The sequence below is a fragment of the Massilia sp. IC2-476 genome (assembly GCF_020707295.1).
GTDB lineage: Bacteria > Pseudomonadota > Gammaproteobacteria > Burkholderiales > Burkholderiaceae_D > Telluria.
In genome coordinates, this window is record NZ_JAJFER010000002.1 from 452098 (window position 1) to 509768 (window position 57671).

Genomic DNA, 57671 nt, shown 5'->3' on the forward strand with positions numbered 1-57671 from the left:
GCCTGCAGGCCGAACGCGTCAAGCCGGTGCTGGACGTGGCGCTGGCGCGCTTCCGGCGCGAACAGAAGCTGCTCGACGAGCTCGCGGGCACGCGCCAGAAGCTGGCCGAGCGCAAGCTGGTCGACCGCGCCAAGGGCCTCCTGATGACGCGCTACCGCTTGAGCGAGGAGCAGGCCTACCAGCGCCTGCGCAGCATGGCCATGAACAAGAACATGAAGCTGGCGGAGATCGCGCAGCGGCTGATCGACGTGGAAGACCTGCTCGGTTAGCCACCCAAGGAGAACAGGAAGATTATGGCAGGCATTGCGACAACCGGCGCCTGGGCGGCCGGCTCGGACCGACCGGAAAAGCGCAGCGTGCGGATCGGCTTCATGCCGCTGGCGGACTGCGCGCCGGTGGTGATGGCGTCGGTGCTCGGCTTCGACGAACAGTATGGCGTGCGCTTTGAACTCAGCCGCGAGCTGTCCTGGACCGGCATGCGCGACCGCCTGGTGGGCGGCGAGATCGATGCGGCCCATGTGCTGTATGGCCTGCTGTACGGCCTGCAGATGGGCATCGGCACGCGGGCGCGCCAGATGGCGGTCCTGATGAACCTGAACCAGAACGGCCAGGGCATCACGCTGTCGCGCAGCCTGGCCGCCCAGGCGCCGGACGGTGGGGCGCTGGCCCGGCTGGTGCGCGGCGGAGGAATGCGACCCACCTTCGGACATACCTTCCCGACCGGGAATCACGCGCTGTTCCTGTACTACTGGCTGGCCACGGCCGGCATCGATCCTTTCGTAGACTGCAAGCTGGTCACGGTGCCGCCCGGGCAGATGGCGGCAAGCCTGGCGGCCGGCCACCTGGACGGCTTCTGCGCGGGCGAACCCTGGGGCCAGCGCGCGGTGCGCGACGGCGCCGGCCTGCTCGCCGTGTCGAGCGAAGCGATCTGGCCCGACCATCCGGGCAAGGTGCTGGGCGCCAGTGCCGATTTCGCGGCCGCCCATCCGCACACCTGCCGCGCCATGATCGCGGCGCTGCTGGATGCCGCGCGCTGGCTGGATGCCTCGCGCAGCAACCGCGAAGCGGCGGCCGAAGTGCTGGCCAGCCCCGCTTACGTGGGCGCGGGCAGGGACGTGCTGCAGCTCTGCCTGGCGGGACGGACAAACATCGGCGCGGCCTGGCGCGGCCATAACGGCTTGCGCTTCTTCGCCGACGGGCAAGCCACCTTCCCCTGGCTGTCGGACGGCATGTGGTTCCTCACCCAGCAGCGGCGCTGGGGCCTGTTGCAGAGCGACCCAAGCTGGCTGTCCGTAGCGCGCGAGGTGAACCGGATCGACCTGTATACAGACGGCGCGGCGCTGGCCGGCGTGGACGTCCCGGCTGGCGTAATGCGCCGCTCGACGCTGATCGACGGCCGTGTCTGGGACGGCAGCGACCCGGTCGGCTTTGCCTGAATCGGTGCGCCGCTGCGCCTCATTTGCGGGCATGTTGCACCGCAATGTAGCGCGCCGGCGGCAGGAGGCCGGCCGCTTCCCTCTGCGTCCCGTGTGGCACGCGTCTTGCTCATACATCGGTACAGGATCAATGGCGATCCTCTTTAATTCTTCGCCAGCCTAACGAGGGGCTGGCAACCAAGGACAACGGCGTCCGCAGCTATCTGCCTTCCCGGCAGGAGCGCGGACGCCGTTTTGTTTTCTAGAGGAAGAAACATGACCACACCATTGGGCAACAAGGCTGACAGCATCAAGCTGTTCTCGTTTGATACCGCGCCGATGCGCGCCTTCCACCTGACCTGGGTAGCCTTCTTCATCTGCTTCTTCGCCTGGTTCGCCTGCGCGCCGCTCATGCCGGTGATCAAAGGCGAGTTCGGGCTGTCGATGGAGCAGATCGCCAACATCAACATCGCGGCCGTCGCCATCACGATCTTCGTGCGCCTGCTGGTCGGCCCGCTGTGCGACCGCTACGGCCCGCGCAAGACCTATACCGGCCTGCTCCTGCTGGGATCGATCCCGGTGCTCGGCGTGGCGCTCTCGCAGAGCTACGAAAGCTTCCTGCTGTTCCGTCTCGGGATCGGCGCGGTCGGCGCCAGCTTCGTGATCACCCAGTACCACACCTCGGTCATGTTCGGGCCGAAGGTGGTCGGCACCGCCAACGCGGCGGCGGCCGGCTGGGGCAACAGCGGCGGCGGCGCGGCGCAGGCCCTCATGCCGCTGCTGCTCACGGCCGTGACCATGCTGGGCGTGTCGCAGGGCCTGGGCTGGCGCGTGGCGCTGGTGGTGCCGGGCCTGATGATGATCCTGATGGCCTTCTTCTACTGGCGCTACACCCAGGATTGCCCGGCCGGGAACTACGACGAGCTGCGCGCCCAGGGTATCCATCCGCAAGGCGGCAAGGGCGGCTGGGCGAGCTTCAAGGAAGCCTGCCGCAACCACCGCGCCTGGCTGCTGTTCGTCACCTACGGCGCCTGCTTCGGCATCGAGATCTTCATCCACAACATCGCCGCCGTGTACTACGTCGAGCATTTCGACCTGTCGTTAGGCAGCGCCGGACTGGCGGCCGGCAGCTTCGGCCTGCTGGCCCTGTTCGCCCGCGCGCTCGGCGGCTGGCTGTCGGACCGCGCTGCCGGTAGCGGAAGCCTGAACAGCCGCGTCACGGTGCTGTTCGTGCTGATGATCGGCGAGGGTCTCGGCCTGCTGTGGTTTGCCCAGGCCGACGGCGTCGCCTATGCCGTCATCGCCATGCTGTGCTTCGGCCTGTTCACCCACATGGCCTGCGGCGCCACCTATGCGCTGGTGCCCTTTGTCGCGCCGAAGGCGCTGGGCGGCGTGGCCGGCATCGTCGGCGCCGGCGGCAACGTCGGCGCGGTGCTGGCCGGCTTCCTGATGAAGGGTACCGGTGACGTCCAGCAGACCCTCGTCATCCTGAGCGTGCTCGTGCTGGCTTCGAGCCTGTGCGCCATCGCCGCCCGTTTCACCCTGGGCGCGGCCGAAGCAGCGCCGCTCGCCACGGCAGCATAAGGAGTAGCAGCATGCATATCGTCCTCGTCGGCCACGGCATGGTGGGCCACAAGTTCCTTGAAACCCTCGCCGCCAGCGCAGACCCGGAGCTGCGCGTCACCATCCTCGGAGAGGAGGCGCGGCCCGCCTACGACCGGGTCCACCTGTCCGAATTCTTTGCCGGGAAAAGCGCGCAAGCGCTGTCGCTTGTGGCGCCCGGCTTCTTCGAGAACGACAGGCTCTGCCTGCGCCTTGGTACCCGCGTGGTCGGCATCGACCGCGAAGCACGCCAGGTGCTGCTGGCGGAAGGCGAGCCGGTCGCGTACGACAGGCTGGTGCTGGCCACCGGTTCCACTCCCTTCGTGCCACCGGTACCGGGGGCCGACCGCAAGGACTGCTTCGTGTACCGCACCATCGAGGACCTGGAAGCGATGCAGGAGGCAGGCAGCCGTTCGCGCACCGGCGTGGTGGTGGGCGGCGGCCTGCTCGGCCTGGAGTGCGCCAAGGCGCTGCGCGACCTCGGGCTGCAGACCCACGTCGTCGAGTTCGCACCGCGCCTGATGGCGGTGCAGGTCGACGAGCCGGGCGCGCGCGTGCTGCGTCACAAGATCGAAGAACTGGGCGTGCAGGTGCACACGCAAAAAAACACGCTGGCGATCGTCGATGGCGAGGAAGCGACCCATCGCATGCAGTTCGCCGACGGCAGTCACCTGGAGGCCGACATGATCGTGTTCTCGGCCGGTATCCGTCCGCGTGACGAGCTGGCGCGTGAAAGCGGCCTGGCGCTGGGCCAGCGCGGCGGCATTCTCATCGACGACCACTGCCTGACTTCCGATCCGGACATCTATGCCATCGGTGAATGCGCTAGCTGGCGCGGCCAGCTGTTCGGCCTGGTGGCGCCGGGTTACGACATGGCGCGCACCGCGGCCAAGCACATCCTCGGCCTCGAGACCGGCTTCGCCGGCGCCGACCTGAGCACCAAGCTGAAACTGATGGGCGTGGACGTGGCCAGCATCGGCGACGCCCATGGCGCAACGGCAGGCTGCCGCAGCTACCAGTTCCTCGACGAGCGCCGGCAGCAGTACCGCAAGATCGTCACGTCAAGCTGCGGCAAGTACCTGCTTGGCGCCGTGCTGGTGGGCGACGCCGCCACTTACGGCGAACTGCTGCAGATGATGCTGAACCGGCTGGAACTGCCTGCTGCGCCGGAAGTGCTGATCCTGCCGCAACTGGAAGGCGCGGTCCGTCCGGCGCTGGGTGTCGCGGCGCTGCCGGCCGGCGCCCAGATCTGTTCCTGCAACGACGTCTCGAAAGGCGCACTGTGCGAAGCGGTGGCGGGCGGCGCCAGGTCGGTCGGCGCGCTCAAGAGCTGTACGAAGGCCGGCACCGCCTGCGGCGGCTGCGTGCCCCTGATGACCCAGGTGATGAACGCCGAGCTGGCGCGGCTCGGGGTGGAGGTCAAGGACCACCTGTGCGAACACTTCGCCTGCTCGCGCCAGGAGCTGTACCACCTGGTGCGGGTGGAAGGCATCCGCAGCTTCGGCGAACTGCTGGCGAAGCATGGCAAGGGCCTCGGTTGCGACATCTGCAAGCCGGTGGTGGCGAATATCCTTGCCTCCGCCTGGAACGACTTCGTGCTCAAGCCGGAGCACGCCAGCCTGCAGGATTCGAACGACTACTTCCTCGGCAACATCCAGAAGGACGGAACCTATTCGGTGGTGCCGCGCATGCCGGGCGGCGAGGTGACGGCCGACGGCCTGATCGCGGTAGGGCAGGTGGCCAAGAAGTACGGGCTGTACACCAAGATCACGGGCGGCCAGCGGGTCGACCTGTTCGGCGCGCGGGTGGAGCAGCTGCCCCAAATCTGGGAAGAACTGATCGCGGCCGGCTTCGAGTCGGGCCACGCCTACGGCAAGTCGTTGCGCACCGTGAAGTCCTGCGTCGGCTCGACCTGGTGCCGCTTCGGCGTGGGCGACAGCGCCGGCTTCGCCATCGCCCTGGAGAACCGCTACAAGGGCCTGCGCGCGCCGCACAAGATCAAGTTCGGCGTGTCCGGCTGCACCCGCGAGTGCGCCGAAGCCCAGGGCAAGGACGTGGGCCTGATCGCCACCGAGAAGGGCTGGAACCTGTACGTGTGCGGCAATGGCGGCATGAAGCCGCGCCACGCCGAGCTGCTGGCTGCCGGCATCGACGAGGAAACGGTCGTGAAACTGGTCGACCGCTTCCTGATGTTCTACGTGCGCACGGCCGGGCGCCTGCAGCGCACCAGCGTGTGGCGCGAGAACCTCGAGGGCGGGCTGGACTACCTGAAGCAGGTGGTGGTCGAGGACAGCCTGGGCATCGCGCAGGAACTGGAGGCGCAGATGCAGCACGTGGTCGACACCTACGCCTGCGAGTGGAAGGAAGCCGTCACCAATCCCGAGGTGCGGCGGCGTTTCCGCCACTTCGTCAACAGCGAGGCGCCCGACAGCAATGTCGTGTTCGTGCCCGAACGCGGACAGATCCGTCCGGCCAATCCCGAGGAGCGGCGCGCTCGCGTCATCCCGATTGCCGCCAGCGCGGCGTAACGATTGAAGGAGCAAGCCATGCACCGAGACCTGCAATTACAGAACTGGACCGCCGTCTGCGCCCTCGACGACATCGTCCCCGACACCGGCGTCTGTGCACTGCTGGGTGGCCGGCAGGTGGCCGTGTTCCGCGTCGGCAGCCAGGAGCCGCGCGTTTTCGCCATCGATAACTTCGACCCCAATGCCCAGGCGGCAGTGCTGTCGCGCGGCCTGGTCGGCAGCATCGGCGAACGCATCGTCGTCGCCTCGCCCATCTACAAGCAGCATTTCGACCTCCACAGCGGCGAATGCCTGGAAGCGCCCGAGCATTCGGTGGCCAGCTATCCGGCCCGCGTGGAAGGAGGCAAGGTATGGATCGCACCGTGAAACCGAAGCTGGTCGTCGTCGGCAACGGCATGGCCGGCATGCGCACCGTGGAAGAGCTGCTCAAGCTCGACGCCGGCATGTACGACATCACGGTGTTCGGCCTCGAGCCGCGCGTGAACTACAACCGCATCCTGCTCTCGCCCGTGCTCGCGGGGGACAAGGGGGCTGACGACATCGTGCTGCACACGCGCGAGTGGTACGCGGAACATGGCATCGTGCTGCATGCGGGGGACCCCGTGATCGAGATCGACCGCCAGCGCCGCGTCGTGCGGGCCCGCTCCGGCCTGGAGGTGGCTTACGATCGCTTGCTGCTGGCAACCGGTTCCACGCCTTTCATCTTGCCGGTGCCGGGCGCACAGCTGGACGGTGTGCTGGGCTTTCGCGACCTGGACGACGTCGACCGCATGCTGGCGGCGGCGCGGCGCCGCGGCAGCGCGGTGGTGATCGGCGGCGGCCTGCTCGGCCTGGAAGCCGCCAACGGCCTGCTGCGCCGTGGCATGGCCGTCACCGTCGTCCACCTGACCGACAGCCTGATGAACCAGCAGCTCGACCCGCAGGCGGCCGCTCTGCTGAAGCTCGCGCTGGAGCAGCGCGGCCTGCGCATCCTGCTCGGTGCGCAGACCGAGGCGATCCTGGGCGAGGCCAGGGTAGAGGCGGTGCGCTTCACCGATGGCACCGAAGTGGCGGCCGACCTGGTGGTGATGGCTGCCGGCGTGCGTCCCAACGTGGCGCTGGCGGTTGACGCGGGTCTGCACGTCGAGCGCGCCATCGTGGTCGACGACACCCTGCAGACCTACGACCCGCGCATCTATGCGGTGGGCGAGTGCGTCCAGCACCGCAAGGCCACCTTCGGCCTGGTGGCGCCGATCTGGGACCAGGCGCGCGTCTGCGCGGCCCACCTGGCCGGTCTCGGGCACCGCCGCTACGTGCAGCAGGCCACCGCCACCAAGCTGAAAGTGACGGGGATCGACCTGTACTCGGCCGGCGACATCGTGGGCAGGGAGGGCAGCGAAGACCTCGTGCTGCGTGACCGACGTGCCGGCGTCTACAAGCGCCTGGTGCTGGCGGGCAGCCGCGTGACCGGCGCGGTCCTGTACGGCGACGTGACGGACGGCCCCTGGTACTTCGACCTGATCCAGCGCGGCACGGACGTTTCCAGCTTCCGTGACCGGCTATTGTTCGGTCCTGCTTTGTGCGAGGCGGCGTGATGGGGGCGCCGATCGTCGCCAGCGTGCGCACCACCTGTCCCTATTGCGGCGTCGGCTGCGGCATCCGCGCGACGCCGACGGTGGACGGCGCCCTGATCGAGGGCGATCCGGAACACATGGCGAGCCGCGGGCGCCTGTGCGTCAAGGGTTCGGCGCTGGGCGAGACGCTCGGCCTGGACGGGCGACTACTGACCCCGGCCATCCGCGAAGGGGGCCGTTTGCGCAGCACGAGCTGGGGCGAGGCGCTTGACAGGGTCGCTTCCAGTTTCGCCTCGATCATCGCCGAGCATGGCCCGGATGCCGTGGCGATGTACGTCTCGGGCCAGCTGCTTACCGAGGACTACTACGTCGCCAACAAGTTCATGAAGGGCTTCGTGGGCAGCGCCAACATCGACACCAATTCGCGCCTGTGCATGTCCTCCGCCGTTGCCGGCCACAAGCGCGCCTTCGGCGAAGACCTGGTGCCTGGCTGCTACGAAGACTTCGAACTGGCCGACCTGGTCGTGCTGGTGGGCGCCAACACGGCCTGGTGCCACCCGACCCTGTTCCAGCGCATCGCGAAAGCGAAGGAAGCGCGCCCCGGAATGCGCATCGTCGCCATCGACCCGCGCCGCACCGCCACCTGCGAGCTGGCCGACCTGCACCTGCCGCTCAAGGCCGGCACCGACGTGTGGCTATTCAACGGCCTGCTCAGCTACCTGGCCCGCAGCGGCGCCGCCGACAAGGCCTTCGTGGCGGCGCACACGGCCGGCCTGGAAGCCGCCTTGCTGGAAGCGGACCGCTGCGACAGCATCGAGTTCGTGGCGCGCACCTGCGGCGTCGATCCGCGCCTGCTGGTCGAGTTCTACGAGATGTTTGCAGCGACGACCAGGGTGGTGACGGCCTTCTCACAGGGCGTCAACCAGTCCTCGAGCGGCACCGACAAGGTGAACAGCATCATCAACTGCCACCTGCTCACCGGCCGTATCGGCAGGCCGGGCATGGGGCCGTTCTCGCTGACCGGGCAGCCCAACGCCATGGGCGGGCGCGAAGTAGGGGGCCTGGCCAACATGCTGGCCAGCCACCTCGACCTGGACCAGCCGGCACACCGCGAGGTCGTGCGTAGCTTCTGGGACGCCCCGCGCATGGCCGACAAGCCGGGCCTGAAGGCCGTCGACCTGTTCCGCGCCATCGAGGAGGGCAAGGTCAAGGCGGTGTGGATCATGGCGACCAATCCGGTAGTGAGCCTGCCGGACGCCGACCAGGTGAAACGCGCCCTGGAGCGCTGCGAGCTGGTTGTGGTCTCGGACATGACGGCCGGCACCGACACCGCGGCCTTCGGCGATGTGCTGCTGCCGGCGCTGGGCTGGGGCGAGAAAGAGGGCACCGTGACCAACTCCGAACGCTGCATCTCGCGCCAGCGCCGTTTCCTGCCGGCGCCGGGAGAAGCGAAAAGCGACTGGCAGGCCATCTGCGAGCTCGCACGGCGCATGGGTTTCGCTGGCTTCGATTACAGCGGCGTGCACGCCATCTTCGACGAACACGCCCGCCTGTCGGGCTGGCGCAACCGCGAGGGCGAGCTGCCGCGCCAGTTCCGGATCGACGGCCTGGCCGGCATGGACCGCGCGGCCTACGACGCGCTCGAGCCCGTGCAGTGGCCGCTGGCGCCCGGGAGGGAGGGGACGCGGCGCCTGTTCGCGGACGGCCGCTTCGCCCATGCCGACGGCAGGGCGCGGTTCGTCGCGACGGCGCCGCGCGCGCCGGCGAACGCCGTGAGCGGCGAATTCCCGCTGGCGCTGAACACGGGCCGCCTGCGCGACCAGTGGCACACCATGACGCGCACCGGCAAGTCGCCGCGCCTGGCGGGCCACGCGCCCGAACCCTTCGTCGACCTGCATCCGCACGACGCCTTGACGAGCGGTGTGCGCGAGGGCGAGCTGGCGCGCGTGAGCAGCCGCTGGGGCGCGATCGTGGCGCGCGTCGCGCATAGCGGCGGCATCGCGCGCGGCGCAGCGTTTGTCCCGATCCACTGGAACGGCCAGACGGCGTCGGACGCGCGCGTCGGCGCCGTGGTCAATCCGGACGTGGATCCGGTCTCGGGCGAGCCGGAATTCAAGCACACGCCAGTGCGCGTCGAACCCTTCGGCGTAAGCTGGCACGGCTTCATCCTGAGCCGGCAAGAACTGGATCTCGACCGCATCGCCAACTGGACCCGCGTGCGCGGCGCCGGCTTCGTGCGCTACGAACTGGGAGGACGTGATCCGGTGTCGCCCGAGCAGGCGAGGGCGCTGCTGGGCGCCGGCGAGGACGCCGACTGGATCGAATACGAGGACAGGGCCGAGGGCATGCTGCGCTGCGCGCTGCTGGTGGATGGACGCCTGCAGGCTTGCCTGTTCCTGTCGCGCCGCCCGGACCTGCCGGCGCGCGCATGGCTGGGCGGACTGTTCGCTGAGGCTGAACTGTCTGCCAAGGACCGCGCCACGCTACTGGCCGGACGGGCGCCGCGCCAGGGACTCGATCCCGGCCCGATCGTGTGCTCGTGCTTCGGCGTGGGCCGCGACACGATCTGCCGCGCCATCGCCGAGCACGGGTTGACCGACAGCGCCGGCGTCACCGCCTGCGTGCGCGCCGGCGGCAACTGCGGCTCCTGCCTGCCCGAGATTCGCCAGCTCCTGGGAACGCGTTAACGCAGCGTGCGCGCGAAGAAATCGTCGGTGCGGCTGTTGGCGAGCCTGGCATTCTCGGCGTGGTAGTGATTACCGCCCGGCCGCGCGAAGGCATGGTTGCTTCCGGCGTAGCTGTGCAGCTCGATGTTGTCCTTGCCGGCAAAGGCGGCGCGGATCTTCGCCTGCGCATCCTTGCCGATGAACTCGTCCTCTTCGGCAAGGTGGTAGAGCAGGGGCGCCTTGATGTTTGGCACCTCGTCGAGATACGCGTCGGTGCCGCCGCCGTAGTAGGCAGCAAAGGCGTCGCCGTCGGTGCGCGCGGCGGAGAGGAAAGTCATCAGGCCACCCAGGCAGTAGCCGGTGACGCCGACCTTGCCATTGGCGTCCTGTAGCGTGCGCGCCTGCTGGATGACGAGGGCGATGTCTTCGACGCCCTTGTCCCTGTCGTAGGCCTGGTACAGCGCGAAGGCCTTCTCCCAGTCGCCTTCCACCGCTTCCGACAGGAACACGCCCGGCTCAAGGCGCCAGAACAGGTCGGGGCAGACGGCGATATAGCCTTTGGCGGCGTAGTCGTCGGCGATGCTGCGGATGCCGGCGTTCACGCCGAAGATTTCCTGCAGAACGATGACGACGGGATGCGGTCCCGGCGTGGCGGGGCGGGCGACGTGGCAGACGAAGCTGCCGTCGGTGGTTTGCACCTGGATCTGTGCGGTCATGGGCAACCTTTCGATAATGATGGAAGGATCAGGCCCTGCGGCCTGCATCCCTCATCATATCGAGACCGTGCGCGACGCGCGGCACGCCAAGCGTGCACCGGGCGGACGAAAAAAAAACAGCGAACCGGAGTTCGCTGTTTTTCTGAAATTCTGTGGTCGGGGTGAGAGGATTCGAACCTCCGGCCTCTACGTCCCGAACGTAGCGCTCTACCGGGCTAAGCTACACCCCGACGGTTTGAGACTTCGTATTCGAAATCTCGGGAAGGCATTACTATAGTAGGCTCAATGGTTCCTGTCAACAGCGAAACTGCAGAGCTGGAGCAGGCTGCTCTTGTACAGGCTGTCCGGCAGATCGGCAATCGCTTCGGCTGCGCGGCTGGCGGCCTGTTCCGCCTGCTGGCGGGTGTAGTCCAGGGCGCCGCTCGAGCTGACCGCGGCCAGTACCGCTTCGAACTGGGCTTCGTCGCCGTGCTCGATGCAGCTGCGCACCAGTTGGCGCTGTTCCGGGGTGCCATGTTCCATCAGCCAGATCAGAGGCAGGGTCGGCTTGCCTTCGCGCAGGTCGTCGCCCAGGTTCTTGCCGATCTCGGCCGCATCGCCCGCATAGTCCAGCACGTCGTCGATGAGCTGGAAGGCCGTGCCCAGCGAGCGGCCGTATTCGCCGGCCGCCGCGATCTGTTCGTCGCTGGCGCCACCCACCAGGGCGCCCAGCTCCGCGGCCGCCTCGAACAGCTTGGCAGTCTTGGAGCGGATCACGGTGAGGTAGCTCTCGTGGGTCACGTCCGGGTCGTGCATGTTCAGCAGCTGCAGCACTTCGCCTTCGGCGATCACGTTGGTGGCGTCGGACAGGATGCGCATCACGCGCATGTTGTCGAGGCTAACCATCATCTGGAACGAGCGCGAATACAGGAAGTCGCCGACCAGTACCGAGGCGGCGTTGCCGAACAGGGCATTCGCCGTCTGGCGCCCGCGCCGCATCGAGGATTCGTCGACCACGTCGTCATGCAGCAGGGTGGCGGTGTGGATGAATTCGACCACGGCCGCCAGCTCGTGGTGGGCGGTGCCCTTGTAGCCGTAGGCGTTCGCCAGCAGCAGCACCAGCACCGGCCGGATCCGCTTGCCGCCCGCGCTGATGATGTACTCGGCGATCTGGTTGACCAGGCTTACTTCCGAGTGCAGCCGCTGTCGGATCACCGCATTCACGGCCTCCATGTCGGTGGCGATCGATTGGGCGATAGTGTTCTGGGCGTGTTGGGTAGCGGCTGACAAGGCGAACCTGCGAAACGTAATCGGTTTGAAGTGCGGGGATTATACGACATGCAAGGAAAGGGCGTCCCACTGATGGCTTCCAGCAGGCTCAGGTGGTCCAGCCACATGCGGGGCGCCAACGTTGGCAAAGCGCTACGCCTGCAACATGCTCTTCCGGATTCGTCAAGGCCTTTTGACCGCTTGCCCCGACTTATGTATAATCCCCTGTTCCCCGGCTTCCGAACAGCTCAGCGTCTCTGACGCCGGCGGGATTCTTTTAACATTTGATGAGGTTTCAATCATGTACGCGGTCATAAAAACCGGTGGCAAGCAATACAAAGTTGTCGCTGGCGAAAAACTCAAAGTAGAACAGATACCTGCTGACATTGGTTCCGAACTCACCATCGATCAAGTTCTCGCGCTCGGCGCGGGCGACAGCATCAAGTTTGGTGCTCCGCTGGTCGAAGGTGCCTCGGTCCTGGTGAAAGTTGTTTCCCACGGTCGCCACGACAAGGTCCGCATCTTCAAGATGCGCCGTCGTAAGCACTACCAGAAGCGTCAGGGCCATCGCCAGAACTTCACCGAAATCCAGGTGGTGTCGATCAACGGCTAATCCCCGTTTGATTCACCAAGTTCATTCATCAAGGAGCAAATAAATGGCACACAAAAAAGGTGGCGGTACTACCCGCAACGGCCGTGACTCAGAAAGCAAACGCCTTGGCGTGAAAGTCTACGGCGGCCAGGCGATCAACGCCGGCGGCATCATCATCCGTCAACGCGGCACCCCGGTGCGCGCTGGCGCCAACGTCGGCACCGGCAAGGATCACACCCTGTTCGCGCTGGTCGACGGTACCGTCAAGTTCGTCAAGCAAGGCGTCGGCTCGAAGCAGTTCGTGACCGTCGTTGCTAACGAAGCAGTCGCTGCTTAATAGCATTTGCGCCGCGTTCAGCGGCGCTTCTTTGTAAGGCGCAAGCCTTCCATCGAAAGGCTCTGCCCACGGTAGGGCCTTTTTAGTTTTTATCGGTCACCATCATGAAGTTTATCGACGAAGCAAGAATTGAAGTCATCGCCGGCGACGGCGGCAACGGGTGCGCCTCGTTCCGCCGCGAGAAGTTCCGCCCATTCGGCGGCCCGGACGGCGGCGACGGCGGCAAGGGCGGCTCGATCTACGTGGTGGCCGACCGTAACATCAACACCCTGGTGGACTTCCGCTACTCCAAGACCCACCATGCGCGCAACGGCGAACCGGGCCGCGGCTCGGATTGCTACGGCAAGGGCGCCGAGGACGTCTACCTGCGCATGCCGGTGGGTACCCTGATCATCGACGACGTCAACGGCGAGATCATCGCCGACCTGACCGAGCACGGCCAGACCGAACTGCTGGCCCAGGGTGGCGAGGGCGGCTGGGGCAACATCCACTTCAAGACCTCGACCAACCGCGCGCCGCGCCAGAAGACCGAGGGCAAGGAAGGCCAGCGCCGCACCCTGCGCCTCGAACTGAAGGTGCTGGCCGACGTCGGCCTGCTGGGCATGCCGAATGCCGGCAAGTCGACCTTCATCACCGCCGTGTCGAACGCCAAGCCGAAGATCGCCGACTACCCGTTCACCACCCTGCACCCGAACCTGGGCGTGGTGCGCGTGTCGCACGAGAAGAGCTTCGTGATCGCCGACATCCCGGGCCTGATCGAAGGCGCGGCCGAAGGCGCGGGCCTGGGTCACCAGTTCCTGCGCCACCTGGCCCGTACCGGCCTGCTGCTGCACATCGTCGACCTGTCGGGCTTCGATGCCAAGGTCGATCCGGTCAAGGAAGCCAAGGCCCTGGTCAAGGAACTGGAAAAGTACGACGAAGAGCTGCTCAACAAGCCGCGCTGGCTGGTGCTGAACAAGCTCGACGTGGTCGATGAAGCCGAGCGCAAGAAGGTCGTCAAGGATTTCGTCAAGCGCATGGCCTGGAAGGGGCCGGTGTTCGAGATCTCGGCCCTGAACCGCGAAGGCTGCCAGGACCTGGTCAATGCGATCTACCTGCACCTGGAAGAAAAGCGCACGCTTGAGCAGCGCGCTGAAGAGACCTCGATGACCGAGGAAGCGCGCGGCATCAACTCGATCGATCCGGACGATCCGCGTTTCAAGATCATTGAGGACTAAGAGGCGCTCGTTGGCCTTGTCAGCCGTGTATCGCAGCTGGCTGCGCGGCCGGCTGCTGCAACTGCTCGCCACCGCCAGCTCGCTGGCGGCGCTGGCGGCCATGCTCGATCCCGACCGCATCGCGGGCGCGATGGGCATCTTTCTCGTCGGCGTGAACGGCTACAGCCAGTTCTACGCCGTCTACGTGGGCATGCGCCTCGCTACCGCGATGCTGGCGCTGCTGGCAGCAAGAAGCGGCGACCGGCCCCTTCTCGTCGACCTCACCGCATTGTTCCTCCTGGCCCAGCCGGCCGGGCGTCTCGTCGCCGCTTTCGCGATCGGGCTGCCGAAGGGGGTATTATTAGCAGTCTGCGCGGTCGAGTTGTTGGCAGGACTTTCCCTGCTGGCCTTAAGGCCGCGAGGAAAATTCCTGTCGCTATGAACTCAGTCGCCCACTCCACGCTCCAGCAAGCCTCCCGCATCATCGTCAAGGTCGGTTCCTCGCTCGTCACCAACGAGGGCAGGGGCCTGGACCACACCGCCATCGCCCGCTGGGCTGCCCAGATCGCCGCATTGCGCAGCCTCGGCAAGGAAGTCGTGCTGGTGTCCTCGGGCGCGATCGCCGAGGGCATGCTGCGCCTCGGTTTCAGCAAGCGCCCGACCGACATCCACGAACTGCAGGCCTGCGCCGCCGTAGGCCAGATGGGCCTGGCCCAGATCTACGAAACCAGTTTCCGTACCCATGGGATTGGCACCGCCCAGGTGCTGCTGACCCACGCAGACCTGGCCGACCGCGAGCGCTACCTGAACGCGCGCTCGACGCTGACCACCCTGCTGCGCCTGGGCGTGGTCCCGATCATCAACGAGAACGACACCGTCGTCACCGACGAGATCAAGTTCGGCGACAACGACACCCTGGGGGCACTGGTAGCCAACCTGATCGAAGCCGACGTGCTGGTGATCCTCACCGACCAGCGCGGCCTGTTTTCGAGCGATCCGCGCAAGGACCCCGCTGCGCGCCTGATCGCGCAGGCGCAGGCGGGCGACCCGGCACTCGAGGCGATGGCCGGCGGCGCCGGGTCCAGCATCGGGCGCGGCGGCATGCTGACCAAGGTGCTGGCGGCCAGGCGCGCCGCGCGTTCGGGCGCCCACACCATCATCGCCTGGGGCCGCGAAGAGAACGTGCTCACGCGCCTGGCCGGCGGCGAGGCCATCGGCACCCAGCTGGTGGCCCCGACCGGACGCCTGACCGCGCGCCGCCAGTGGATGATCGACCACCTGCACACCACCGGCGAAGTGGTGCTCGACGCCGGCGCTGTACAGAAGCTCACGCAGGAGGGCAAGTCGCTGCTGCCGATCGGCGTGCTTGCGGTGCGCGGCGAGTTCGGGCGCGGACAGGTGATCACCTGCATCGACGAAGCGGGCAAGCCGCTGGCGCGCGGGCTAACCAACTACACCAGCAGCGAAGTACGGCGCATCATGCGTCACTCCTCGGCCGAGATCGAGCGCATTCTTGGTTATGTCGAGGGGCCGGAACTGGTACATCGCGACAACCTCGTCCTTTTATAAGCGGTAGCGCACTACTCTGGTGCGGCGTTGCTGCTGAGCTACATATAGTTGGCGCCGCTACAAGCGGTCTGGTGTTAATTTTGCCTACAGGATACAGAAATAAGTACACTGTATTCATCACGCATAACGCCGCGCACGGCCCACACTCATGAAACTCAGCCGCAAACTTCCGATCGGCTTCGCCGCCGTCACCCTTGTCGTCGCTTGTGCCGGCTTTTTCGGCATGAACCGCATGAACCATGCGCTCGACACCTACAACGCGGCCGTGATCCAGTCCAGCAACGCGCAGCGTGTGGAAGGACTGCTGTCCCACTTCAGGCTGCAGACGCAGGAGTGGAAGAACACCTTATTGCGTGGCAAGGACGAGGAACAGCGCAACAAGTTCTGGACTGCCTTCCAGAAGAGTGAGACCGAAGTCGCGGGGGAAGCGAAAGATCTGGTCGCGGCACTGCCTGCTGGCCCCGTGCGCGAACTGCTGACCGAGTTCCAGGGCGCGCATGCGAAGATGGGTGAAGGCTATCGCCGCGGCTATGCCGATTTCACCAGCGCAGGCTTCGATGCCGCTGCCGGGGACATGGCGGTCAAGGGGATGGACCGGGCGCCCGCCGAGCTCCTCGCCAAGGCCCAGGACGCGATGTCGAAGCAGGCCAACGAAACGGTCGGCGCAGCCGAGGCGGTCGGGCACCATGCCACGATTCTCAGCTACAGCCTGATGCTGCTGGGCGCCGCGGTGGCGGTTGGCGCCGGCGTGCTGGTGTCGCGTTCGATCACGCGCCCCCTCGGCCAGGCCGTCGAAGCGGCGCAGAGCGTCGCCTCGGGCGACCTGCGCACCAGCATCGTGGTGCGCAGCGATGACGAGACCGGCCAGCTGCTGCAGGCATTGAAAGACATGACCGGCAGCCTGCAGAACATTGTGGCGCAGGTGCGCGGCGGCGCCGAGACCATCGCCGTGGCCTCGGATGAAATCGCACAGGGCAACCTGGACCTGTCGACCCGCACCGAGCAGCAGGCCGGCGCGATCGAGGAAACCGCCTCGTCGATGGAAGAAATGACCGCGACCGTGCAGCGCAATGCGGAGAACGCGCAGCAGGCCAGCCAGCTGGCGGTCTCGGCTTGCGACGTGGCGGCCAAGGGCGGCCACATGGTCGAGCAGGTGGTGGGCACGATGGCCTCGATCAGCGAATCCTCGCGCAAGATCGTCGACATCATCAGCGTCATCGATGGCATCGCCTTCCAGACCAATATCCTGGCGCTGAACGCGGCCGTGGAAGCGGCGCGTGCGGGCGAGCAGGGCCGCGGCTTTGCCGTCGTGGCGGGCGAGGTGCGCAACCTGGCGCAGCGCTCGGCTACTGCCGCCAAGGAAATCAAGGAACTGATCAACGACTCGGTGCAGCGCGTGGAGGCGGGCAACCAGCTGGTCGGCGAGGCCGGCGCCACCATGGGCGACATCGTCACCAGTGTGCGCCGCGTGATGGACATCATCGGCGAGATCAGCACCGCCAGCGCCGAGCAGGGCGCGGGTATTGCGCAGATCAACATGGCGGTGGGGGAGATGGACACCACCACCCAGCAGAACGCCGCATTGGTCGAGGAAGCCGCCGCCGCCGCGCAGTCGCTGCGCGACCAGACCCAGGCCCTGAACGAGGTGGTATCGGTGTTCAAGCTCGAAGAGGTGCGCGAGCTGCGCAAGGCGCTTCCGCTCCACGCACCGAAACGCTTGGCTGCGTAGGGGTGATCTGGTCCAGTGGACCAGATCACGCTCGCCGACCGCGCGTTCAGCACGACTCTGCGTCGCCGCCATGCATGCCGGAGTTGAACGCGTGTTCGGCAAAGCCGAACACCCTACGGTAAGATGAAAGACGCGCCACAGTTGGCGCGTTTTTTCATTTACCTTCGGAGCCCATGAATCCTTCCCCCCTCGCTATCGTCCAGGCCCAGCTCGACGCCTACAACGCCAAGGACCTCGACGCGCTGATGCGCACCTATGCCCCAGATGCGCAGCAGTTCGCGCTGCATGGCGCGCTGCTCGCCCAAGGGCATGACGAGATCCGCCCGCGCTACCAGCAGCGCTTCCTCGAGCCGGACCTGCAGGCGCGCCTGCTCAATCGCTCCGTGCTGGGCAACTTCGTCACCGACCTCGAGATCGTGACCCGCAACTTCCCGGAGGGACTGGGGACGGTCGAGATGCTGTGCGTGTATGAAGTGGTGGACGGGCGCATCGTGCGCGCCTCGTTCGCGACAGGGGAGACGCGGCTCTACCCCAGCTCCGCGGCCTGAGTCGCGAGGTCGGCGGCCGGATCGAGCACGCCGGCCGGCGCCGGCGTCTTGTCCCTGAACTCGCACAGGTCGGCGATCAAACAGTTCCAGCAGCGCGGCTTGCGCGCCACGCAGGTGTAGCGGCCGTGCAGGATCAGCCAGTGGTGGGCGTCGTGCAGAAAATCCTTCGGCACGAACTTGAGCAGCTTCTGTTCCACGATGTCGACGTTCTTGCCCGGTGCGATCCTGGTGCGGTTGGACACCCGGAAGATGTGGGTGTCGACCGCCATGGTCGGCTCCCCAAACGCGGTGTTCAGCACCACGTTGGCGGTCTTGCGGCCGACGCCGGGCAGGGCTTCCAGCGCCTCGCGCGATTGCGGCACCTCGCCGCCGTACTGGTCCACCAGGATCTGGCAGGTGGCGATCACGTTCTTGGCCTTGTTGTTGTACAGGCCGATGGTCGAGATGTAGGACTTGAGTTCGTCCAGCCCGAGGTCGAGGATGGCCTGCGGCGTGTTCGCCACCGGATACAGGCGGCGCGTGGCCTTGTTGACGCCGACGTCGGTCGACTGCGCCGACAGCAGCACCGCGATCAGGAGTTCGAAGGGCGTGGTGAATTCGAGCTCGGTGGTCGGCTTCGGGTTGGCGGCGCGGAAGCGCGTGAAGATCTCTAAACGTTTGGCGGGGTTCATCGCTTATGTCTGGTCCGGTGGATTGCCCGCTGCCTTCTGGCGTGCACGCTCCATCGCGGCGGCGATGATGGCGCGCTTGCGCTCCTTCTCGGCCAGCTCCTCGGGCGTGTTGGTCACTTCAGCAGTCACCGCGCGCATCTTTTCCAGCGCCTTGGCGGCCAGGCGCGCATCGTTCTCTTCCTTTTCACGGCGCAGGCGCTCGCTGCGGAAGTCGTGGCGCGCGCGCGCCGCATCGGCGGCTTCCTGCGACCACGCGGCCCAGCCGGTTGCATTGGTGACCGGCGCCATCGAGATGCAGTCGACCGGGCAGGGCGCCACGCACAGGTCGCAGCCGGTGCACAGGCTCGGCAGGATGGTGTGCATCTGCTTGGCCGCGCCCATGATGGCGTCCACCGGACAGGCCTGGATGCACAGCGTGCAGCCGATGCAGAGCGACTCGTCGATGAAGGCGACCGGGCGCGGGCGCTCGACGCCGTTGGCCGGGTTGATCGGGATGACGGGACGGCCGGTGACGGCGGACAGGCGGTGCACGCCCTCCATGCCGCCCGGCGGGCACTGGTTGATCTCGGCCTCGCCGCGCGCGATCGCTTCCGCATACGGACGGCATGCGGGGTAGCCGCACTTGGTGCATTGCGTCTGCGGCAGCGCGTCTTCGATCAGGTCGGCAAGGGTCTTGGTCACGGCGAAGGGCAAGCGGTCAAAGCCGACATTATCCGCCAAAACCGCAGCCGGCGCGATGTGCGTGCTGGAGCGAACAGACTGCCGGGTTCGCGCATGGTCTACTGGGGGCTCGACGCTAGGAGGAGCTCACATGAACAAATTGATCGTTCCGCTGCTGGCCGCGGCGGTGCTGGCCGGTGGCGCCGCGGCCCAGGTCTACGCGCGCGGCGAGCAGCAGGCCAGGGCGCAGCAGGCGCAGGCCGTCAAGGCCGGTCCCTACCGCAGCGTGCAGGCCAGCGGCCAGCTCAAGCGCGGCGAACAGCTGCCGCCGCGCTATCGCACGCATCACTACGTGGTGGAGAACTGGAAGGCGCACCGCCTGAGCGAACCGCCGCCGGGGCACCAGTGGGTGCAGGCGGGGAGCGACTATGCGCTGGTGGCGATTGCCACGGGAGTGGTGACGGAGGTGCTGGTGGGGCGTTGAGGTAATGGCGCGCCCCAAACAAAAATGCCGGAGCACGCTCCGGCATTTTTTCTTACATCAGGCATGCGCCCGGATGAACTCCCCGATCTTCGGGCAGATGATCTCGCGCCAGCGGCGGCCCGAGAAGATGCCGTAGTGGCCGCACTTGGGCGCCACGAATTCCTGGTGCATGTCCTTCGGGATGCCGGTGCACAGGTCGTGCGCGGCGCGGGTCTGGCCCAGGCCCGAGATGTCGTCCAGCTCGCCCTCGACGGTGAACAGGGCCACGGTCTTGATGTCCTGCGGACGCACCAGCTGGCCGCCCACTTCCCAGGTGCCCTTCGGCAGCGCGTGGTCCTGGAACACGGTCTTGATGGTCTCGAGGTAGTACTCGGCTGGCATGTCGAGCACGGCGTTGTATTCGTCGTAGAACTGGCGGTGCGACTCGGCGGAGTCGTCGTCGCCGCGCACCAGGTGCTGGTAGAACTCCCGGTGGCTCTGGGCGTGGCGGCCCGGGTTCATGGCGATGAAGCCGGCGTGCTGCAGGAAGCCCGGGTACACCTTGCGGCCGAAGCCAGGGTAGTTGCCCGGCACCGAGTAGATCACGGTGTTCTCGAACCAGGAGAAGGGCTTTTCGGTCGCCAGGTCATTGACCGCGGTCGGCGACTTGCGCGGATCGATCGGGCCGCCCATCATCGTCATGGTCTTGGGCAGCTTCGGGTCATTGTTGGTCGCCATCAGCGAGATCGCGGCCAGCACCGGCACGGTCGGCTGGCACACCGAGATCACGTGGACGTCGGGGCCGAGGTGGCGGATGAAGTCCTGGACGTAGTAGATGTAGTCGTCGAGGTGGAACGGTCCTTCGGACAGCGGCACCATGCGGGCGTCGGTCCAGTCGGTGATGAAGACGTCGTGTTCGACCAGCAGGGCGCGCACGGTGTCGCGCAGCAGGGTGGCGTGGTGGCCCGACAGCGGCGCCACGACCAGCACGGTCGGCTGCTTCAGCGCGGCGAACGCCTTGTCGCTCAGGTCTTTCCTGAAATGCAGCAGCTTGCAGAAGGGCTTTTCGACGGCCGTGTGCTCGATGATGCCGACATCCTTACCCTTGATGGATACGGTCTTGATGCCGAATGCCGGCTTTTCGTAATCCTTCCCCAGGCGGTACATCAGCTCGTAGCCTGCAGCGATACGCTGGGAGAACGGGGTATGCGCGAATGGCGAAACGGGGTTCGAGAACAGTTTGGAGGACGCATCTGCCCACTGCATCAGTGGGGTCAGGAAGGAGCGTTGCATCTCGTGCAGTTGGTAAAGCATAAATAATTCCTTCGAATAGACTGGGCGTCGCAATCGTTTGCGCATGCTCGCAGTCAATTATAGGGGATAGTGATTTACTTGTGGAAACAGTCCTTTTCACTTCCCTTTTTGCATAGACTACTTGTAGCATATTTGTGCAACACCGCTCCGTGAAGCGGCCAACATATGCAGGTAGGCCCTGTCCGACACGCCATTTCTGTTGTTATGACACTAAAACAACAGCGTGGAGCGGACATGAAAAATGCCGCCGGGCTTGCGCCGGGCGGCATTTTTATGTCCTAAGCTAGAGATCAATCGAAGACCGGGGTCTCGACGCCGAGGATCTTGTGCAGTTTCGGCGAGGTCGTCGTGTACTGCATGTGGATCTTCTTGTCCGGGAAGATGTAGGGCGCGGCGCCGAAGGCGGCCAGCGCGGCTTCGTGGAAGCCCGACAGGATCAGCTTCTTCTTGCCCGGGTAGGTGTTGATGTCGCCCACGGCGAAGATGCCCGGCACGTTGGTCTCGAACTTCTCGGTGTCCACGACCTTGAGCTGCTTGCGCTCGATGTCCAGGCCCCATTCGGCGATCGGGCCCAGCTTCGGCGACAGGCCGAAGAACACCAGCAGCATGTCGAGCGGGACGCGGCGGGTGACGCCGTCGGCGCCGGTGACCTTCACTTCGCTCAGCTGGCCGGCCTTCTCTTCGAAACCGGTGACCTGGCCGATGATCAGCTGCATCTCGTATTCGTCGCACAGGGCCTTCATCTTGGCCACCGAGGCCGGCGCCGCGCGGAAGTCTTCGCGACGGTGCAGCAGCACGACCGACTCGGCCTTGCCGACGAAGTTCAGGGCCCAGTCCAGGGCGGAGTCGCCGCCGCCGCAGATGACCAGGTTCTTGCCTTCGAACAGGACAGGATCCTTGACGCGGTAGAACAGCTGGGTGTTCTCGAACTTCTCGATGCCGTCGACCTTCATGGTGCGCGCCTGGAACGAGCCAACGCCGGCAGCGATGAAGATGGTCTTGGTGATGAAACGGGTGCCGGTCGAGGTCTCGACGTTGAAGCGGCTGTCTTCGCGGCGCTGGACGGTGGTGACTTCCTGGCCCAGGTGGAAGGTCGGCTCGAACGGCTCGATCTGCTTGAGCAGGTTGTCGGTCAGTTCCTGGCCGGTGCACACCGGCACGGCCGGGATGTCGTAGATCGGCTTGTCCGGGTACAGTTCCACGCACTGGCCGCCGACGGCCGGCAGCGAATCGATGACGTGGGCCTTGATTTCGAGGAGGCCGAGTTCGAAGACCTGGAACAGGCCGACCGGACCGGCGCCGATGATCACGGCATCGGCTTCGATCGCGCCGGCGAAGGAGCTGTTGGGAGCGATGCTGCCCGCTTCGTGGGAGGCACTGATAGTCATGCGCTTAAACTTTCTGTGTATTGGATAGGGTGTGACGGTGGCCGCTAGTGTGCCACGATTGACGAACCTGCGCTGGCCAGGGCCCTGGCGGGCCCGGCCGGGAGAAGATCAGCGGGCCAGCTGGTCCAGCTTGTCCTTGACGTCTTTCCACTCTTCGGCGTCGGGCAGGGCCGGCTTGGTCTTGGTGATCGATGGCCAGGCGCGCGACAGGTCGGCGTTGATCTTGATGAACTGCTGCTGGTCCGACGGCACGTCTTCTTCCGCGTAGATCGCGTTCACCGGGCATTCGGCCACGCAGACGGCGCAGTCGATGCACTCGTCAGGATCGATGGCGAGGAAATTCGGGCCTTCCCGGAAACAATCTACCGGGCATACATCGACGCAGTCGGTGTAACGACAACGGATGCACGATTCGGTGACAACGTGGGTCATAACAGTCCTATTAGTGTTGGTGTGTCGCGGCGCCGGACGCTGAATGGGGCCGACGGGACTTGCAAAGCACTGTATTTTAGGGCAATTCGGGTTTTCCTACAAATCAGCCTTATACACAATATATATAAGCAAATGTGGCGCATGACGGCGCACCCGAGAGCGCCGTCATGCGCCATCCATGGCTCAGGCGCTGGTGCGCAGGCGGTCGAGCAGGGCCTGCCAGTCGCCGCCGCTGCCGTCCTCGCGCACGAACACGGTATGGCAGCGCGGGCCATCCTCGACCGTGATTTCCCAGCGCGGCAGGTCGGCCCCGACCGGGCATTCGGGCGCCGCCGAGAAGAAGTCGAGCCGGCCGAGCAGGGTTTCGAGCTCGCCGCCGCCCGGGTGGGCGGCGGTGTCGAGGTCGTAGGCTTCGGCCAGGCCGGCGAAGCCGCCGCAGGCGCGTGCGCTGATTTTCATGGCTCTTCCACCACACCCGCCACGGGCACGGCCGCCGCGGGCACGACGCATTCGCCGAGGCGGCCGTTGGCCGCGCACCAGCGCGCCAGCGCCTGGGCTTCGCTGTCGAGCACCCGGTGCACCCGGTGGTATTCGGGCAGGTTCATGGTGCCGCAGCAGGCGCGCCGGTCCTGGCGCGCGCCCGGCTTGTCGCAGACCTTGGGCGCCAGCGGGCCGGCCGGGGCGGTCTCGGTAGCCTGGGCGGGCTGCTCGACCACGTCGCGGCGGGCAAACTGGTTGCGGATGAAGCCGGCGTAGGCGGCCGGCTTGCCGTCTTCCTGCACGATGCGCAGCATCTCGTTGACCACGTCGACGTACGAGGCGGCGCTGTCGGGGGCGGCGATCAGGGCGCGCAGCAGCAGCCCGCGCAGGTAGGCCGCCACCCGGTGCAGCACGGCGGCGCAGTCGTCAAAAGTCGGGTTGCGCTCGTAGGCGAACATGTCGGCCAGCACGTCGTACATGGCGCCGGTGAACACCTGCGAGATCGCGTGCACCTGGGTGCCGGCCTGGCCCAGGGTCAGGTCATTGTCGGCATTGCGCAGGCCGGTAGTGCCACCCAGCGCCATGCCGAACTGCTCGGCGATGTCGGACAAATAGGTCTTGTCGTGCAGGTGGGCCTTGGTCTGGGCCACCACCGCCTCGCACTGGTCGAGCTGGGACAGGGCCAGGAAGATCGCGGTCAGGTCGCCGAAGGCTTCGTGCAGGCCACCGGTCTGGGGCGGCGCGTCGGCCAGCAGCCATTGCGGTTTCAGGCCGTCGAGCACCGCGTGCGCGGTTTCATGGGCCACGATGTCGAAGGAGCGGCAGGTATAGACGCGCGCAGCCTCGCCGCCTTCGACACCGTTGGGAATGAAGTCGCCGAACTTCAGGCAGCCCTGGGTGCGGCTGTAGAAGGCGTTCATCACGTTCGGCAGGCCGTAGGGGAAGACCGCCAGAGGGCGCGTGTCCATGCTGGTATTCCACTGCCAGGGCAGCGGCATGTCGAGGCCCGCCGTCAGCAGGGCGCGCTGGTACATGGTCAGGGTCTGGCGCACCACGGCGAAGGTGTGCACGGCGTCGAACTGGGGCGTGTCGGGCTGGGTGACGAAGTCGCCGAAGGCGTTCGGCTCGACCGCGTCGATGCCGGGCGTGCCGGGCGCGATGCGGGCGTCGCGCGGACCGGCCAGCACCGGGCCCGGCAGGTAGGCGCGGCGGGTGCCGATCTCGCCCACGGACGGGTCCTGCTTCCACATCAGCACGCGGGCGCCGAAGGCGTAGGGCAGCGGCGGCGCCTCGGCAAGCTCCTCGTCATCGGGCAGGCCGGATGGCGTTGTCGTGGCATCGCCCGGCTCGATCGGCTGCTCGAGCAGCCTGGCGATGCGGTGCTGCTGCTGGTAGGGGGCGCTGGGCGTGGGGATGAAGCGGACCGGAGGCTGGTCACTGGGCGTGTCCAGCTCGTCCGGCAAGAGGGCACCTGGTTCCATGACGGCTCCTTGCGATATGTCGGTCGGCACCCCCATGGTCGCGCGCCGGGCGGCGCGGGCATTGACTGGCGTCAATTGATCTGGATCGAGCCCAAGGCTGGCATCCTCAGCCGCCAACTGGCATCATGGCGGACTGTTTTGCAACGGAATAAGAAAAAGGATTGTCCAGATGTCGGAAATTAGCATCGTCCAGGAACATACGCTCAGCCCGGAACAGGCGCGCGCGGCGGCCCAGCAGGTGGCCCAGAAGCTCGCGGCCGACTACGACCTGGCCTGCAAATGGGATGGCGACGTGCTGCGCTTCGAGCGTAGTGGGGTGGAAGGCGCGCTGAGCCTGGAAGGCCAGCGCGCGGCGCTGCGGATCCGCCTGGGATTCTTCATGAGCGCCTTCGCATCGAGCATCGAGGCCAAGGTGGCGGAAAAGATGCGCAAGGTGTTCGTGCCCGCCTGAGAGAGCAGGCTTGCCGGCCGCACGCGCGGCCGGCCCGGTACATCAGCCCTTCAGTTCCTCGATCAGGTCGATGTACTGCTGCATCGCGTCTTCCTGCGAGGTGCCCTTCAGGGCAGCCCAGGCGTCGAACTTGGCGCGGTTGACGAAATCGGTCATGCCCGGACGCTCGCCGGTGGCGTCGCCGCTCGAGCCCTGCTTGTACAGCGCGTAAATCTTCAGCAAGGTCATGTTGTCCGGGCGTTCCGGCAGATTCTTCGATTCGGCCTGGGCCTGGGCGAACTGTTCCTGCAAGCTCATGAATACTCCTGTGTTGGTTGCGTTGGCAATGTGGTAATGCAGGAGGCGATCTTAGCGCAGGAGGAGGGCGTCCACCGCCAAACGGGGCGAACTTTAGAGGGGATGCTCGGGGGATGTAGGGTGGGCGGGTCTTCCCGCCCACGCGGTGATAGCTGCAGCGTGCTTCGCGAAAATGCTCCGGCTGCTTGAACGCGTGGGCGGACAAGCCGCCCACCCTACAACACCTCAGACCGCGAGCAGTTCGACGTCGAAGATGAGAGTCGCGTTCGGCGGGATCACGCCGCCGGCGCCGCGCGCGCCGTAGCCGAGGCTGGCCGGGATGGTCAGGCGGCGCTGGCCGCCGACCTTCATGCCCTGCACGCCTTCGTCCCAGCCGCGGATCACGTGGCCGGCGCCCAGCGCGAACTGGAACGGGTCGTTGCGGTCCTTGCTCGAATCGAACTTGGCGCCCTGGCTGCCGTCGTCGTTGCGCAGCCAGCCGGTGTAGTGGACGGTGACGTGCTGGCCGGCTTTCGCCTCGGCGCCGCTGCCGACGACGGTGTCTTCGTATTGCAGGCCGGAATCAGTGGTATTGGTGGACATGGTTTTCCCTGTTGTTCAAGTTGAACGGGGATTGTAGTCCATGCATCGCGGGTGCGCCAAACCGGGGCCGCACCCTTGCGGCTCATCTGCGTAGAATGGCGCTATCGCCAGCCATAACAGGAGTCACGATGAAGGGCATCGGTACCGCTTACCGCCGCGCACTGCGCGCCCAGTTCACCCGCCGCATGCTGGTGCTCTCCGGCGCGCCCCTGGTACTGTCGCTGCTGTTGTGGGGCGCCGTCCTGTGGACCGGGCTGCAGCCGCTGCTCGACTGGCTGCAGGGCGTCTTCACCGACTACGGCCTGTTCCAGGCCAGCGGCAGTACGCTGGGGATGCTGGGGCTGGGCGTGTTCAAGGTAATGGTGGTGCCGCTGCTGGCGATCGCGCTGCTGCTGCCCCTGATGATCGGTTCGGCCCTGCTGTTCATGGGCGTGATCGCCATGCCCGCGATCGAACGCCACGTCGGCACGACCCAGTACCCGAAGCTGGAAAAGAAGCAGGGCGGTTCCTTCCTCGGCAGCGTTGCCATCAACGTCGGCAGCACCGCCGTGTTCGCGCTGCTGTGGCTGATCGCGCTGCCGCTGTACGCGGTGCCGCCGCTGGCTTGGCTGGTGCAGGCCTGCCTGTGGGCCTGGGTCACGTCGCGCGTGATGAGCTACGACGCGCTGGCCGCCCACGCCAGTCCCGAAGAACGGCGTGAACTGATGCGGCGCCATCGCGGCGCACTGCTGGCGATCGGCCTGGCTTCCGGCCTGGCCGGGGCGCTGCCCGGCATCGCCTGGATGGGCGGGGCGCTGCTGTCGATCGTGCTCTTTCCCTTCCTGGCCATGCTGTCGCTCTGGCTGTACATCATGATCTTCCTGTTCGCCGGCCTGTGGTTCCAGTACTTCTGCCTGCAGGCGCTGGAAGAGCTGCGCGCGGGCACGCCGCAGGCCTGAGGCTTCACAGGTATTTCCCTGTCCTGTGGCACACTGGCCTGAACGTGAAGAAGGAGAAGCTCATATGGGAATTGGCCTGATCGTCATCGGCGACGAGATCCTGTCCGGCAGGCGCCAGGACAAGCATTTTTCGAAAGTGGTCGAGCTGCTCGGCGCGCGCGGCCTGCAGCTGGCCTGGGCCGAATTCGTGGGCGACGACCCAAGGCGCCTGACGGCGCTGCTGCAGCGCAGCTTCGCGGGCGACGACATCGTGTTCTCCTGCGGCGGCATCGGCGCCACGCCGGACGACCACACGCGCCAGTGCGCCGCCGCGGCGCTCGGGCTGCCGCTGGTGCTGCATCCCGAAGGGCGCCTGAACATCGAGGAGCGCATCCGCGAGACCGCTGGCCTTGATGCCGACATGAACGCGCCCGAGAACCTGCAGCGCCTCAAGATGGCCGAGTTCCCGCAAGGAGCCGGCCTGGTTCCCAATCCGTACAACCGCATTGCCGGCTTCACGGTCGGCGACCACCACTTCGTGCCGGGCTTTCCGGTGATGGCCTGGCCGATGATCGAATGGGTGCTGGACACCCACTACGCCCACTTATTTCACGCGGCTGTGCACCTGGAGCGCTCCCTGCTCGTTTATGAACAGGGAGAGGCCGACCTCACCCCGATGATGGAGGCGCTGGAGCGCGACTATCCCGGCCTGCGGGTGTTCAGCCTGCCGAGCGTGGGCGACGCCCAGACCCGCCGCCACATCGAGCTGGGCGTGAAGGGCGCGCCTGCGCAAGTGGAGCCGGCCTTCGGGGCGATGCAGGCCGAACTGCAGAGCCGCGGCGCCGAATTCGAGGTGTTGTAGGACGACATGCCGTCCTGCTAACTCAGCCGTTGTTTTTTTGCGAAAATACTTCGCGCGCATCAAATTTGTTAAACGGTGTCTCGCGCGTGTCGTATTGATGTGGTGGAATGATACCTGTGGAGGTGCAATCCTGAGTGAGTTTGCGCCGCGCATTTTTGCAGACTGGCGAGGACCCAACATCACTCGAAAAGGCAGGCAAGGATGGCGGGCAGGTTGGCGGGGATTGAGCACGTATTGATTCAAACCGGTTGAGCCATCATGGAAAGTATTCGCCGCAATATGCGGCCAAGTAATTTATTTCAGGTAGTCGGCAGCTGGCTCGGGCGTCCCGCCCAGGCCATGGCCGGCGCCGCGCCCGTATTCGCATCCGCGGGCGGCAACGACGTTCCCCTGTACGAAGCCTATCCGCACCTGGCGGCAGGCGGCGGTGCCGGCGCGCCGGACCGGCCGTCCGGCGCGCCCGTGCCGCCGGAAGCACCCGAGGGCGGGCCCGAGCGCACGCCCGAACCGGCGCCGCGCAAGCGCCGCTTCAAGCCCTATTTCTACCTCGGCCTCCTGATCTTCCTGGTGCTGCTGGGCGCCTGGGGCGCGCTTGAGATGCGCACCTCGCGCCTGCAGGCGATGATCTTCGCCGACATGGCCAGCGAGCTGACCTACCGCATGGACAAGGGCCCCAGCAACGCCATTCGCTTCCCGGCCGCCAGCCCCTACGACACCCGCCTGGGCTACGCCAGCATGCCGGCCTACCTGCAGAAACTGCAGTCGCGCGGCTACTTCATCGAGGCGCAGGCGCGCATGTCGCCGCAGATGATCGCGATGGCCGACCGCGGCCTGTACGCCACCTACCACGAGAAGACCAAGGTCGGCCTCGAGATCCTCGACTGCCGCGCGCAGCCGCTGTTCGCGTCGCGCTTCCCCGAGCGCTTCTATCACAAGTTCGACGATGCGCCGCCGCTGCTGGTGCAAAGCCTGCTGTTCATCGAGAACCGCGAACTGCTCGACCCGGCCTACCCGCGCCGCAACCCGGCAGTGGAATGGGACCGCTTCTCGAAAGCGGTGTTCGACAAGACCCTGAGCAGCGTCGGCCTGGGCGGCGCCGGCCGCGTGGCGGGCGGCTCCACGCTCGCGACCCAGATCGAGAAATACCGCCATTCGGCCGAAGGCCGTACCGGCTCGCTGGGCGACAAGATCATCCAGATGGCCTCGGCCACGCTGCGCGCCTACCAGGACGGCGAAGACACCACCAAGGCGCGGCGCCAGATCGTGCTCGACTACCTGAATACCGTGCCGCTGTCGGCCAAGCCGGGCTACGGCGAGGTCAACGGCATCGGCGACGGCATGTGGGTCTGGTACGGGCGCGACTTCGACAAGACCAGCAAGATGCTGCGCGGCCCGATGGACAGCCAGGAAGCGGTCACCGCCTACAAGGAAGCGCTGTCGCTGATGATCGCGCAGCGCCGCCCGGCCTATTACCTGGGCGACGGCGAGCATGACCTCGAAACCCTCACCAACAGCCACCTGCGCGTGCTGGCCCAGACCGGCGTGATCTCGCCGCAGCTGCGCGACGCCGCGCTCAAGGTCCAGCTGCACCCGTCCCAGGCCTCGGGTGTGGCCGCGCCGGGCGCCGACGCCTTCGTGTCGCGCAAGGCCGCGAATGCGGTGCGCAACCACCTCGGCTATCTGGTGGGCGACTCGCGCCTGTACAACGTCGACCGCCTCGACCTGTCGGTGGTTTCCACCCTCGACGCCAGCGTGCAGCAGGCCGTCACCGCGGCGCTGCGCCAGCTGTCGGACGCCGAACACGCGAAAGAGGCCGGCCTGACCGGCAAGGGCCTGCTCGGCAACGGCGACCCGGCCCAGGTGGTGTACAGCTTCACCCTGATGGAGCGCGGCGAGCACGTGAACTACCTGCGGGTCCAGACCGACAACTACGACCAGCCGCTCGACATCAACGAAGGCGCCAAGCTCGACCTGGGTTCGACCGCCAAGCTGCGTACCCTGGTGACCTACCTCGACATCGTCGACCAGCTGCACAAGCGCTACGAGCCGATGGACAAGATCGGCCTGATGGGCGTGGAAGTCGATCCGAAAGACCGCATGTCGCAGTGGGCGGTGGAATACTTCCAGCAGCTGCCGGACGGCGCCGACCGTGGCCTCAAGCCCATGCTGGCCGCCGCGATGGAGCGCAAGTACTCGGCCAACCCGGGCGAAGCCTTCTTCACCGGCGGCGGCCTGCACACCTTCGGCAACTTCAGCAAGCTGGATAACAGCAAGATCATGACGGTGACCGAAGCGCTGCGCAATTCGACCAACCTCGTGTTCGTGCGCATGATGCGCGACGTGGTGCGCTACTACATGTTCCAGCTGCCGGGTTCCTCGGCCAAGCTGCTGGCCGACGCCGACGACCCGCGCCGCCAGATGTACCTGGCACGCTTCGCCGACAACGAGGGCAAGGTCTTCATGGCCAAGTTCTGGAACAAGTACAAGGGCAAGACCCCGCAGGAGGTGGAAAGCCTGCTGTTCTCCGGCATCCGCCCGATGGCCTCGAAGCTGGCTGCCGCCCACCGCACGGTGTTCCCGAAGGCGACGCTGGAGCAGTTCGGCGCCTTCGTCGACAAGGCCCTGCCGGATTCGGTCGACATGGATCCGGACCGCATCCCGAAGATGTACGAGATGTACGATCCGAAGAACATGTCGCTGGCCGACCGCGGCTACGTGGCCTCGGTGCACCCGCTCGAACTGTGGCTGGCGGGCTACCTGATCACCCATCCGAAGGCCGGCTGGACCGAAGTCACCGACGCCAGCGTCAAGGAGCGCCAGGAAGTGTATTCCTGGCTGTTCAAGACCCACCGCAAGCACGCCCAGGACAAGCGCATCGCCGGCCTGATCGAGGTGGAAGCCTTCCTCAAGATCCACGCCCAGTGGAAGAAGATGGGCTACCCCTTCGATTCGCTGGTGCCGTCCTACGCCACCACGCTGGGCGCCTCGGCCGACCGTCCGGCCGCGCTGGCCGAACTGATGGGCATCATCGTCAACGGCGGCGTGCGCAAGCCTGTCGAGCGCATCGACTCGCTGCACTTCGCCAAGGACACGCCGTACGAGACCCTGGTCAAGCGCAGCAAGGGCGGCGGCAAGGAGCAGGTCCTGTCGCCTGAAGTCGCCCGTACCGTGGCCGACGCCATCCAGGGCGTGGTCAGCGACGGCACCGCCAAGCGCGTGAAGACCGCCTTCACCCAGTCTGACGGCAGCGTGATCGCCGTGGGCGGCAAGACCGGTACCGGCGACCAGCGCTTCGAGGTGTATGCGCGCGGCGGCCGCGTGATCGAGTCGCGCTACGTGAACCGCTCGGCGACCTTTGTCTTCAACATCGGCGAGCGCTACTTCGGCAGCATGACCGCCTATGTGCACGGCCCGCAGGCCGGCAACTACGACTTTACCAGCGCGCTGCCGGTGCAGCTGCTGGCGAACCTGGCCCCGAGCCTGATGCCGATGATCGAACCGCCTGCGGGCAGCGTGGCCGCCCAGCGTCAGTGCGTGCGTTGAAACCCGGCGTTTCGGGTACGGCAGTGCGGCGCGCCATGACGCGGGTGCGCCAGTTCAGCTTCGTGTCCCTGCGCGACCTGCTGGTCGCCAGCGGACCGACCCTGCTGGCGGCGATCGCGGTGGCGGTGCTGGCCTACCTCTGGGTCGACCCGGCGCCGCCGCGCCGCCTCAGCATGGCCACCGGCCAGTTCAACAGCGCCTACCAGGAATTCGGCCGCCAGTACGCCGAACTGCTGGCGCGCGACGACATCACGCTGCAGCTGCAGCCCTCGCTCGGTTCCCACGAAAACCTGCAGCGCCTGATCGAGGGCCGGGCCGACATCGCCTTCGTGCAGAGCGGCTCGACCAGCGACGGCCAGGCCGCGCGGGCAGGGCTGGTCTCGCTCGGCAGCCTGTTCACCGAACCGGTGTGGCTGTTCCTGCGCGAAGAGGCCAAGGTAAGCCACCTGACCGACCTGAAGGGCAAACGCATCAACCTGGGCCCGGAAGGCACCGGCGTGCCGCGCCTGTTCCGCCAGGTGCTCGATGCCAACGGCGTCGAACCCGCCCAGCTGAAGATCGGCGCGCTGGAAAACACGCCGGCGACGGTGGAACTGCTGGCCGGCCGTATCGACGGCCTGGTGTTCAGCTCCGCGCCGGAAGCGCCGCTGATCCAGATGCTGCTGCAGACCCCAGGCATCAGGCTGTTCAACTTCACCCAGGCCGACGCCTACACCCGGCGCCTGCCCTTCCTGACCCACGTGGTACTGCCGCGCGGGATCGTCGACCTCGGGCGCGACATCCCGTCCCAGGACTACCACCTGATCGCGCCCACCGCCACGCTGGTGGCAAGGGAAGACCTGCATCCGGCCCTGGTGGGCCTGCTGGTGAAGTCGGCCGGCGAGATCCACGGCAAGGCCGGCTGGTTCCAGCAGCAGGGCCAGTTCCCCTCGCCGAAATACACCGAGATCCCGGTGGCGCGCGAGGCCGCGCGCTACTACCGCGACGGCCCGCCCTTCATGCAGCGCTACATGCGCTTCTGGCTGGCCAACCTGTTCGAGCGCCTGTGGGTGGTGGCGGTCGCACTGGCGGCGCTCCTGATTCCGCTGTCGAAGATCGTCCCGCCGATCTACGTGTGGCGCGTGCGTTCGCGCGTGTATCGCTGGTACGGCGAGCTGCGCAAGGTGGAGCAGGAACTCGAAGCGATCGCACCGGAAGACCGCGAGGCGGCACGCGAGGGCCTGCTGCACCGCCTCGACGACATCGAGGAACGCGTCAACCACATCTCGATCCCGCTCGCCTATGCGGAAGAACTGTACCGCCTGCGCAGCCACATCAACTTCGTGCGCGAGCGGGTGCGCGGCACCATCGACCGCAATGGCTTCGCCACCCCGCCCTTGACGAAGTAGCAAAGGCCGGCGCAAACGGATTACACTGGCGCTCTTTGTTCGCCATCCGAAGGAAGTCATGATCCGCCGTCCGTTCTCCGCCCTCGCGCTGGGCGTGCTGCTGGCCTGCAGCGCCGGCGCGCAGGCCAGCGCCAACGCCCACGCCGACGCCCCCGCCCAGAAGCGCAATCCGCGCGAAGCCTATACCAAGTACGAATACCGCATCCCGATGCGCGACGGCGTCAGGCTGTTCACCACGGTGTACGTGCCAAAGGACGGCGCCAAAACCTACCCCTTCCTGGTGCAGCGCACGCCCTACAGCGCCGGCGTGTTCGCCGATGGCGAGCGGCGCTACGGCGTGGACTGGTTCCCCGAGGCGCTCAGCCCCTCGCGCGAACTGGAAGACTCGGGCTACATCTTCGTGACCCAGGACGTACGCGGCCGCTACATGTCGGAAGGCAGCTGGCAGGAGATGACCCCGCACGCCAAGGCCAAGCGCGCCAAAGGGGAGGGCCAGGAAAGCGAGGACATGCACGACACCGTGGAATGGCTGCTCAAGCACATCCCGAACAACAACGGCCGCGTCGGCATCTGGGGCATCAGCTACCCGGGCTTCTACACGGCCGCCAGCATCATCGACTCGCACCCGGCGATCAAGGCCGCTTCGCCGCAGGCGCCGATCGCCGACCTGTACATGGGCGACGACTCTTACCACGGCGGCGCCTTCATGCTGTCGGCGAACTTCGACTTTTACTCGTCCTTCCTGCCGCAGCAGAATCCGACCGTGGGCAACAAGGAGCGCTCGCGCTTCGAGTACTGGGAAGCGGATGCCTACGACTTCTTCCTGAAGCGCCTGACGATGTCGAACATCCTGGCCAGCCTCAGTGAAGAGCAGCGCACCCTCCTGGTGCCGACCATCGAGCACGACACCTATGATGCGTTCTGGCGCTCGCGCGCGATCACGCCGCACATGAAGAACGTGAAAGCGGCGGTGCTGACGGTGGGTGGCTGGTTCGACGCCGAAGACCCGGCCGGCCCGTTCGCGATCTACAAGGCGGTCGGCAAATACAACCCGGCCACGCCGAATTCGCTCGTGATCGGTCCCTGGGTGCATGGCGGCTGGGCCAGGAGCGACGGCGCGCGCCTGGGTCACGTGAGTTTCGATGCGAAGACGAGCGAGTACTTCCGCCGCGAGATCCAGTTCCCCTTCTTCGAGCAGCACCTGAAAGGCGTGAAGCCGGCCCGTGCGCTGCCGAACGTGAACGCCTTCGAGACCGGCACCAATGTGTGGCGCAGCTACGCGGCCTGGCCGCCGGCGCCGGCCAGGGCGCGCACGCTGTACTTCGGCCCGAACGGCAGCCTGGGCTGGCAGCAGCCGGCCGCAAGCGGCGCCGGGTATGACGAATACGTGGCCGATCCGCGCAAGCCCGTGCCCTTCATCGGCTACCCGGCCACTGGGGTGCCGCGCGAGTACATGGTCTCGGACCAGCGCTTCGCCGCCACCCGTCCCGACGTGCTGGTCTACCAGAGCGAGGTGCTGGAAGAAGACGTGACGGTGGTGGGCTCCGTCGTGCCGAAACTGTTCGTGTCGACCACCGGCACCGACGCCGACTGGGTGGTCAAGCTGATCGACGTGTATCCGAGCGAATACCCGACGCCTGCGGCCCAGCGCTCCGGCAACGATGTCGGCCCGCCGAGCGTGAACCTGGGCGGCTTCCAGCAGCTGGTGCGCGGCAATCCGCTGCGCGGCAAGTTCCGGAACAGCTTCGAGAAACCCGAACCCTTCACCCCGGGCAAGCAGGAAGCGCTTTCCTTCGATATCGGCGAAGTGAACCACACCTTCCGCCGCGGCCACCGCATCATGGTGCAGGTGCAGAGCTCGTGGTTCCCGCTGGTCGACCTCAATCCCCAGACCTTCACCCACATCCCGAAGGCGACACCGGAAGACTTCCGCAAGGCGACCCAGCGCGTCTACCGCGCGCCCGGCGCGGCTTCCGGGCTGCAACTGATGGTGATGCCGGCGCAGTGATGGCTCAGCGCGGCGACAGCAACATCGTCGCCGCGGTCCCCAGCAGGACCAGGCAGAACAGCAGCCGCAGGCGCGCCGGCGCAAACCGGTGCGCCAGCTTCACCCCCAGCGAGACGGTCGCGATGCCGCCCAGCGCCAGCGGCACGCCGGTAGCCCAGTCGACGTGGCCGCCCTGCGCATAGCCGAACAGCGCAACGAGAGAACTTGGCACCACCAGCGCCAGCGCCATGCCCTGGGCGCGGGTCTGCTGCATGCCGAACAGGCTGACCAGGGCCGGCACGATCACCAGGCCGCCGCCGATCGTGAACACGCCCGACATCAGGCCGCAGGCGATGCCGAGCAGGGGCAGGGCAGCGCGCGGCATCGCCTGCGCTTTCTCGGGCGCGGCCGGCACATGCCTGCTCAGGAAGCCGAAATACAGGGCCAGCGCCACCAGGAACAGGGCGAACGCGACATGCAGGGTGCGCGGATCGAGGCCGGTTGCGAAGCGGGCCGCGAACCAGGTGGCGACCATGGAAAACAGGGCCATCGAGGCCACCGCGCGCAGGTCGACGGGATGCTTCTGGTGGTAGCGGTAAAAGCCGATCAGGACGTTCGGGGCGATCATCACCAGCGCCGTCCCTTGCGCCAGCTGCTGGTCCATGCCGTACAGCAGACCCAGCACGGGAATCGCGATCAGCCCGCCGCCGATGCCCAGCAGGCCGCCCACCAGGCCGAGCAGGGCCCCCAGGCCGAGGTTCAGTAATACATCCAGCAAACGATCAAGCGCCTATCCACGGCAGGCCGGCCTTGCACCAGCCGCCGATGGTCTTGCGATGGCCTTCTGCGTCGCGGTCGCCCTCGAAGCCTTCCAGGATGTCGTAGGACTCGGCAAAGCCGTGCTCGGTGGCCACGCGCGCGCTGTGGCGCGAGCGCACGCCCGAGCGGCACAGGAACAGCAGCACCTCGTCCTTGCGCGCCAGTTGCTCCAGTTGCGCACCGAATGCGGGATTCGGCGCACCGCCGGGGTAGGTGGCCCACTGCACCGCAACGTGCTGGGCTTCGGGAATCGCCACGCGGCCGACCCAGTCGCGCTCGGCATTGGTGCGCACATCGACCAGTTTCACGCGCGGATCGCTCTGCAGGAGCGCGAAGGCTTCCTCAGGCGTGACGGCGCCGGCATAGGGCTGGCCGGCGGCGCGCTCACGGGCCTGGGCGAGGATGGAGTCAAGAGTGGTCATGGTCTGGGTCCGCGGAAATAAGCAAAAGAAAAAGCATTGCACCAACTTGGTTCGGTGTATCCTGCGCTGCAATGGTGCATGGGCACCATTTCCGCACTGTTTTGGTGCGTATGCACAGCGGTGCACAGGGATGGTGACAAGCGATTTTAGGCTGGAATACGAGCGGATTCCAACGAAGCATTGCGCATTTACTCATAACGCCGCGTTGGCACGCTTCATGCTTTAAAGTACGGCAAGTTGTCGCGCCGTGAGGCTCTTCCGGTACGACACCCCCTTTTCAATCAGGAGATACGAATGGCAAAGACGGCTGCAGACGTAATTCAACTCATCAAAGACAACGAAGTGAAATTCGTTGACCTGCGCTTCGCCGACACCCGCGGCAAGGAGCAGCACGTGACCGTCCCCGTGTCGCACTTCGACGAAGACAAGTTCGAGTCGGGCCACGCCTTCGACGGTTCGTCGATCGCCGGCTGGAAGGGCATCGAAGCCTCCGACATGCTGCTGCTGCCGGACCCGAGCACCGCCAACCTCGACCCCTTCATGGAAGAGACCACGCTGTTCATGCAGTGCGACGTGATCGAACCGTCGGACGGCAAGGGCTACGACCGCGACCCGCGCTCGATCGCCAAGCGCGCCGAAGCCTACCTGAAGTCGACCGGCATCGGCGACACCGCCTTCTTCGGCCCGGAACCGGAATTCTTCATCTTCGACTCGGTCCGCTGGAAGATCGACATGTCGGGTTGCTTCGTCAAGATCGACTCCGATGAGGCTTCGTGGTCGACCGACAAGGAAATCGAAGGCGGCAACAGCGGCCACCGTCCGACCGTCAAGGGCGGCTACTTCCCGGTCCCGCCGGTCGACAGCTTCCAGGACATGCGCTCGGAAATGTGCCTGATCCTCGAATCGATGGGCATCCCGGTCGAAGTGCACCACCACGAAGTGGCCGGCGCCGGCCAGAACGAAATCGGCACCAAGTTCTCGACCCTGGTCGAGCGCGCCGACTGGACCCAGAACATGAAGTACGTGATCTGGAACGTGGCCCACAGCTACGGCAAGACCGCGACCTTCATGCCGAAGCCGATGAACGGCGATAACGGCTCGGGCATGCACGTGCACCAGTCGATCTGGAAGGACGGCAAGAACCTGTTCGCCGGCGACGGCTATGCCGGCCTGTCGGAAAACGCGCTGTTCTACATCGGTGGCATCATCAAGCACGCACGCGCGCTGAACGCGATCACCAACCCGGGCACCAACTCGTACAAGCGCCTGGTGCCGGGCTACGAAGCCCCGGTCAAGCTGGCCTACTCGGCCCGTAACCGCTCGGCCTCGATCCGCATCCCGCACGTGGCAAACCCGAAGGGCCGCCGCATCGAGACCCGCTTCCCGGACCCGCTGGCCAACGTCTACCTGTGCTTCGCCGCGCTGCTGATGGCGGGCCTGGACGGCATCCAGAACAAGATCCACCCGGGCGAAGCCGCGACCAAGGACCTGTACCACCTGCCGCCGGAAGAAGACAAGCTGATCCCGACGGTGTGCTCCTCGCTCGAAGAGGCGCTGGACGCCCTGAACAATGACCGCGAGTTCCTGACCCGCGGCGGTGTGTTCAGCGACAGCATGATCGACGCCTACATCGAGCTGAAGATGCAGGAAGTGCAGCGCATGCGCATGACCCCGCACCCGGCCGAATTCGACATGTACTACTCGTCGTAATCAGAAACTCAACAGAACCGTTGCGCGCGTGCGTCAAGCGGCGTAAGGGTCTGTAACAAAGGCGGGGAAAGCGAAGGCTTTCCCCGCCTTTTTTCATGCTTGCTGTACACTCGGCCCGTTCTACAATACGTGCACGTTTATTGTGCAGACCGATTTCTGATGCGAAAGACACTTAGCCTCTTCCGAGCCTTGACGATGGTGCTTGCCGGTCTGGCGCTCCACAACAGCGCACAGGCCCAGGGCGCCGTCTACAAATGTGTGGACGACCAGGGCCGCGTCGAATTCACCGACAGCGCCCGCAAGGGATGCAAGGCCCTCGACCTGCCGGGCTATGCGCCGCCGGCGCCCCCGCGCGCCTCGGCGCCGATCCCGGCCGTGCGCCCCATGAGCCCGCAGCAGGCCGCCAGCGCCGCCGCCACGCCGGCCAGCTTTCCACGCGTGGACGGCGCCCAGCAGCGCGCACGCGACGACGACCGCCGCGAAATCCTGAACGACGAACTGCGGATCGAGCAGAAGAAACTGCTTGAGCTGCGCCGCGACTTCAACAACGGCGAGCCCGAGCGCCAGGGCAACGAGCGCAACTACGCCAAGTACCAGGAGCGCGTCGCCTCGATGCGCGACGAGATCGGCCGCACCGAGCGCAACATCGAAGCGCTGCAGCGCGAGATCAGCAACATCCGATGAATCCAGGCGCGCCTTCGTCCCGCTACGCAGGCCTGGACCTGCTGGCCTCGAGCGTGCTGCTGCTCGGGCCCGCGGGCGAAGTGCGCTACGCGAACCCGGCCGCCGAGAACCTGCTCGAACTCTCGCTCAAGTCGCTGCAGCGCGCGCCGCTGCCCGAGCTGTTCGCCAACGGCCAGGAGCTGGCGGCGCTGTGCGCCCAGGCCCTGGCCCACCAGTACGCCGACCTGCGCCAGGACCTCAGCCTGCAGCGCAGCGGACGCGAGCCGCTGCACGTCATCACCAGTGTCAGCGCGCTGGGGGAGGGCGAGCTCCTGCTCGAGATGCGCGAGAACGTCCAGCAGCTCAAGCTCGACCGCGAAGAGCGCATCCTCGACCAGAGCCAGGCGAACAAGGAACTGATCCGCAACCTGGCCCACGAGATCAAGAACCCGCTGGGCGGCATCCGCGGCGCGGCCCAGCTGCTCGAACTCGAGCTGCCGCCGCAGCATCCGGCCGACCTGAAGGAATACACCCAGGTGATCATCAAGGAGGCCGACCGCCTCCAGACCCTGGTCGACCGCCTGCTGGCGCCGCACCGCAAGCCGCACATCGTGGGCGACGTCAACATCCACGAAGTGTGCGAGCGCGTGCGCAGCCTGATCCTGGCCGAATTCCCCGCGGGCCTCAGCATCCGGCGCGACTACGACGCCTCGATTCCCGAGTTCAGGGGCGACATGGAGCAGCTGATCCAGGTGGTGCTGAACATCGCCCACAACGCCGCCCAGGCCCTGAAAGGGCGCATCGCGGCCGGCGACGCCGAGATCGTGCTGCGCACCCGGGTGGCGCGCCAGGTCACCCTGGCGAAGGTCCGCTACGGGCTGGCATTAGATTTGCATATCATCGACAATGGACCGGGCATCGCACCCGAGATCCGCGACCGCATCTTCTATCCGCTCGTGTCCGGGCGCGAAGGCGGCAGCGGCCTCGGGTTGACGCTGGCGCAGACCTTCGTGCAGCAGCACCTGGGTGTGATCGAGTGCGAAAGCCGGCCTGGACTGACGGATTTCCGGATCCTGCTCCCCCTGCCATAAGCGGGTGAGGCGGCGTCCGCCGTGAGTCCCCGAACCATCCATATTGCGGGAACCACGAATACATGAAACCAATCTGGATTGTCGACGACGACGCATCGATCCGCTGGGTGCTGGAAAAGGCGCTGGCGCGCGAAAGCCTGGAGACCCGCAGCTTCGCCAACGCGCAAGACGCGCTGGCCGCTTTCGAGCACGACACCCCGCAGGTGCTGGTGTCGGACATCCGCATGCCAGGCGAATCCGGCATCGAACTGCTGCAGGCGGTCAAGGCGCGCCATCCCGGCCTGCCGGTCATCATCATCACCGCGTTTTCCGACCTCGATTCGGCGGTCGCCTCGTTCCAGGGCGGCGCCTTCGATTACCTGGCCAAGCCCTTCGACATCGACAAGGCCGTCGCCCTGATCCGGCGCGCGCTGGAAGAAAGCCTGCGCGAAGCCAGCGTCGAAGCGGCGCCCGCGGAGACGCCCGAAATCCTGGGCCACGCGCCGGCGATGCAGGAAGTGTTCCGGGCGATCGGCCGCCTGTCGCAGTCCAACGTGACGGTCCTGATCACCGGCGAGAGCGGCACCGGCAAGGAGCTGGTGGCGCGCGCCCTGCACAAGCACAGCCCGCGCGCCGCGCAGCCTTTCATTGCGCTCAACACCGCGGCGATCCCGAAGGACCTGCTGGAATCGGAACTGTTCGGCCACGAGCGCGGCGCCTTCACCGGCGCCCAGGCGATGCGGCGCGGCCGCTTCGAGCAGGCCGAGAACGGCACCCTGTTCCTCGACGAGATCGGCGACATGCCATTCGATCTGCAAACCCGGCTGCTGCGCGTGCTGTCGGACGGCCACTTCTACCGCGTCGGCGGGCACCAGCCGGTCAAGGCCAATGTGCGCGTGATCGCCGCCACCCACCAGAACCTGGAACAGCGCGTGCGCGATGGCCTGTTTCGCGAAGACCTCTACCACCGCCTGAACGTGATCCGCCTGCGCCTGCCTTCCCTGCGCGAACGCAGCGACGACATTCCGATCCTGGCGCGCCACTTCCTGGTGCAGAGTGCACGCCAATTGGGCGTCGAACCGAAGCGCCTGTCCGAACCGGCGATGCGTTTCTTGGCTGGCCTGGAGTTGCCGGGTAACGTGCGCCAGCTCGAAAACCTGTGCAACTGGATCACCGTGATGGCGCCCGGCCAGACGGTCGAGGTGAAGGACCTGCCGCGCGACCTGACCCAGGGCTCGCCACCGCCGTCGACGCTGCAGGATCCGGGCCTGGCCGGCGCGCCTGCTCCCGTATCCGGGGCGGCCCCGGCGCCGGCCGCACCCGACGGCTGGATCGCGCTGCTCGAACTGCAGGCCGCCGGCATGCTCGGCGCCGGCCAGATGGACGTGATGGACACGCTCGGGCGCCAGTTCGAATCGGCCCTGATCAAGACCGCGCTCAAGCACACCCACGGACGCAAGAACGACGCCGCGATCCGGCTGGGGATCGGCCGCAACACCATCACGCGCAAGATCGTCGAGCTTGGGATAGATGGCGCACGGGACGAGTAGCGCGCCCGACAATTCCCCCGATGGCTGCGTTGCATCGTCTCGCCGTACTGGCGTACTGTCTTCGACGGTGCGCCTTGCCCTCGGGGTTTTGTCGGGCGCGCTTAGCAATGGTGTAAGCTGACGCATCATGCGTTTACACCACCGTCCATGCTGATCAACTGTGTCGCCTACCAGGAAGGCAAGAAGCTGTCGGACATCCCCGTCGCCGACATCAGCGAATACCTGAAACTGCCCGAGACCTTCGTCTGGGTCGCCCTGCGCGACCCGGACGCGGCCGAAATCGCCACCATGCAGGAAGAATTCAACCTGCACGAACTGGCCGTCGAAGACGCCGCGCGCGGCCACCAGCGCCCCAAGATGGAGGAGTACGGCGACTGCGTCTTCATGACCCTGCACATCGTCGAACTCAATGGCGACGAGATGAGCGCCGGCGAGCTGGCCATCTTCGCCGGGCCGAATTACGTACTCTCGGTGCGGCGCGACGCCAACCGCGGCTTCCTGGGCGTGCGCGCCCGCGCCGAGCGCGAACCGCACCAGCTGCGCAAGGGCTCCGGCTTCGTGCTGTATGCGCTGGTCGACGCCGTGGTCGACCGCTACTTTCCAGTGGTGGACATGCTCGAATCCGAGCTGGAATCCATCGAGGACCACATCTTCGGCCAGACGGGCGGGCAGCGCGGCAACATCGAGCGCCTGTACGCCCTCAAGCGCAAGTCGCAGGTATTGCGCCACGCGGTGGTGCCGCTGATGGACGCGATCGGACGCCTGCACGGCGGCCGCGTGCCGGAAGTGGTGGTCGAGACCCAGGACTACCTGCGCGACGTGCACGACCACCTGCTGCGCATCCTCGGGCGCCTGGATACCGTGCGCGACACCATCAACACCGCCATCCAGGTGACCCTGTCGATGGTGGCGATCGAAGAGAACGACATCAGCAAGAAGCTGGCTTCGTACGCGGCGATCTTCGCCGTGTTCACGGCCTTTGCGGGGATCTGGGGCATGAACTTCGAGTTCATGCCCGAGCTGAAGTGGAAGTACGGCTACCCGATGGCCTTGTGCGTGATGGCCGGCGTGTGCTTCTACCTGTACCGGCGCTTCAAGAAGGCGGGCTGGCTGTAGGGTGGGCGGGGGAATGTAGTCCAGTGGACTACATTCCCGCCCACGCGTTCGACCAGCGGCGAGATCATCGCATCGTGTGAAGCATCCGATAACGATACCGCGTGGGCGGGAGACCCGCCCACCCTACTTGCGAGCGGTGGCGGCAGCACCGCCGCAGGCCAGGATGACGAGCAGGATCGCCAGCCACTGCATGCCGGTGAGGCGCTCGCCCAGCACGATGTAGCCGGCCAGCGCCGCAAAGGCCGGTCCGGCGCTGACCAGGATGCCGAACACGCGCCGCGGCAGGCGCGCCAGCGCCGCCATCTCGAGCGAATAGGGCAGGGCGCTGGAGAGTACCGCTACCGCCAGTCCGCCCGCCAGCACGGCGGGCAGCAGCAGCGCGCCCCCGGCCTGCAGCGCCCCGACCGGCACCGCGAACAGGGCCGCCGCCAGCATGCCCCAGGCCACCGCGTGGCCGCCATCCATGGTCGAGACACGCTTGCCGAACACGATGTACATCGCCCAGCAGAAGGCCGCGCCGAGCGCGTAGGCCACCCCGAGCGGATCGAGCGGTGGAACACCTTCGTGTACCGGCGCCAGCAGCCACAGGCCGAGGCCCGCCAGCAGCACCCAGCCGAAGTCGCGCGCGCGGCGCGAGGACAGTACCACCACGCCCAGCGGGCCGACCACCTCGATCGCGACCGCGATGCCGATCGGGATGCGCGCGAACGCGGCGTAGATCAACAGGTTCATGCAGCCCAGCATCAGGCCGTAGACCAGCAGGTTGAGGGCGTCGCGCCGCTGCGGGAGCGTGCGCCAGGGGCGCACGATGGCCAGCATGATGGCCGCGGCCAGCCCCACCCGCACCGCGGTCACGCCGGCGGCGCCGACCAGCGGGAACAGTCCCTTGGCCCAGGCGGCGCCAAGATTCACCGACACCATCGAGGCCAGGATCGCCAGGCCAGGGCCGAGCGTCGGACCGGCGGCGGGCGTTTTCACGCGGTCAGCGACAGGGCCACTGCTTCCGCCACGCGGATGCCGTCCACCGCCGCCGACATGATGCCGCCGGCGTAGCCCGCGCCTTCGCCGGCCGGGAACAGGCCGCGCGTATTCAGGCTTTGCAGGTCGCCGTCGTTGCGCTTGATGCGGATCGGCGAGGAGGTACGGGTTTCGACGCCGGTCAGCACCGCGTCTTCCTTGTAGTAGCCCTTGATCTGCTTGTCAAAAGCGACGAAGGCTTCGCGCATCGCGAGAATGGCGTAGTCCGGCAGCGAAGGCGCCAGGTCGGTCAGGTGCACCGCCGGCTTGAAGGACGGGACCACCGAACCGAACTCCTTCGAGGCCACGCCGCGCACGAAGTCGCCCATCAGCTGGCCCGGCGCATCGTAGTTGGACCCGCCCAGCACATAGGCGCGCGACTCCAGCTCGCGCTGGAAGGCGATGCCGGCCAGCGGATGCCCCGGGTAGTCCTCGGGGGTGATGCCGACCACGATGGCGCTGTTGGCATTGCGCTCGGCGCGCGAGTACTGGCTCATGCCGTTGGTGACCACGCGCCCTTCTTCGCTCGACGCCGCCACCACGGTGCCGCCCGGGCACATGCAGAAGCTGTACACGGAGCGGCCGTTGGAGGCGTGGTGCACGATCTTGTAGTCGGCCGCGCCCAGCAACGCGTTGCCGGCGTTCGGGCCGAAGCGGCACACGTCGATCAGCGACTGCGGGTGCTCGACCCGGAAGCCGATCGAGAACGGCTTGGCTTCGATGTAGACGCCGCGCTCGTACAGCAGCTCGAAGGTGTCGCGCGCGCTGTGGCCGATCGCCATCACCAGGTGGCGGGTCGGGATCTCTTCGCCGTTCGACAGGCGCACGCCCTGGACCTGGCGCACCCCGTTCTCTTCGCTCACATAGATGTCGTCGACGCGGGTCTCGAAGCGGATCTCGCCGCCCAGCTCGATGATCTCGGCGCGGATCTGTTCCACCATCTTCACCAGGCGGAAGGTACCGATGTGCGGCTTGCTGACATACAGGATCTCTTCCGGCGCGCCGGCCTTGACGAACTCGGTCAGCACCTTGCGGCCGTAGTGCTTCGGGTCCTTGATCTGGCTGTACAGCTTGCCGTCCGAGAAGGTGCCGGCGCCGCCTTCGCCGAACTGCACGTTCGATTCGGTGTTGAGCTTGCGCTTGCGCCAGAAGCCGAAGGTGTCGACGGTGCGCTCGCGCACGATCTTGCCGCGTTCCAGCACCAGCGGGTTCAGGCCCATCTGGGCCAGGATCAGGGCCACGAACATGCCGCAGGGCCCCATGCCGACCACGACCGGGCGCGGCATGCCGGGCGCCGGTTTGCTGGTGGTGACGAACCTGTAGCTGGTGTCGGGAGAGGGGCCGACGTACTGGTCTTTTGCCAGGCGCGCCAGCACCGCGGCTTCGTTGCGCACCTCGGCGTCGATCTGGTAGATCAGTACGATGGCGGACTTCTTGCGCGCGTCATAGCTGCGCTTGAAGACGCTGAAGTCGATCAGGTCCTTGTCGGCGATGCCGAGCTTGGCCAGGATGGCTTCGCGCAGGGCGGGTTCCGGATGGTTGAGGGGGAGTTTGAGTTCGCTGATTCGGATCATGGTTGTGGTTGCTGGCAATGCAACAAGAGGGACGAGGCAAAGCCGCTATTTTACTGGAGACAAGGCTGGAATGCCCATCGCGAGCTCGGCCTGGGAGGATGGCGGACTGGGCAGCTTGTGGCCTGGAGCTGTCGTCTGCTACGTGGTGAGTACGCGCTTACACACGCACTCTTGGGTGCCTGCGGACTGCCATTCTTTCGCGGTCTGCCTTTGGTCAGAGAGGGCAAAATATGTATGTCAAGACAACGTTGTGTCGGTGCAACGCAAAATGCCTTGCTGGCTAGTCCGCGCGTTGCACCATAGTGGAGCATAAAGGCTTCATTCCAAGGCTTGCCGGGCACATGCAGACGTGGGCGCTGCAATACGCCTAACTACCGTGATCATGCGGTTTACTGACGCTAGATGCATGTATTTACTGTTGAGCGCAGACTGACTCTCGAGTCAGTTTTGCATTGCACCATTCTGGGGCGTTCAATAAATTCCTCAAATAAATGTGTTGTATTTAACTCCATGCTCCAAGTGTGTTCAATTGACACTTTTCCACGCGCTATGGTCTTATCTGTGCGTTCAAATAACATTTTCTTTTAAACAGCTGTTGTTTGAATGTGTATGAAATGAAGCAGTAAAACCTCCAAGCCCCCGGCCGGCATGTGCTGCGGCAGGGTGCGCGCAGTTTGCGCTCGGTTTGCAGGAGACGGCCGTACGGCGGGTCGATCATCCGCAGTGCGGTGGCAATAAAAACCACTCGAGAAAAGCCCAGAAGGAGAAGTATTCATGACGTTTAAATTGAAGTCGCTGCCGTTCGCGGTCGCATGCGCGGTCGCCAGCGGCGCACTGGTCGGTAGCGTACCGGCTTTCGCCCAGACCACCGAGCCTGCCGGCGCCTCGGCCCCGCAACGCGTGGTCGTGACCGGCTCGCTGATCAGCCGCGCCAACACGGAGACCCCGACCCCGGTGCAGGTGCTGACCGCCGCCGATATCCAGAAAAGCGGCAAGACCTCCGTTGCTGAACTGCTGACCGACCTGGCCGCCAACGGCGCAGGTACCCTGGGCACCGGCTTCGCCGGCGCATTCGCCAACGGCGCATCGGGCATTTCGCTGCGCGGCCTGACCGTGGGCGCGACCCTGGTCCTGATCGACGGCCACCGCATGACCGGCTACCCGCTGTCGGACGACGCCCAGCGCCAGTTCGTCGACGTGTCCTCGATCCCGTTCGACGCCATCGAAACCATCGAAGTCCTAAAGTCCGGCGCCTCGTCGCTGTACGGTTCGGACGCGATCGCCGGCGTGATCAACATCAAGCTGAAGAAGAGCCTGACCGGCACCCGCCTGACCGCCGAATACGGCGACACCCAGCACGGCGGCGGCAAGACCAAGCGCGCCTCGATCAGCTCGGGCATCGGCGATATCGACCAGGACGGCTACAACGCCTTCTTCACCGCCGAGATCCGCAAGCAGGACTACATCAAGGTCGCCGACCGCGACAGCTTCAATTACGCGAACCGCGACTGGCGTTCGCGCGGCGGCAACAACATCACCCTGGGTGCGCCGGTCGCCGGCACCACCGCCGCCGGTGCGCCGCGCAGCATCAACTCCTTCCTGACCGCGGCCAACTCGCCTTTCCTGTACAACCCGTCGGGCGCGGGCGGCGTGAACAACGCGGCCAACTTCGTGTTCCTGGATCCGTCGAAGTGTAACTACACCGCCTACATGGCGAACCAGTGCACCGTGCGCGATACCTTCGGCTTCATCCAGCCGGAAACCGAGAACGTCAACCTCCTGGTCGGCATGACCAAGAAGCTGAACGACAACTGGGAACTGGCGCTGAAGGGCTCGATCTTCCAGCGTGAAAGCACCAACAACCGAGGCGCGACCCCACAGGTCTACAACCCGCTGAGCTTCCCGGGCGTCACCACCCTGAACAACGGTGTGCTGGTCACCCGCGTCAACGCGATCAACGACACCACCTTCGCCCCAGGCGCACGCGTCGGCGCGAACGTCACCAACCCGTTCGCGAACAATGCCCGCCTGTACGGCTTCATCCCGGACATCGATCCGAACCTGACCACCAACAACAAGTCGACCACCAGCCGCATCTCGGCCGACCTGACCGGTAGCGCCATGGGCTGGGACATCCAGGCCGGCGCCGGTATGACCAAAGTCAAGGTCGATGCCGTCTACAGTGGCTACATCAACCGCCGCAACCTGTATAACGCGATCAACAACGGTTCCTGGAACGTTCTGGGCGGTAACTCGCCGGAGCTGATCGCCGCCGTCTCGCCGGTGTTTAACAACACTCTGGAATCGACCCTGAACTACGTCGACCTGGTCGGTTCGCGCGAAATCCTGCCGTCGTTCGGCGCAGGCCCGCTGGCCTTCGCAGCCGGCTATCACTGGCACAAGCGTGAGCAGAACGCCCCGGCATCGTCGCTGACCGCGATCGGCGCCGTGGCCAACACCTCGGCCTTCACCATCGGCGACGAGACCAACCAGGCGGTCTTCGCCGAGCTGCGCGCAACCCCGATCAAGGCCGTCGAGGTCAGCCTGTCGAGCCGTTACGACCACTACGATACCTACGGCAATTCGTTCACCCCGGCAGCCAACTTCAAGTGGCAGCCAGTGTCGAACTTCGCCATCCGCGGTACCTTCGCACGCGGCTTCCGCGCGCCGAACCCGGCCGAAGTGGGTAACGCAGGTTCGTTCTTCACCTTCAACTCGATCAACGACCCGATCCTGTGCGCCAACGGCAACCAGAACACCGCCGGCAACGTCCCGACCGCCTGCGGCTTCTCGCCGCCGTACGTCCAGACCACCAACCCGGACCTGCAGCCTGAGAAGTCGAAGTCCTACACCCTGGGCCTGGTCTACGAGCCGATGCGTGGCCTGAACATGACCTTGGACTACTACAAGATCAAGATCAACAACCTGGTGGTGACCCAGGCAGGTAACGACCCGAGCTTCGTCCCGACCTGGGTCCGTGGTCCGGCACTGCCGGTCGACGTCGCTACCGGCGTCGGCGACGGCCGCGTGGTCGCCACCCCGTCGGTCGGCCCGATCCTGTACGGCCTGTCGCCGTACATCAACGCGGGCGCAGTCCAGACCCACGGCATCGAAGCGGACGTGCGTTACCGCTGGCGCCTGGCCAACGACATGGGCACCCTGTCGGCCGCCCTGTCGGCAGCGCACACCTTCGGCTACGAAAGCATCATCGGCGACCAGACCATCCAGCTGGCAGGCACCCAGGGCCCGTCGTCGGTCGGCGGCGCAACCGGTAACCCGAAAGACCGTGCACAGTTCACCCTCGGCTACAACCGTGGCCCGCTGGACGTGACCGCCACCGTGAACTACACGAGCGGCTTCTCGACCATCGACCCGGCACTGGGCGTGAACGACTGCACCGCGACCGCAGCCGAAGTCGGCGGCCGTAACTACTTCCAGGGTGTGCCGGGGGGGCAGCCGGCCTTCTACTGCAACGTGCCTTCGTTCACCGTCACGAACCTGAACGTGCAGTACAAGCTGTCGCAGAACCTGACCCTGCGCGGCGCGATCCTGAACCTGTTCGATCGTGAAGCACCGATCGACGTCGGTACCTACGGTAACGCCGGCGCCGGCACCTCGTACAACGCCTCGCTGCACCAGCCGGGCGCGGTCGGCCGCTTCTTCAGCCTGGGCCTGAACTACACGTTCTAAGCCTTGCACAGGACGGCGGCAGCGATGCCGCTGTCCCGCAAATACAAAGCCCCGGAGCAGCCTGCTGCTTCCGGGGCTTTTTTTTTACCGTTCGGTAAAAATTACATCCCGTTCCAGAGTGCCCCGAGCATGGCCAGCGCCGCCAGCGCCGCCGTTTCCGTGCGCAGCACGCGCGGGCCGACCGACAGCGCCAGCGCGCCCGCAGCCAGCGCGGCGTCTTCTTCCTCGCGGCTGAAGCCGCCTTCGGGGCCCACCATCAGGGTCAGCGCCTGCGGACTGTTTGCCTGCGCCCAACCGGCAAGCGACTGACTGGCACGCGGGCTGAGCAGGATGCGCGGGCTTGAGGAGGGCGCTGCCAGCCAGCGCCCGAGATCTTGCAGCGGCTCGAGCCGGGCCAGCCGGTTGCGCCCGCACTGCTCGGAGGCCGCCTCGATCACGCCCTGCCAGTGGACCTGGCGTTTTTCCGCCCGTTCGCCGGAGAGCCGCACCACGCTGCGCTGCGCCGCCAGCGGCTGGACCGCGGCCACGCCCAGCTCGACCGCCTTTTCGATGATCCAGTCCATCTTGCTGCCTTCCGGTAGGCCCTGGGCCAGGGTCACGTCATAGGGCAGCTCGACGTCCACGGCCTCGAAGGCCTCGACGCGCGCCGTGGCGCGCCGCTTGCCGCTCTCCAGCAGGGTGGCGCGCACCTGGCCACCCTCGCCGTTGAACAGGGTCAGCGCCTCGCCCGGCTGCAGGCGCACCACGTGCAGGTGGTGGGCGACGGTGTCGGGCAGGTCGACGACGCTGCCTTCGATAAGCGGCTGGGGGCAATAAAAACGTGGCATGTGGTGCTCTTGTGAACATGAACAGGCTGCATTTTAATAGGGCAGCACGCTGTCTGCTAAAATACCGGGTTACGGCCAGCTGTACTGCCACCGCTTTCCAATCCAGAGCTCCGCTATTTCTTTTCATTCATGAAATCTACGCAAACCACCACCCTGATGGCCAACGCGATCCGCGCGCTGGCGATGGACGCCGTCCAGAAAGCCAACTCGGGCCACCCGGGCATGCCGATGGGCATGGCCGAGATCGGCGTCGCGCTGTGGGACAAGCACTACCGCCACAATCCGGCCAATCCGGGCTGGTTCAACCGCGACCGCTTCCTGTTGTCGAACGGCCACGGTTCGATGCTGCACTATGCGATGCTGCACCTGGCCGGCTACGAGCTCTCGATGGACGACCTGCGCGATTTCCGCCAGCTGCACTCGAAGACCGCGGGCCACCCGGAAGTCGGTATCACCCCAGGCGTGGAAACCACCACCGGCCCGCTGGGCCAGGGCATCGCCAACTCGGTCGGCATGGCGCTGGCCGAGTGGCTGCTGGGCTATGAATTCAATCGTCCGGGCTACGACGTGGTGGACCACTACACCTACGCCTTCCTGGGCGACGGCTGCCTGATGGAAGGCATCTCGCACGAAGTGGCTTCGCTGGCCGGCACGCTGCGCCTGAACAAGCTGATCTGGCTGTACGACGACAACGGCATCTCGATCGACGGCCGCGTGGAAGGCTGGTTCACCGACGACACCCGCAAGCGCTTCGAAGCCTACGGCTGGAACGTCATCGGCCAGATCGACGGCCACAGCGTCAGTGCGGTGTCCGACGCCATCGAGCAGGCCAAGGGCTCGGACCGTCCGACCCTGATCATGTGCAAAACCATCATCGGCAAGGGCGCCCCGAACCTGGAAGGCGGCGACAAGGTCCACGGCGCTCCGCTGGGCGACAAGGAAATCGCGGCCGTGCGCCAGCACCTGCTGTGGGATCCGATCCCGTTTGACATCCCGGGCGAGATCTACGAAGCCTGGGATGCGAAAGCACGCGGCGCCCAGGTGGAAGCCGAGTGGAACGCCAAGTTCGCGGAGTACCGCGCCGCCCATCCGGAACTGGCCGCCGAATTCGAGCGCCGCATGCAGGGTGAACTGCCGGGTAACTTCCAGCAAACCCTGGACGCCGCCATCGCCGCCTGCGTCGAGAAAAAAGAAACCATCGCCACCCGCAAGGCGTCGCAGAACGCGATCCAGGCCCTGGCCCCGATCCTGCCGGAATTCCTGGGCGGCTCGGCCGACCTGACCGGCTCGAACCTGACCAACTGGAAAGAGTCGGTCGCCGTGCGTTCGGGCATCCCGGGCAACCACATCAACTACGGCGTGCGTGAATTCGGCATGGCCGCGATCCAGAACGGCGTCGCCCTGCACGGCGGCTTTATCCCCTTCGGCGCGACCTTCCTGACCTTCTCGGACTACAGCCGCAATGCCCTGCGCATGGCCGCGCTGATGAAGATCCGTTCGCTGTTCGTGTTCACCCACGACTCGATCGGCCTGGGCGAAGATGGCCCGACCCACCAGTCGATCGAGCACGTCTCGTCGCTGCGCCTGATCCCGAACCTGGACAACTGGCGTCCGTGCGACACCGTCGAGTCGCAGGTGGCATGGGGCGCGGCCGTGCAGCGCAAGGATGGCCCGAGCACCCTGATCTTCTCGCGCCAGAACCTGCCGTTCATGGAGCGCGACAACGCGACCATTGCCAACGTGGCCAAGGGCGGCTACGTGCTGCGCGATGCTGCCGACGCCAAAGTCATCCTGATCGCCACCGGTTCGGAAGTCGAGCTGGCGGTGAAAGCGGCCGACGCGCTGGCAGGCGAGGGCATCAACGCGCGCGTGGTCTCGATGCCGTCGACCGACGTGTTCGAGCGCCAGGACGCCGCGTACAAGGCGCAAGTGCTGCCACGTGGCATTCCGCGTGTCGCCATCGAAGCCGGCGTGACCGACTTCTGGTACAAGTACGTGGGCCTGGAAGGCGCCGTGGTCGGCATCGACACCTTCGGTGAATCGGCGCCGGCGCCGGTGCTGTTCAAGCACTTCGGCTTCACCGTCGAGAACGTCGTGGCCAAGGCCAAGGGCGTGATCGGCGCGTAAAGGTTTCATGGGGCTGCGTCATCGCAGCCCTTTTCGCATGGGCGTGATGAAAAAAGTTTTTTTCTAATCAGGAGCTAAGCAATGACGATCAAAGTTGCAATCAACGGTTATGGCCGCATCGGCCGCAACATCCTGCGTGCTTTCTATGAAGGCGGCAAGAAACAAGACATCCAGATCGTGGCGATCAACGACCTCGGCAACGCCGAATCGAACGCCCACCTGACCCGCTACGACACCGCGCACGGCAAGTTCCCGGGCACCGTCACGGTCGAAGGCGACAACATGATCGTCAACGGCGACAAGATCCGCGTGTTCGCGCAGCGTAACCCGGCCGAGATCCCATGGGGCGAGCTGGGCGTCGACGTCGTGCTGGAGTGCACCGGCTTCTTCACCACCAAAGAGAAAGCCTCGGCCCACCTGAAGGGCGGCGCCAAGAAAGTCATCATCTCGGCGCCGGGCGGCAAGGACGTCGACGCGACCATCGTCTACGGTGTCAACCAGGATGTGCTGAAGTCGAGCGACACCGTGATCTCGAACGCATCGTGCACCACCAACTGCCTGGCCCCGCTGGTCAAGCCGCTGCACGAAGCCATCGGCCTGGAAACCGGCCTGATGACCACCGTGCACGCCTACACCAACGACCAGGTGCTGACCGACGTGATGCACGAAGACCTGCGCCGCGCCCGTTCGGCCACCCAGTCGATGATCCCGACCAAGACCGGCGCCGCCGCCGCGGTCGGCCTGGTGCTGCCGGAACTGAACGGCAAGCTGGACGGCTTCGCGATCCGCGTGCCGACCATCAACGTGTCGATCGTCGACCTGTCCTTCATCGCCAAGCGCGACACCACGGTGGACGAAGTGAACCAGATCATGAAATCGGCTTCGGAAGGCGCCCTCAAAGGTATCCTGACCTACAACACCGATCCGCTGGTCTCGGTCGACTTCAACCACAACCCGGCATCGTCGAACTTCGACGCCACGCTGACCAAGGTCTCGGGCCGCCTGGTGAAGGTGTCGTCCTGGTACGACAACGAGTGGGGCTTCTCGAACCGCATGCTGGACACCACCGTCGCGCTGATGAACGCGAAGTAATTCCCAGCCTTGTAGACGTAAAAAAACCCGCCATCTCTGGCGGGTTTTTTATTGGGCGAAATCAGAACCGGTATTCCGCCGTCAGGCGCACGCTGCGGCCCTGAACGTCCTCGTAGCTCTGCGGAATGACGCCGCCGCCATCGTTGGCGAAGGCACGCAGGTCGACCGGTGGACGGTGGTTGAACAGGTTGCGCACGAACGCGGTCAGGGTCCAGCCCTTGATGCCACGGTAGGCCACGGTGTAGTCCCAGCGCACGTAGGAACCGACGCGGCACTCCTCCTGGTTCCAGCCGCGTGCCTCGCAACCTTCGTTGGTGAAGCTTTCGTCGAAGAAGTCGCCGCGCAGCTGGGTGTGGCGGTTGAAGCTCACGCGCAGGGCGTTCGAGAGATTACCGCTGTCGAGTGCGAAGGTGGTGTTGGCCACCAGTTTCGGCGCGCCGTAGCGCCCCGCCAGGTTGTCGCCATAGCCGTTCAGCGTGGTGCTGAAGTAGCGCAGGTCGAACAGGTAGGTGGCGTTGGCGTCGATGTTGAAGCGGCCGTAACGCGTCGGGAATCGTGCCGAGCCGGTCAGGTCGATGCCGCTGGTCTTGGTCTTGGACACGTTCTCGAACCTGCCCGAGGTGCCGACCAGCGCGCCGGTGGTGACGCCGTACTGCGCCCGCTCGGCCGCGGTAAAGGTCTTGTCGTTGGCCAGAAGGTCACGCTCGATCACGCCGGCGGGCTGGTCGTTCTCGGCAGCCAGCAGGTCGGAGGTGCTCTTCAGGCCGATCTCGTCCTTGCGCTCGATGCGCCAGTAGTCGAGGGCGAGGTTGTAGCCCTTGATCGGCTCGACGACGAAGCCGACGGTGGCGCTGCGCGAGGTTTCCGGCTCCAGGTCCGGATTGTTGCGCACGTTGCTGAATACGCCGGCAGCGCATTCGTTGCCTTCCACACTGTCGGCGCGGGCGTTCAGGATGGCGCTGTTCGGGTCGCTGCTGGGGAGGGCGGCGGCCTGGTTGCGCAGGTCGGTCGCCAGGCGCAGCGCCTGCGGGCAGCGGCGCGGGTCGACCACGCCGTTATCGAACGCGAACTTGCTCGACTGCGCGCTCTCGGTCAGGTTCGGTGCGCGGAAGCCCGATTCGACAGTACCGCGCAGCAGGAACTTGCTGTTCGGCGTCCAGCGGAAGGCCAGCTTCGGCGAGACGTGGGCGTCGAAGTCCTCGTACTTGTCGAGGCGGGCGGCGCCGGTCAGGGTCAGGGTCGAGGTGACCGGGGCTTCGATTTCCGCGAATGCCGCACCCGTCATGCGCTTGGCGTTGGCGGTGGCCGAGCCGTAGCCGACGATGTCGCCGGCCAGCAGGTTCGCGGTCGGGTTGATCTCGAACTTCTCGTGGCGTACTTCGCCGCCGACCGCCAGGCCAACCGAACGGCCGCCGATCTGGGCGATCTCGCCGCTGATCTTGCCGTCGATGAAGGTCTGGGTGATCTTGCCGTCATAGCCCTGTTCCGGGAACAGCGCGTTGAGCACCTCGGGCGAATTCTGCTGGCCGATCTTGTAGCCGCGGTTGAAGAACTGCGGGTCGAGCGGCGTGTAGTTCTCGTCGAACTGCGAGTAGTCGCCGATCGTCTGCTTGAAGCCGCTCGCGCTGAAGGCGCCCCGGCCGCGCATCTTGGTCTTGCTGCCCATGACGCCGATGGCGGTTTCGAAGTCATAGTTGTTCCAGGTGCCTTTCAGGCCGGTCAGCGCGCGGTATTGCGAGCTCGTGACGGTCTGGTCGGCGCCGGCGTCGAGGAAGCGGTAGCGCAGGGCCGCCGGTTCGCCCAGCGTGTTCAAGGGGTGTTCGGCCGGCAGCGACAGGTAGGTGAAATTCAGGCGTTGGCCGGTGACCGGATTGCCCCACACAGTATCGGCGCCGGTCGAGTCGTAGGTCGGAAAGGCGCTCAGGTACTTGGTCTCGGTGCGCGAGTACAGCACTTCGGCGAAGGCGTCGAGGTTGTCGTTGATGCGCAGCTTGCCCGACAACAGGCCGTTGACGCGCTTGGCTTCCGGAATGGCCTCGAAGCGCGAGAAGCGGTCGTACTGGCACAGGCCCGCGGCCACGGTCGCGCAGCCGGCGATCGGACCGCCGCCGCCGGCGTAGCCGAGGATGTTGCCCGGATAGCTGAACGAGGAAGGCGCGCCGCGGTTGCCGAACATGCGGCCGCTGTTCGGGGCGACGGCGGTGAATTTCTGGCCGTAGGCCGGATTGATGTCCTCGACGATGTCGCGCCAGATGACCGAGTCGCGCTCGAACACTTCGACGTTGGCCAGCACATTGTAGCCCTGGTTGGCGTAGTCGCCGAAGCCGCCGGTGGCGCTGGCGTTGCGGGTGCCGAATTCGCTGTTCTTCAGCGACTCGTCCACGCTGGCCTTGAGCTGCACGCCCTTGAAGTCGCCGCGGGTGATGATGTTGATGACGCCGGCGACGGCGTCCGAACCGTAGACGGCGGAGCCGCCGTTGCGCAGCACTTCGACCCGCTCGATCGCGTCCAGCGGCAGCGAGTCGAGGTTGGTGAAGACTTCGTTGTAGTCGGCCAGCGCATACGGCGCCACGCGGCGCGAGTTCAGCAGGATCAGGGTCGACTGCTTGCCGAGATTGCGCAGCGAAGCCGAGGAGGCGCCGCCGGCGAAGGAATTGCTGCCGCCGATGTCGGTCAGGCTGCCGGTCGAGGCGGTCAGGGTGTTGAGCAGTTCGGTCACCGAATTGGCGCCGGTGCGCACGATGTCTTCGCGGCGCATGACGGTGACCGGGGTCGCCGTCTCGGCGGCGATCTTGGCAATGTTCGAGCCGGTCACGTAAACCTTCTGGACCGGCTGCTCGGCCGCGTCGGCGGTGGCGTCGCGCTGGGCCCACGCCATCTGTGAATACGCCAGCGTCAGTGCGACGGCCAGGGCGCTTTTCTTGCAAACAGTAAGGTGTTTCAAAGTTTCCCCCAATTTGTTAACGGCTCAGTTTGGTCGACCTGCGCAAGCAGTCGCCTCAAGGGACAATTTGATTAATAAAATTGTTACGGTCAAGTTACAAGAATCGTGTGCACCAAAAGAAATTTGATTTGTAGGAAATTTGCAACTTTCTATTTCCTGCCATCATTTATTTGCCATAAGTGTCAATACGCTTGCTGTTTCAATGGCACGCCGAGCTCCTTGCCATATAGTTGCAAAGGGGTAAGCGGCCGCCTCAGTTTTTCCATTTTGGGGAGACGCGCGCTCATGTGAAAAGCTGCGATCAGCACCAATTCTGTGCACAGAAGCACCACGATAGCGCTATTGTCTGTACATACGGAGTTCGAAACTGGCCCAGAATGGGCGTTTTTCGTATACCAATAGACGATTTACGCAGAACAAAATTCTGCGTTGAGTAAAAACAACAGATATCAAGTTTTTTTTACGAATCTTTACGAAAACCGTTTTCTTTGTTGCAAGTTCCTGCGAGACTAAACCTCTGTATGCATGAGATGCATACGGTTTGTATTGAGTAATAATTAAAAATCGTAGGGACGAGAAAACGTGAATAAACCACTCTTGAAACACAGCGTCGTCGCAGTTGCCCTGGCAGTTGGCGTCTCGCCGTTCGCACTGGCGCAGAATTCCGCATCGGAAGCGCCTGCCACCGTCTTCGTGACGGGCTCGAACCTGAAGCGTACGGACAAGGAAGGCACCCAGCCAGTCCAGACCATTACCGCCAAGGAAATCCGCGAGTCCGGCGCGGCCACCGTTACCGAGCTGATCCGCCTGGTGCCGTCGATGGGTACCGACAACAACCTCGACACCAATGACGGCGGCTTCTCGCGCGGCGTCTCGACCGCCTCGCTGCGCGGCCTGTCGTCGACCTCGACCCTGATCCTGCTGAACGGCCGCCGCATGGCGCCGTCCGCCTATGCCGACCCGAACAACGGCAACTCGACCCTGTACGACCTGAACCAGATCCCGCTGAACGCCCTCGAGCGCGTCGAGATCCTGAAGGATGGCGCATCGGCCGTGTACGGCTCCGACGCCATCGGCGGCGTCATCAACTTCATCACCAAGTCCTCGTTCCGCGGCTCGGAAATCAGCGCACGCGCCAGCGCCAACGACGACGGCGAGTTCGCACGCAAGGGCGTGACCTTCTTCACCGGCATCGGTGACGTCGAGACCGACGGCTTCAACGTGTTCTTCACCGCCGACCTGTCGGACCGTGACCGCACCCAGCGCGACGAAGTACGCGACATCAAATTCAACGAATACAAGCGCCTGACCAACCGCTACGCGACCCCGTACGGCAGCACCACCTCCGGCTCGCCGATCTTCTACCGCGAAACCACGCCGGGTTCGGCCCAGTTCACCGCGACCCCGGCCAACGCGGCCGATCGCCTGCGCGTCACGCTGAACTGCGACCCGTCGCGCCAGCTGACCGGCACCACCCAGATGGGCGGCTTCACCTCGAGCAGCGTGTTCCTGGGCCGTACCTTCTGTAACTACGACCTGAACCAGCAGCTGGAAGGTACCAGCGCCGGCAAGGATGGCAGCTTCCTGTCGCGCGGCGTCCTGAAACTGGGCGAGAACGTGCGCGCCTTCGCCGAAGTGGCCTACGCCCGCACCGAGCGCCAGTACACCGCGGCGCCGATCGCCATCGGCACCGGCGTGACCACCAACTTCACCGCCACCGGCGTGGCGCCGTCCTACCAGACCATCCTGCCGATCGGCCACCCGGACAACCCGTTCCCGAACGCGCGCGCATCGGTTGCCTACCGCTTCGAGAACGCACCGCAGGGCACCGAGACCATCAACGAAACCGGCCGCCTGCTGGCTGGCCTGTCCGGCTCGCACTTCAACTGGGATTGGGAAACCGCCTTCCTGTACAACGAAGCGCGTCGTGACGACAGCTACAATGGCCGTCTGTACCTGCCGACCCTGCGCAAGATCAACCAGGGCGCGCGTATCGCCGACGTCGCCAACGATCCGACCCTGTTCCGCAGCACCCACAGCGACGACCGTTCGAAGATCGCCCACTTCGACGCCAAGGCCAGCACCCAGTTCGGCAACCTGCCGGGCGGCCAGATCGGCATGGCAGTCGGCGCTGAATTCCGTCGTGAAACCCTGACGATGCGTCCGGACGCCGAACTGGCTGCCGGTAACATCTTCGGCCTGGCCAACACCATCATCGACGGCGAACGCGACGTCAAGTCGGGCTTCATCGAATTCCGTACGCCGTTCTTCAAGAACTTCGAGATGGACTTCGCCGGCCGCTGGGACAAGTACGAAGGCATGAAGACCAACTTCGTGCCGAAGGTCGGCGCCAAGTGGAACGTCACCAAGACCCTGGCCTTCCGCGGCACCTATGCCGAAGGCTTCCGTGCTCCGGCACTGTCGCAGGTGACCCC

At 65.8% G+C, this 57671-nt stretch carries 47 protein-coding genes and 1 tRNA gene (2 of these 48 only partly in view); 30 read left to right on the forward strand and 18 right to left on the reverse strand.

Translation table 11 applies throughout. The annotated features are described in order from the left end of the window. The 7 genes from LK539_RS06915 to LK539_RS06945 all read left to right on the forward strand — a co-directional run. Nucleotides 1-269: the 3' portion of an ANTAR domain-containing response regulator gene (locus LK539_RS06915; protein WP_227800176.1), read on the forward strand. 376 nt of this gene lie to the left of the window's left edge; only the last 269 of its 645 coding nucleotides appear in the window; its start codon lies beyond the left edge, outside the window; its stop codon occupies nucleotides 267-269. A gap of 24 nt (nucleotides 270-293) precedes the next feature. Then, complete coding sequence (locus LK539_RS06920; RefSeq protein ID WP_227800177.1) at nucleotides 294-1436, forward strand: CmpA/NrtA family ABC transporter substrate-binding protein; 1143 nt, start codon at nucleotides 294-296, stop codon at nucleotides 1434-1436. A gap of 255 nt (nucleotides 1437-1691) precedes the next feature. Next, entirely contained in the window at nucleotides 1692-2999 is a 1308-nt protein-coding gene (locus LK539_RS06925; protein WP_227800178.1) for an MFS transporter, read from the forward strand. 11 nt (nucleotides 3000-3010) lie between these two features. Next, nucleotides 3011-5545 carry a nitrite reductase large subunit NirB gene (nirB, locus tag LK539_RS06930; protein WP_227800179.1) on the forward strand — a complete coding sequence of 845 codons (2535 nt, stop codon included), beginning with the start codon at nucleotides 3011-3013 and terminating at the stop codon, nucleotides 5543-5545. 18 nt (nucleotides 5546-5563) lie between these two features. Beyond that, nucleotides 5564-5911, forward strand: coding sequence for a nitrite reductase small subunit NirD (nirD, locus tag LK539_RS06935; protein WP_227800180.1), 348 nt, complete (start codon nucleotides 5564-5566; stop codon nucleotides 5909-5911). Further along, the gene (locus LK539_RS06940) at nucleotides 5896-7119 is read left to right on the forward strand and encodes an NAD(P)/FAD-dependent oxidoreductase (RefSeq protein ID WP_227800181.1); all 1224 of its coding nucleotides are present in this window, start codon (nucleotides 5896-5898) and stop codon (nucleotides 7117-7119) included. The genes nirD and LK539_RS06940 overlap by 16 nt, the downstream gene beginning before the upstream one ends. Then, nucleotides 7119-9785 (forward strand): nitrate reductase, encoded by a 2667-nt coding sequence (locus tag LK539_RS06945; protein ID WP_227800182.1) that lies wholly within the window; start codon nucleotides 7119-7121, stop codon nucleotides 9783-9785. Before LK539_RS06940 ends, LK539_RS06945 begins: the two co-directional genes overlap by 1 nt. Here LK539_RS06945 and LK539_RS06950 read toward each other — a convergent pair. The 3 genes from LK539_RS06950 to ispB form a co-directional block, all read right to left on the reverse strand. Continuing rightward, on the reverse strand, nucleotides 9782-10480 hold the full coding sequence (locus LK539_RS06950) for a dienelactone hydrolase family protein (RefSeq protein ID WP_227800183.1): 699 nt from the start codon (nucleotides 10478-10480) through the stop codon (nucleotides 9782-9784). The genes LK539_RS06945 and LK539_RS06950 overlap by 4 nt on opposite strands. A 153-nt stretch (nucleotides 10481-10633) precedes the next feature. Next, nucleotides 10634-10710 (reverse strand) — tRNA-Pro (locus LK539_RS06955). A gap of 52 nt (nucleotides 10711-10762) precedes the next feature. Further along, nucleotides 10763-11749 (reverse strand): octaprenyl diphosphate synthase, encoded by a 987-nt coding sequence (gene ispB / locus LK539_RS06960; protein ID WP_227800184.1) that lies wholly within the window; start codon nucleotides 11747-11749, stop codon nucleotides 10763-10765. Between the two features lie 280 nt (nucleotides 11750-12029). On the opposite strand from ispB, the gene rplU reads away from it, so the two are divergent. The 7 genes from rplU (at nucleotide 12030) to LK539_RS06995 (ending at nucleotide 17699) form a co-directional block, all read left to right on the forward strand. Further along, a complete protein-coding gene (rplU, locus tag LK539_RS06965; protein ID WP_027865917.1) occupies nucleotides 12030-12341 on the forward strand; it encodes a 50S ribosomal protein L21 in 312 nt (103 codons plus the stop codon). Between the two features lie 43 nt (nucleotides 12342-12384). After that, on the forward strand, nucleotides 12385-12657 hold the full coding sequence (rpmA, locus tag LK539_RS06970) for a 50S ribosomal protein L27 (RefSeq protein WP_005668438.1): 273 nt from the start codon (nucleotides 12385-12387) through the stop codon (nucleotides 12655-12657). Nucleotides 12658-12761: 104 nt separating this feature from the next. Then, entirely contained in the window at nucleotides 12762-13874 is a 1113-nt protein-coding gene (gene cgtA / locus LK539_RS06975; protein WP_227800185.1) for an Obg family GTPase CgtA, read from the forward strand. Between the two features lie 25 nt (nucleotides 13875-13899). Next, entirely contained in the window at nucleotides 13900-14295 is a 396-nt protein-coding gene (locus LK539_RS06980) for a hypothetical protein (protein ID WP_227800561.1), read from the forward strand. Beyond that, on the forward strand, nucleotides 14292-15422 hold the full coding sequence (proB, locus tag LK539_RS06985) for a glutamate 5-kinase (RefSeq protein WP_227800186.1): 1131 nt from the start codon (nucleotides 14292-14294) through the stop codon (nucleotides 15420-15422). Before LK539_RS06980 ends, proB begins: the two co-directional genes overlap by 4 nt. 148 nt (nucleotides 15423-15570) lie before the next feature. Next, nucleotides 15571-17151, forward strand: a complete 1581-nt coding sequence (locus LK539_RS06990) for a methyl-accepting chemotaxis protein (RefSeq protein WP_227800187.1) — start codon at nucleotides 15571-15573, stop codon at nucleotides 17149-17151. 173 nt (nucleotides 17152-17324) lie between these two features. Further along, nucleotides 17325-17699 (forward strand): nuclear transport factor 2 family protein, encoded by a 375-nt coding sequence (locus LK539_RS06995; RefSeq protein WP_227800188.1) that lies wholly within the window; start codon nucleotides 17325-17327, stop codon nucleotides 17697-17699. Here LK539_RS06995 and nth read toward each other — a convergent pair. Together nth and rsxB are read right to left on the reverse strand one after the other, a co-directional pair. After that, entirely contained in the window at nucleotides 17678-18370 is a 693-nt protein-coding gene (nth, locus tag LK539_RS07000; RefSeq protein ID WP_227800189.1) for an endonuclease III, read from the reverse strand. The genes LK539_RS06995 and nth overlap by 22 nt on opposite strands. 3 nt (nucleotides 18371-18373) lie before the next feature. Then, nucleotides 18374-19051: an electron transport complex subunit RsxB gene (rsxB, locus tag LK539_RS07005; RefSeq protein WP_373889518.1), complete on the reverse strand. Its 678-nt coding sequence runs from the start codon at nucleotides 19049-19051 to the stop codon at nucleotides 18374-18376. Nucleotides 19052-19181: 130 nt separating this feature from the next. Here rsxB and LK539_RS07010 point away from each other — a divergent pair, with 130 nt between their 5' ends. Then, a complete protein-coding gene (locus LK539_RS07010; RefSeq protein WP_227800191.1) occupies nucleotides 19182-19514 on the forward strand; it encodes an RcnB family protein in 333 nt (110 codons plus the stop codon). A gap of 57 nt (nucleotides 19515-19571) precedes the next feature. Here the strand turns inward: LK539_RS07010 and LK539_RS07015 are convergent, their stop codons facing one another. The 5 genes from LK539_RS07015 to LK539_RS07035 form a co-directional block, all read right to left on the reverse strand. Further along, nucleotides 19572-20807: a polyhydroxyalkanoate depolymerase gene (locus LK539_RS07015; RefSeq protein WP_227800192.1), complete on the reverse strand. Its 1236-nt coding sequence runs from the start codon at nucleotides 20805-20807 to the stop codon at nucleotides 19572-19574. A gap of 290 nt (nucleotides 20808-21097) precedes the next feature. Then, complete coding sequence (locus LK539_RS07020) at nucleotides 21098-22195, reverse strand: NAD(P)/FAD-dependent oxidoreductase (RefSeq protein WP_227800193.1); 1098 nt, start codon at nucleotides 22193-22195, stop codon at nucleotides 21098-21100. Nucleotides 22196-22303: 108 nt separating this feature from the next. After that, nucleotides 22304-22627: a ferredoxin FdxA gene (fdxA, locus tag LK539_RS07025; RefSeq protein WP_227800194.1), complete on the reverse strand. Its 324-nt coding sequence runs from the start codon at nucleotides 22625-22627 to the stop codon at nucleotides 22304-22306. A 183-nt stretch (nucleotides 22628-22810) separates the two neighbouring features. Further along, complete coding sequence (locus LK539_RS07030) at nucleotides 22811-23086, reverse strand: protealysin inhibitor emfourin (RefSeq protein ID WP_227800195.1); 276 nt, start codon at nucleotides 23084-23086, stop codon at nucleotides 22811-22813. Beyond that, nucleotides 23083-24588: a hypothetical protein gene (locus tag LK539_RS07035; protein WP_227800196.1), complete on the reverse strand. Its 1506-nt coding sequence runs from the start codon at nucleotides 24586-24588 to the stop codon at nucleotides 23083-23085. The genes LK539_RS07030 and LK539_RS07035 overlap by 4 nt, the downstream gene beginning before the upstream one ends. Before the next feature lie 169 nt (nucleotides 24589-24757). On the opposite strand from LK539_RS07035, the gene LK539_RS07040 reads away from it, so the two are divergent. Next, entirely contained in the window at nucleotides 24758-25039 is a 282-nt protein-coding gene (locus LK539_RS07040) for a polyhydroxyalkanoic acid system family protein (protein WP_227800197.1), read from the forward strand. A gap of 42 nt (nucleotides 25040-25081) precedes the next feature. Here LK539_RS07040 and LK539_RS07045 read toward each other — a convergent pair whose 3' ends face one another. Further along, nucleotides 25082-25336, reverse strand: coding sequence for an acyl-CoA-binding protein (locus LK539_RS07045; protein WP_227800198.1), 255 nt, complete (start codon nucleotides 25334-25336; stop codon nucleotides 25082-25084). A 225-nt stretch (nucleotides 25337-25561) separates the two neighbouring features. Further along, entirely contained in the window at nucleotides 25562-25918 is a 357-nt protein-coding gene (locus LK539_RS07050) for an FKBP-type peptidyl-prolyl cis-trans isomerase (protein WP_227800199.1), read from the reverse strand. A 128-nt stretch (nucleotides 25919-26046) separates the two neighbouring features. Here LK539_RS07050 and LK539_RS07055 point away from each other — a divergent pair, with 128 nt between their 5' ends. The 5 genes from LK539_RS07055 (at nucleotide 26047) to LK539_RS07080 (ending at nucleotide 34636) form a co-directional block, all read left to right on the forward strand. After that, nucleotides 26047-26856 (forward strand): EI24 domain-containing protein, encoded by an 810-nt coding sequence (locus LK539_RS07055; protein WP_227800200.1) that lies wholly within the window; start codon nucleotides 26047-26049, stop codon nucleotides 26854-26856. A 64-nt stretch (nucleotides 26857-26920) separates the two neighbouring features. Next, nucleotides 26921-27697: a molybdopterin-binding protein gene (locus LK539_RS07060; protein WP_227800201.1), complete on the forward strand. Its 777-nt coding sequence runs from the start codon at nucleotides 26921-26923 to the stop codon at nucleotides 27695-27697. A gap of 258 nt (nucleotides 27698-27955) precedes the next feature. Continuing rightward, nucleotides 27956-31240: a transglycosylase domain-containing protein gene (locus LK539_RS07065; RefSeq protein ID WP_227800202.1), complete on the forward strand. Its 3285-nt coding sequence runs from the start codon at nucleotides 27956-27958 to the stop codon at nucleotides 31238-31240. Between the two features lie 35 nt (nucleotides 31241-31275). Next, nucleotides 31276-32628, forward strand: a complete 1353-nt coding sequence (locus LK539_RS07070; RefSeq protein WP_227800203.1) for a TAXI family TRAP transporter solute-binding subunit — start codon at nucleotides 31276-31278, stop codon at nucleotides 32626-32628. Nucleotides 32629-32686: 58 nt separating this feature from the next. After that, a complete protein-coding gene (locus LK539_RS07080; RefSeq protein ID WP_267877668.1) occupies nucleotides 32687-34636 on the forward strand; it encodes a CocE/NonD family hydrolase in 1950 nt (649 codons plus the stop codon). A gap of 4 nt (nucleotides 34637-34640) precedes the next feature. Here the strand turns inward: LK539_RS07080 and LK539_RS07085 are convergent, their stop codons facing one another. After that, complete coding sequence (locus tag LK539_RS07085; RefSeq protein ID WP_227800204.1) at nucleotides 34641-35393, reverse strand: sulfite exporter TauE/SafE family protein; 753 nt, start codon at nucleotides 35391-35393, stop codon at nucleotides 34641-34643. A gap of 4 nt (nucleotides 35394-35397) precedes the next feature. Further along, nucleotides 35398-35856 (reverse strand): rhodanese-like domain-containing protein, encoded by a 459-nt coding sequence (locus LK539_RS07090; protein WP_227800205.1) that lies wholly within the window; start codon nucleotides 35854-35856, stop codon nucleotides 35398-35400. Between the two features lie 294 nt (nucleotides 35857-36150). Here LK539_RS07090 and glnA point away from each other — a divergent pair, with 294 nt between their 5' ends. The 5 genes from glnA to corA all read left to right on the forward strand — a co-directional run bounded on the left by glnA (nucleotide 36151) and on the right by corA (nucleotide 41965). Then, nucleotides 36151-37566: a type I glutamate--ammonia ligase gene (gene glnA, locus LK539_RS07095; protein WP_227800206.1), complete on the forward strand. Its 1416-nt coding sequence runs from the start codon at nucleotides 36151-36153 to the stop codon at nucleotides 37564-37566. A gap of 195 nt (nucleotides 37567-37761) precedes the next feature. Next, nucleotides 37762-38250 (forward strand): DUF4124 domain-containing protein, encoded by a 489-nt coding sequence (locus LK539_RS07100; protein WP_227800207.1) that lies wholly within the window; start codon nucleotides 37762-37764, stop codon nucleotides 38248-38250. Next, nucleotides 38247-39320 (forward strand): nitrogen regulation protein NR(II), encoded by a 1074-nt coding sequence (gene glnL / locus LK539_RS07105; protein ID WP_227800208.1) that lies wholly within the window; start codon nucleotides 38247-38249, stop codon nucleotides 39318-39320. The genes LK539_RS07100 and glnL overlap by 4 nt, the downstream gene beginning before the upstream one ends. A 62-nt stretch (nucleotides 39321-39382) precedes the next feature. Beyond that, complete coding sequence (ntrC, locus tag LK539_RS07110; protein WP_227800209.1) at nucleotides 39383-40849, forward strand: nitrogen regulation protein NR(I); 1467 nt, start codon at nucleotides 39383-39385, stop codon at nucleotides 40847-40849. 147 nt (nucleotides 40850-40996) lie between these two features. Next, the gene (gene corA, locus LK539_RS07115; RefSeq protein WP_227800210.1) at nucleotides 40997-41965 is read left to right on the forward strand and encodes a magnesium/cobalt transporter CorA; all 969 of its coding nucleotides are present in this window, start codon (nucleotides 40997-40999) and stop codon (nucleotides 41963-41965) included. 123 nt (nucleotides 41966-42088) lie between these two features. Here corA and LK539_RS07120 read toward each other — a convergent pair whose 3' ends face one another. Further along, nucleotides 42089-42886 carry an EamA family transporter gene (locus LK539_RS07120; protein ID WP_227800563.1) on the reverse strand — a complete coding sequence of 266 codons (798 nt, stop codon included), beginning with the start codon at nucleotides 42884-42886 and terminating at the stop codon, nucleotides 42089-42091. Nucleotides 42887-42939: 53 nt separating this feature from the next. Then, nucleotides 42940-44556: an NAD(P)/FAD-dependent oxidoreductase gene (locus LK539_RS07125; RefSeq protein WP_227800211.1), complete on the reverse strand. Its 1617-nt coding sequence runs from the start codon at nucleotides 44554-44556 to the stop codon at nucleotides 42940-42942. A gap of 774 nt (nucleotides 44557-45330) precedes the next feature. Between LK539_RS07125 and LK539_RS07130 the strand changes: the two genes are divergently transcribed. Continuing rightward, a complete protein-coding gene (locus LK539_RS07130; RefSeq protein WP_227800212.1) occupies nucleotides 45331-48246 on the forward strand; it encodes a TonB-dependent receptor in 2916 nt (971 codons plus the stop codon). 101 nt (nucleotides 48247-48347) lie between these two features. Here LK539_RS07130 and LK539_RS07135 read toward each other — a convergent pair whose 3' ends face one another. Beyond that, nucleotides 48348-49073 carry a 16S rRNA (uracil(1498)-N(3))-methyltransferase gene (locus LK539_RS07135; protein ID WP_227800213.1) on the reverse strand — a complete coding sequence of 242 codons (726 nt, stop codon included), beginning with the start codon at nucleotides 49071-49073 and terminating at the stop codon, nucleotides 48348-48350. Between the two features lie 129 nt (nucleotides 49074-49202). Here LK539_RS07135 and tkt point away from each other — a divergent pair, with 129 nt between their 5' ends. Then, nucleotides 49203-51200 (forward strand): transketolase, encoded by a 1998-nt coding sequence (gene tkt, locus LK539_RS07140; RefSeq protein ID WP_227800214.1) that lies wholly within the window; start codon nucleotides 49203-49205, stop codon nucleotides 51198-51200. 81 nt (nucleotides 51201-51281) lie between these two features. Then, nucleotides 51282-52292 (forward strand): type I glyceraldehyde-3-phosphate dehydrogenase, encoded by a 1011-nt coding sequence (gap, locus tag LK539_RS07145; RefSeq protein ID WP_227800215.1) that lies wholly within the window; start codon nucleotides 51282-51284, stop codon nucleotides 52290-52292. Between the two features lie 61 nt (nucleotides 52293-52353). On the opposite strand, the gene LK539_RS07150 is transcribed toward gap, so the two are convergent. Continuing rightward, the gene (locus LK539_RS07150) at nucleotides 52354-55236 is read right to left on the reverse strand and encodes a TonB-dependent receptor domain-containing protein (RefSeq protein ID WP_307728864.1); all 2883 of its coding nucleotides are present in this window, start codon (nucleotides 55234-55236) and stop codon (nucleotides 52354-52356) included. A 582-nt stretch (nucleotides 55237-55818) separates the two neighbouring features. On the opposite strand from LK539_RS07150, the gene LK539_RS07160 reads away from it, so the two are divergent. After that, nucleotides 55819-57671, forward strand: partial view of a TonB-dependent receptor domain-containing protein gene (locus LK539_RS07160; protein ID WP_227800216.1) — the 5' portion only. Its footprint extends 1051 nt past the window's final position; the window shows 1853 of its 2904 coding nt (coding positions 1-1853); the start codon lies at nucleotides 55819-55821; its stop codon lies beyond the right edge, outside the window.

Coding starts and splice junctions, on each gene's coding strand:
- corA (WP_227800210.1), top strand. CDS start 40,997: ATGCTGATCAACTGTGTCGCCTACCAGGAAGGCAAGAAGCTGTCGGAC.
- glnA (WP_227800206.1), top strand. CDS start 36,151: ATGGCAAAGACGGCTGCAGACGTAATTCAACTCATCAAAGACAACGAA.
- LK539_RS07050 (WP_227800199.1), bottom strand. CDS start 25,918: ATGTCCACCAATACCACTGATTCCGGCCTGCAATACGAAGACACCGTC.
- LK539_RS07060 (WP_227800201.1), top strand. CDS start 26,921: ATGGGAATTGGCCTGATCGTCATCGGCGACGAGATCCTGTCCGGCAGG.
- LK539_RS07130 (WP_227800212.1), top strand. CDS start 45,331: ATGACGTTTAAATTGAAGTCGCTGCCGTTCGCGGTCGCATGCGCGGTC.
- LK539_RS07030 (WP_227800195.1), bottom strand. CDS start 23,086: ATGAAAATCAGCGCACGCGCCTGCGGCGGCTTCGCCGGCCTGGCCGAA.
- LK539_RS07090 (WP_227800205.1), bottom strand. CDS start 35,856: ATGACCACTCTTGACTCCATCCTCGCCCAGGCCCGTGAGCGCGCCGCC.
- LK539_RS07125 (WP_227800211.1), bottom strand. CDS start 44,556: ATGATCCGAATCAGCGAACTCAAACTCCCCCTCAACCATCCGGAACCC.
- tkt (WP_227800214.1), top strand. CDS start 49,203: ATGAAATCTACGCAAACCACCACCCTGATGGCCAACGCGATCCGCGCG.
- LK539_RS06925 (WP_227800178.1), top strand. CDS start 1,692: ATGACCACACCATTGGGCAACAAGGCTGACAGCATCAAGCTGTTCTCG.
- glnL (WP_227800208.1), top strand. CDS start 38,247: ATGAATCCAGGCGCGCCTTCGTCCCGCTACGCAGGCCTGGACCTGCTG.
- LK539_RS06990 (WP_227800187.1), top strand. CDS start 15,571: ATGAAACTCAGCCGCAAACTTCCGATCGGCTTCGCCGCCGTCACCCTT.
- nirD (WP_227800180.1), top strand. CDS start 5,564: ATGCACCGAGACCTGCAATTACAGAACTGGACCGCCGTCTGCGCCCTC.
- LK539_RS07065 (WP_227800202.1), top strand. CDS start 27,956: ATGGAAAGTATTCGCCGCAATATGCGGCCAAGTAATTTATTTCAGGTA.
- LK539_RS07070 (WP_227800203.1), top strand. CDS start 31,276: ATGACGCGGGTGCGCCAGTTCAGCTTCGTGTCCCTGCGCGACCTGCTG.
- LK539_RS07040 (WP_227800197.1), top strand. CDS start 24,758: ATGTCGGAAATTAGCATCGTCCAGGAACATACGCTCAGCCCGGAACAG.
- LK539_RS07055 (WP_227800200.1), top strand. CDS start 26,047: ATGAAGGGCATCGGTACCGCTTACCGCCGCGCACTGCGCGCCCAGTTC.
- LK539_RS06945 (WP_227800182.1), top strand. CDS start 7,119: ATGGGGGCGCCGATCGTCGCCAGCGTGCGCACCACCTGTCCCTATTGC.
- cgtA (WP_227800185.1), top strand. CDS start 12,762: ATGAAGTTTATCGACGAAGCAAGAATTGAAGTCATCGCCGGCGACGGC.
- LK539_RS07120 (WP_227800563.1), bottom strand. CDS start 42,886: ATGGTGTCGGTGAATCTTGGCGCCGCCTGGGCCAAGGGACTGTTCCCG.
- LK539_RS07010 (WP_227800191.1), top strand. CDS start 19,182: ATGAACAAATTGATCGTTCCGCTGCTGGCCGCGGCGGTGCTGGCCGGT.
- nirB (WP_227800179.1), top strand. CDS start 3,011: ATGCATATCGTCCTCGTCGGCCACGGCATGGTGGGCCACAAGTTCCTT.
- LK539_RS07100 (WP_227800207.1), top strand. CDS start 37,762: ATGGTGCTTGCCGGTCTGGCGCTCCACAACAGCGCACAGGCCCAGGGC.
- LK539_RS07135 (WP_227800213.1), bottom strand. CDS start 49,073: ATGCCACGTTTTTATTGCCCCCAGCCGCTTATCGAAGGCAGCGTCGTC.
- gap (WP_227800215.1), top strand. CDS start 51,282: ATGACGATCAAAGTTGCAATCAACGGTTATGGCCGCATCGGCCGCAAC.
- LK539_RS06940 (WP_227800181.1), top strand. CDS start 5,896: ATGGATCGCACCGTGAAACCGAAGCTGGTCGTCGTCGGCAACGGCATG.
- LK539_RS07045 (WP_227800198.1), bottom strand. CDS start 25,336: ATGAGCTTGCAGGAACAGTTCGCCCAGGCCCAGGCCGAATCGAAGAAT.
- nth (WP_227800189.1), bottom strand. CDS start 18,370: ATGAACCCCGCCAAACGTTTAGAGATCTTCACGCGCTTCCGCGCCGCC.
- rpmA (WP_005668438.1), top strand. CDS start 12,385: ATGGCACACAAAAAAGGTGGCGGTACTACCCGCAACGGCCGTGACTCA.
- LK539_RS06950 (WP_227800183.1), bottom strand. CDS start 10,480: ATGACCGCACAGATCCAGGTGCAAACCACCGACGGCAGCTTCGTCTGC.
- LK539_RS07015 (WP_227800192.1), bottom strand. CDS start 20,807: ATGCTTTACCAACTGCACGAGATGCAACGCTCCTTCCTGACCCCACTG.
- LK539_RS07035 (WP_227800196.1), bottom strand. CDS start 24,588: ATGGAACCAGGTGCCCTCTTGCCGGACGAGCTGGACACGCCCAGTGAC.
- LK539_RS06920 (WP_227800177.1), top strand. CDS start 294: ATGGCAGGCATTGCGACAACCGGCGCCTGGGCGGCCGGCTCGGACCGA.
- ntrC (WP_227800209.1), top strand. CDS start 39,383: ATGAAACCAATCTGGATTGTCGACGACGACGCATCGATCCGCTGGGTG.
- LK539_RS07020 (WP_227800193.1), bottom strand. CDS start 22,195: ATGACTATCAGTGCCTCCCACGAAGCGGGCAGCATCGCTCCCAACAGC.
- LK539_RS06995 (WP_227800188.1), top strand. CDS start 17,325: ATGAATCCTTCCCCCCTCGCTATCGTCCAGGCCCAGCTCGACGCCTAC.
- LK539_RS07080 (WP_267877668.1), top strand. CDS start 32,687: ATGATCCGCCGTCCGTTCTCCGCCCTCGCGCTGGGCGTGCTGCTGGCC.
- fdxA (WP_227800194.1), bottom strand. CDS start 22,627: ATGACCCACGTTGTCACCGAATCGTGCATCCGTTGTCGTTACACCGAC.
- rplU (WP_027865917.1), top strand. CDS start 12,030: ATGTACGCGGTCATAAAAACCGGTGGCAAGCAATACAAAGTTGTCGCT.
- proB (WP_227800186.1), top strand. CDS start 14,292: ATGAACTCAGTCGCCCACTCCACGCTCCAGCAAGCCTCCCGCATCATC.